The sequence below is a fragment of the Shewanella violacea DSS12 genome (assembly GCF_000091325.1).
Lineage (GTDB): Bacteria > Pseudomonadota > Gammaproteobacteria > Enterobacterales > Shewanellaceae > Shewanella > Shewanella violacea.
The window spans coordinates 3,863,993-3,921,663 of the sequence record NC_014012.1 but is presented as its reverse complement, the minus strand read 5'-3'; the positions used below and the strand labels follow the sequence as shown (position 1 = coordinate 3,921,663).

Sequence of the window (57,671 nt, the reverse complement as noted above, 5' to 3'; positions counted from 1 at the left end):
GTTTTAAGTTTTAAGTTTTAAGCTGTAAGTGATAATTAAAAGTTCACGGCTTTAAAGGAAGCGGTATCTTTCAGTTTACAGCTTTCTTGGCATTATCTTGGGCTTAGTACTTGTTTAAGCATCCCTTGGCAGGCCTTTCTCGACACTGCGGATCACTCTTTGTGTCTTGCGACTCAGGGATGAGACGTTCTGGCTCAAGGCTGGTGTTTCTTGACCTTTTGTTTCCAAGCTCTGTGTTTCCAAGTTTTGGACTGCTGCTAGCTTGGTGTGTTGCTGAGCTAATGCCCAGTCGATATGCTCTATGACCATTTCATCGGCCTCTTCTGAGGCTTTTCTCTGCTCGAGTCCTTGGACTATCTTTTCTGAAGCTGGGGCATTTCCCAGGGCTACGGCGATATTTCTTAGCCAGCGCTTATGTCCGATACGGCGAATGGGGCTGCCTTCGGTGATCTTGAGGAACTCGGCCTCAGTCCAGCTAAAAAGGGTAAGCAATTGAGGTTGTTTGAGTGGGTCCCGAGTGTGAAAATCACTCTCGAGGGTGATTGGCGCCTTGCTATTAACTGGGCACACCAGCTGGCAGTCATCACAGCCGTAGATACGGTTGCCTATGAGAGGACGAAACTCTTCGGGAATAGCCCCTTGCAGTTCTATGGTCAGATAAGAGATACAGCGCCTGCCGTCGACGATATAGGGCTCGACTATGGCATTAGTCGGACACGATTTGATACAGGCGACGCAGGTATTACAGCCCTCACTGACGGGAATATCCACGGGCAGTGGCAGGTCGATCAATAGTTCACCGAGAAAAAACCAGCTACCTACCTCTTCATTGAGTAATAAACTGTGTTTACCGGTCCAGCCAAGACCTGCCTTTTCGGCTAAGGGTCTTTCGAGTATCGGCGCCGAGTCCACAAAGGGGCGGAAGTTAGTCTTGCCCGCGTTCATGGTATCTAGCTCGGCCTGGATCATTAGGCCTAGCTTTTTGAGGCGACTGCGGATCAACTTGTGATAGTCTCGGCCACCTGCGTAGCGGGAGATATAAGCAAGGTTGGGATCTTTGAGATTAGTGGCGAATCCAGCTTCCGGTGGCAGGTAGTTCATCCTGGCTGAGATGACCCTTATGGTGCCGGGATGTAGCTCATGTGGACGAGCGCGCATCATGCCACGGGCTTCCATATATGCCATATCACCATGATAGCCCTTGTCTAGCCATTGCTGTAACTTGAGCTCTTCACTGGTTAAGTCTGTGTCGCATATGCCTATTTGAGCGAAGCCCAGCTCAATGCCCCACTGCTTGATTTTAGCTGTGAGCTCTCTTAGTTCCGTCGGCGAGAAGGGATGGGAATTTGTTGGCGATAGAGCTGTGTCAGGCATAGGATTGGTATTAAATGGGCAATGAAATTCTTCAATATGATAACAGTAATCCGCTTTTTAAGCTGCAGATTTGATTATCTCTGCTTTGAATAAGCTTGGCTCATAAAGCCGATATTCGTACATCCTAGAAGGCAGTTTTTCAGTTTCGAACTGGTTTATCTTATTGCCAGTTCTAGTATTAATCGATAATATTCCTGCTGATATTTTAAGCTTTCATTTGTATTAAGCCTCTTATATCATGGAGTTTAGAGCTGATTTCTCGATCTCAGCTAGGTAAAATTAATCATTAAAAAGGGGATGCATGGATCACACACTTATGGTTTCCCTTTTCCTGTTAACCACCTTTACATCCACAGTAGCTGGAATTTGTGGCTTAGGTGGTGGGCTTATCTTAGCCGTGACCTTGCCTTGGTTTATTCCAGCAGCTGCCGTTATCCCAATCCATGGCACCACACAATTAGCGAGTAATTTCACTCGCCTAGGCTTTTCCTTTCGGCACATATATTGGCCGGTGGTGGGTCCGTTTGTGCTGGGCTCCTTGCTGGGTATCGCCTTGTTTGGTTTCTTTCTGATAAACCTGTCGACTGAGTTTATTCCCTTGTATATCTCCATTTACCTGCTGCTTAGCCTCTGGGTAAAGCCCATCGAACGCTTACTCGGCAAGCTGGAAAATTTTTATCTGGTTGGCGCGGCGCAGACAGGGCTGGGGCTGGTGGTCGGTGCTCCAGGTCCCCTGACTATGAATCTCTTGATGAAGCGCCTGACAGATAAAGATCAGATTATTGCTACGGCTGCACTCTTGATGGGGCTAAGTAACGTGTCTAAGGTGGTGACCTATGCTGGAATGGGCTTCATCTTCGCCGATTTTTTGCCGCAAATACTCTCGGCTATCTTAGGGGCTTGTTTAGGATCCTTGATCGGTACTAAGCTGAGAGGGAAAATCGACAACCAGAAGTTTATGAAGGGCTTGAAGTGGATATTAACCTTACTGGCTATTCAAACACTCGTTCGTTTTAGCTATGGCTAATAAGGTCTTAGCTCTGTCTTCCCTTGTATCGAAATGCATACTTGCGTACTCGAACTCTCCTATCTTCCTATCTTCCTATCTTCCTATATTCCTATCTTCCTATATTCCTATATTCCTATTTATCCTTACCTTATTTATTTGCAGGTGATTCATTTCACTTTGGCTTCATAGGTTGGCTTCTTAGACTGGCTTCTTGGTCTGGTGCTTTGGTATGAGTTTGAGTTTATTTGTTCTGTTGTGGTGTGATTGTTCATCATCAAAATAATAGTTATTCATTTTTAACACATAATTAACATGTGGTGAGGCTGGTTTCATTCTTGTTTCGGTGTTAGTTATATAGGCGGTACATAAAACAAACAATTCGCTAAGGTTTCTTATATGACGCTTAATAGCAAAATAATGACATTTGTCGGGGTACTCTTTATTGCCTTGATAAGCATTGCCATCTTAGGTCTACAGGCCTTATCTAAAGCCAGTGAAAGTGACAATATTGCTCGAATTAATCAGTTAATGAAGAGTACGGTCAATATTGTCGAGCAGTTTGAGCTGCTAGCGGCATCGGCTGAACTCGATGAAGCCAAGGCAAAACAGTATGCGGCTCGGATGCTCAGAGAAAATAAATATCACGACTCAGAATATGTCTATGTGGTCGATGACAAATTAGATTTCTTAGCAAGCCCTCACGATCCCCAGCTTCATGGCACTAGCTTCAATGATTTTAAGGATGCCAGCGGTAAGAGTATTGGCCAGATGGTGGAGCGCTTAGTGGGTAACAAGACCCAGCAGATAATAACTTATCATTGGGACTCGGAGCGTGATGGAACGCTTGTTAATCTCACTTCTGTGGTACAGAAAACCAGAGGTTGGGGTTGGTATGTGGGCACAGGGATAAGTTCTGCCGAAGCCAATGACCGCTACTGGTCAGTGGCCAAGTGGTTGTTAACCCTGTCGATCATCATTGCCGTGGTGTTGTCCTTTGTGCTCTATCGTTTCGGGCTTAGCATGCGCAATGCCTTAGGCGCCGAGATTGAAGATGTGCGCAACATAGTCATTAAGGTCTCCAGAGGTGACTTGAAACAGAATCCTGATTTTAAATATGCCAGTAATGACAGCGTTGTCGGTGCGATAAATTATATGCAGGAAGGCCTGCAGGATGTGGTAAAAGAAATTAAAAATGTCGCCGATACCCTTAATGAGCAGATGGTGGAATCGGAGAATCGAGCCACTGAGTTAGATAACTTAACCAGGGCGATGAATGAGGAAACCCAGATGGTGGCTTCGTCCATCACTGAGCTCACCGCCTCATCGGGGACAGTTGCTGACCATGCAAAGCAGACCGCCGACTCTGTGTCTGCAGCAGAAAGACAAGGAGAGAATGCTCATCTACTGACTGAGGAAGCCTCCAAAACCATAGCGCTACTGGAGGCTCAAATAGAGAGTGCGGGGTCGAACATTCAGACCTTAGATGATGAGGTTAACAATATCGCCAATGTACTGTCTGTCATTCAGGGCATTGCCGAGCAGACCAACCTGCTGGCACTCAACGCGGCTATCGAAGCGGCGAGAGCAGGTGAGCAGGGACGAGGTTTCGCCGTGGTAGCCGATGAGGTGCGTCAGCTGGCCCAGAGGACTCAAAGTAGCACGGGGGAGATCCATAATATGATAGTCAAGTTGCAGACGGCTGCTAAAGATGCAAAGACCTCAGTGACCGAGAGTATGGTGACCAGTGAAAAGACGGTGGCTAAGTCCCATCAGGTGTCTGAAGAGCTTAAAAATATTGCCATCTCCTTATCTGAAATTTCCCTGATGAGCCACCAGATCTCGGAGGCTGCATCGGAGCAATTAACGGCGGGGGAGGACTCGGCTAAACGCATCATCAATATTTCAGAAACAGCCGAAAATACCGCATCTGTGTCTCACTCGTCCCATGCGACCAGCGCTCAAATTCAGCTGTTAACTAAGAATCTGGAGAAAGAGGTGAAAAAGTTTTCCATCTAATAGCAATCGGTATAAAGGTGTGGTCATAAAGCTAGAGTAAGTGCTCACATATTAAGAACTGATGAGTTAGCCCCCACTTTTATCTGCATAGGTGATAGGACAGGCTAGCTTAATATGACGGACTAATATGACGGGCTAATATGAAGAAACAGGCATTAAAAAAGCCAGTTTATACGAAGGTATAAGCTGGCTTTTTTATTTCTATTTTATCCCGAGTCTAGTCGGCGAAGCTCATCAGATGTTGTTTAACTTCATCTGAAGCGAAGGCTTGCTCGACGCTGATCTTATAGATATTGAAGTAATCTTCACGGCTCAGGTTGAACTCCTCCATCACCTTACGTATCTCGTCTGTCATAGTGGTATTTGAGACGGTGCGGTTATCTGTGTTGATTGTGATGGGCAGAGCATCTTCATAGAAGGCTTTCAGTGGATGTTCACTCAATTTATCCACCGCTTTGGTTTGGATATTACTGCTGGGGCAGGTTTCCAGACCGATATTCTGCTGTTTCACTAGGTCATAGGCGCCCTGATGACCCGAGATATGGATCCCATGACCCACACGTTCGGCTTTTAGCATAGTGACGGCGTCAAACACGTTCTGACCCACACCTTGTTCTCCGGCGTGTATGGTGATGCGGTAGCCTTTCTCGATGGCGTAATCCACGTAGGGAATAAACTCACTGCAAAAGCCCGGTAGCTCGGCGCCGGCAAGGTCGAAGGCAACCACGCCCTTATTCAGATAAGCAGCGCCAGCATCGATAACATCCCTGATATTATCCTTGGGAAACGTTCTCAAGATAGAGAGAATATAGTTGCCCTTGATATCATACATGGCTTCGGCGCGCTGCATGCCTTTGACGACTGAGCCAATAATCTGATCGAAACTTAGCCCTTGTAACTGATGCAGTTGAGGGCCGAATCTGACCTCGAAATACTTAACGTTTTCCTTAGCCGCATCCTCGAATAGCTCAAATGAGATACGCTCGATACCAGCTTGGGTCTGCATTACAGACAAGGGCAGGTCGAAACGCATCAGATATTCTTCGAGGTTCTGACAGGTCTCTGGAGCTATCATTAATGAACGGATTTCATTGATATCTTGGCTAGGAATGGAGATGTTTTGCTGGTTGGCCAAGTCGATAATCGTTTGTGGGCGAACGCTGCCATCTAAGTGACAATGTAGATCGATCTTGGGCAAGCTTGAATAATTCATGAGTCTCTACCTTTATTGGATAGTACCTATATGAATATCGATTAAAAGGGATCTATGGCGCTAATTGGCCGCAGATCTTATCTATTAACAGATAGTTCATAGTGGAGATAGTGCATAAAGTTACAGACTTCATAATCAAGAATTTAAGGCTCTTGGTAGAAACTCCCAAACCATATCATTGGGATTATACGAAGCGATTTTCGGGACTATAGCATTACCTATAAATGACTGCAACGCTTAGGTTTAGCGCTTGCTAATTAACTTTGACTGCTATTTAGGCTAAGTGATATGGACTCGGAATATAAGCTCCTGGCTAAGGTTAAAGCCAATAACAGCAGCTTCTAGCTCTTGATTGACTCATGATTTTCAGGATACAAAATCTTAATTGTGATGATTCATCAGCATATTTTTCATCTACAATTTTTTGACATAAAATACTGTATCTTTAGCGGCTATAAATTAAGGTGGCATTTTTCTATTTGCTACTTATTTTGCTTTTATTCCGGGGCACAGGTATAAAGGCTGCCATATTTTATCTATATGAGGGTCTACTAATCGTGAGAGCCGTATTTACGAGCATATTGTTATTACTGAGTGGGCCTGTATTGGCAAATTCTAATGATTCTAACCTGGAAAAGTCAGGAGATGTACTTCACCTCTTGATCCCAGCAGTCACATTGGGTGCGACTCTATTTGTCGAAGATGACTATGAGGGAAGCTGGCAGTTGCTCAAGACCGGTCTGGTCTCCCGCCTTGCTGTAGAGGGGCTTAAATATGCCGTTCACAAGGAAAGGCCAGATGGCTCAGGTAATGATTCGTTTCCTTCGGGACATGCTGCAGATACGTTCGCCGCGGCGACCTTCGTACAACAGAGATACGGTTGGGAATGGGCCATTCCTGCCTATATAGGTGCAGCTTATGTGGGTTATACCCGAGTAGCTAGCGATCAGCACCACATAGAAGATGTATTGGCAGGTGCTGCCATAGGTGTATTATCCGGACTTTACTTTACCGATCCCTATAAAGGCATCACAATTACGCCTATTGCTGGCAATGGCGGCTATGGTCTGCATGTCAGCGGAAAATTTTAAGTCCAGCGGTCAGTTTAAGTTTCGCGCTAGGTTTAAACGTTAGTTATTACTAAATCTAAGCCCATTTTTATTAAAAAGTTTATAGAGTAAACCATGATTGAGATCACCCCAGAGTATAAAGCACGAGTCGAACAAGTTTCATTGAATGTATGTAATGTGGTTATTCCCATGGACAAGATCCCTGAGAATCTGCTGGAAGCCTACGCCAACCTCTGTAACGAGTTGCTTGAAGACACTGATGAGAAGTTTATCAAGGGCTGGCAAGCTTTGCCTAGCAGCGCCAGAGCTCAGCTGCCTCAGGCAGACTTTCATGGCTTCTATATTGCTAATGCCTGGATACAGCTGAGTCGAGTGGCTCAAGATATCTCAGAAGCCGCTGACAGTGAAGAAGCTATCGACGAGAAAGAGTATAACGGTATCTTCACCCGTATCTCAGACGATTCACTCAAGGATTGTACCAAGAAACTGAAAAAATCTCGTACCGACAGAGCCTTGTTTAACAGCATCATGGCAGTTGTCGACGGAAAATAGCCGTCTGTTCAACACGAGAAATTAGTCCTATGTCTAATTACTAGGTTCTGAGTATCGAGTGAGTTTAGCCAGTTAGGCATTGGTAAAGGCTATGGGAAACCATGGCCTTTTTTGTGTCTTTTTTTCATCAGAGACATGTTGAATAACAAGTATTCTAATTATCTTAATCGCTTTATCTGACTTTATAGGGATTGATTCGGGGGGCTGACTTCCAAAGCCCAGCTTTAATCAATCAACTCAGTGGGTGAGTGGCAGAGAAAGACTAGAGCCACCCATTGCAAATTAACAACATAGATACATCCCTTATTCAAAGTATAAGTGCACCACTTATTTCTAGTTATTGAGATTTAACTTAGCAAAGACTAGAGCCACCCATTGAAAATTAACAGCATAGATACATCCCTTATTCAAAGATAAGACTAGAGCCACCCATTGCAAATTAACAACATAGATACATCCCTTATTCAAAGTATAAGTGCACCACTTATTTCTAGTTATCGAGATTTAACTTAGCTATGAGATTCACTCGGCCACTTATCAGGCGTTTCTGAGTTAATTATTTATATATATTGGTCGCAGAGCCACCCATTGCAAATTAACAGCATAGATACATCCCTTATTCGAAGTAGAAGTGCACCACATATCTCTGGTTATCGAGATTTAACTTAGCTATGAGATTCACTCGGCCACTTATCAGGTGTTTCTGAGTTAATTATTTATAGATATTGGTCGCTGAAGAAGGGAAAAGAAGACTAGAGCCACCCATTGCAAATTAACAACATAGATACATCCCTTATTCAAAGTATAAGTGCACCACTTATTTCTAGTTATCGAGATTTAACTTAGCTATGAGATTCACTCGGCCACTTATCAGGCGTTTCTGAGTTAATTATTTATATATATTGGTCGCTGAAGAAAAGAAGACTAGAGCCACCCATTGCAAATTAACAACATAGATACATCCCTTATTCAAAGTATAAGTGCACCACTTATTTCTAGTTATCGAGATTTAACTTAGCTATGAGATTCACTCGGCCACTTATCAGGCGTTTCTGAGTTAATTATTTATATATATTGGTCGCTGAAGAAGGGAAAAGGTGAATTTTACGCAGGACTATCCCAACCCATTAAATTAATTGATTAAGTGAAGCAAGGGATGACTGAATGTATCAGCTTGCTTGTAAGTACTGACAGCATTGAGAGAAATGTCGTCGCCGCTTCTCTAAGTGTTCACAATAGCTTGTTAGCTCAGGCAGAGTGCCTACAGGGCCATGAAAGAGCTTACCAAAGTCAGTGGTGAGTTTTATCCAGTTATCACTGGTGATATTTAGCCGAGTTAATATTCTTACTGTATTGGCTGAAATAGCACCTCGCTTATCATCGCGGAGTATACGGCCGGTTTCATCAACCAGCTCTAAGTAATCTTTAAGGTCAAAATTGATACCTTTAGCTTGATGTCCGTGCTCATTGCCAATAAAAGGCAATAGTTTTACTGGTTGTTTGCCCTTCAAGGCCGCCTTAATTCTTAGCTGAAGACTTGTGTAGTCAGAACTTTCTGGTGTTTGAGCGACCTTCGCACGAATAGGGTTCAGTTCAACATAAGCCATACAAGCTAAAACAGCCGCTTCATCGAGTAAAGCTTGGCTTTTAAACCGTCCCTCCCAGAAATGTCCCGTGCAGTTATCCTCATGGTTGGCTTGTCTTGCTATGGGCTCATTGAGGCAACGCATAAACCAGCTAATATCAATGAGCCGTGAGCGATAAGTGGCAATGAGATGTTTTAACTCATCCACTTGGTACTGATCAATGACCTCACCTTTAGCGAAGTTTTGCGTAAGATCTGTACCTTTGAAACATTTATGCCATTGTTCAACCACCTCTCTATCGGACCAGATATTGACCGTATCTAAGTCAATATACAGTACTAGGTGCAGATGATTACTCATTACGGCATAGGCAGCGACATCAATAGCAAACACTTCTGTCAGTTTGAGTATCTGCGCCTCTACCCACCCTCGACGATGATCATAGTTTTTACCTGTATACTTGTCATCTCCGCAGAGGTGGGCGCGGCGGACTAAGCGACTACAGCAGTGATAGTAGGGTGTGTCTTCGAGACTAATTTGAGAACTTCGAGGGCGGGGCATAATTATCTCCAGTTTAAGCTCACCATTAAAGCTTAGTAGGAAGGGCGACGGTATGTCATTAACAATGGGTGGCCTGATTTCTCGAGACTAATTTGAGAACTTCGAGGGCGGGGCATAATTATCTCCAGTTTAAGCTCACCATTAAAGCTTAGTAGGAAGGGCGACAGTATGTCATTAACAATGGGTGGCCTGATTTCTGCCTATGAAGGAACGACCTTTAATGACGTATTCCAACAGCAAAGGTTACTGGGTTTCGGCTAAAAAACTCTGTCGGAATGACAACAAATGAACAAAAAGGTCGGAGTGAATAAGACCAAACTTTCTTGTTATTCAACTAGTGTAGATGGGGCTGAGAATTTCCAAAACAAGGCCGAAAATGTTCCCTACATTTTTCGGCATTTCCATCATCCGTGGCGACTCGCTGAACCTTCTCAAAATAAAGAGTACACATACCTCGCCAGACAGGCGTTAGATGGCAACGAAGGGACGACCTTATACACACTCCCCAATACCCAGTCGGCCAGAAGCTAAATCAGAAAATGTAATCAGCCTTCATTTCAAGGCAATAAAAAAGCTACCAGTATCAACTGGTAGCTTTAATCGAACCTTGAACATTAGAGTAAGTTTCTGACCTAACTCTTAGTTAAGAGTTAGAACGAAGTTCGCTTGTAACGTCGATACTCTGCTGTCCAGAAGTTAGCTTCGATAGACTGCTTAAGTAGCTCATCGGTACAAGGCAGGGCATGACCTTGCTCGACGGCAACTTTACCGACGGCAAAGGCTATGTGCTTGCTGACACTGTGGATACTTTCCAGTGATGGCAACAATGGGCCTTCGCCATTAATGGCAAGTGGTGAGCACTCGGCTAATGCGCGGCTCGATGCCATCAGCATCTCATCGCTAACGCGTTTCGCGCCTGATGCGAGTACGCCCAAACCTATACCTGGGAAGATATAGCCGTTATTACACTGAGCAATCTCGAAGGTTTCACCATTGACAACGACTGGCTCAAAGGGGCTGCCTGTTGCGACAAGTGCTTGGCCATTGGTCCAATGCAGTACATCTTTAGGTGTGGCTTCGACGCGGCTGGTTGGATTCGATAGCGGGAAGATGATAGGGCGAGGGCAGTTAGTATGCATCGCCTTGATGATCTCTTCGGTGAATAATCCTGGTGCACCGGATACTCCGATAAGTACCGTAGGCTTACCGTTTTTCATCACGTCAAGTAGTGAGATGTTATCGCTGAAGTTATCCCAGTTTTTGACGTCATTACACTTTTGTGCCAATTTTTGTTGGAACGGCAGTAGGTTAGGCATGTTGGCTTGCAACATTCCCCAGCGGTCGACCATAAATACTTGCTGGCGAGCCTGAGTATCTGAAATGCCTTCTGAGACCATCTGGGCCACTATGGCTTCGGCAATACCACAACCGGCAGAACCCGCACCTAAGAAGGCGATACGTTGCTCACTCAGTTTAGTTTTAGCGGCTTTACATGCGGCGAGTAGTGAACCCACAGTCACGGCTGCTGTACCTTGAATATCATCATTGAAGCAGCAATATTGATCTTTGTAACGCTCAAGCAGTGGCATGGCGTTTTTCTGGGCGAAATCTTCGAACTGGATCAAGGCATCAGGCCAGCGACGGTTAACCGCCTGCATAAAGGCTTCGACGAAGTCTTTATACTCGTCGCCGCCGATACGCTGATGACGCCAGCCCATATACATGGGATCTTCCAGCAGATGAGGGTTATCTGTGCCAACATCTAAGGTGATAGGCAAGGTGTATGCTGGGCTGATGCCGCCACAGCTGGTATATAGAGACAGCTTACCAATCGGGATACCCATGCCGCCGATACCTTGATCGCCCAGACCAAGAATTCGTTCACCATCGGTGACAACGATGATCTTTACCTTCTGGCGTGTCGAGTTATTGAGAATATCATCGATGCGGTCTTTATTTGGATAGGAGATAAATAGACCACGGTTACGGCGATACTCTTTGGAGAAACGTTCACAGGCCATACCCACAGTTGGGGTGTAGATGATTGGCATCATCTCGGTAATATGGTTTTGAACCAAACGATAGTAGAGGGTCTCGTTGGTGTCTTGAATGTTTCTCAGGTAGATGTGTCTATCGAGATCATTGCTAAAATTAGTGTACTGATCATAAGCACGAGACGCTTGCTCTTCGATGGTTTCGATGACATGAGGTAGCAGACCTTCGAGATTGAAGAATATACGTTCTTCATCGGTGAATGCGCTGCCCTTGTTGATCAAAGGGGCTTCGAGAATCGCAGGTCCTGCAAAGGGAAGGTAGAGCGGGCGTTTATGATCGTCCATTGGTAGCCTTTTCGATAGTTATAATTATAGATGCTGTGAGTCAGGCAAGATTATCACGAAATGTGATCTTTGTTGTGTTTTAGAGCTGTTTTTTAGCTCTTTTTTCTATCTTTTTTCTATCTTTTTAGTATTTAAATTTGTTTGATTTAAAACAAAAAAGCACAGCCTGAGCTGTGCTTTAGATAATCACTTACTTATCGTCATCATGCTCTGTTATTTACCACGGATCTTGATAGACAGACCTGCGAGAAAGTTACGTAAAACTTGATCGCCGCACTCTTTAAAGTGCTTATGACCTGGCTTTCTAAATAGGGCACCGAGTTCAGATTTAGACATGTTGAAATCGGCCAGAATTAATGTGCTGATGATGTCATCTTCACGCATCTCCAGAGCAACCCTTAGCTTCTTGAAGATAAGGTTGTTGTTGATCTGCGCTACAGGCTCAGGGATTTCGGCGCCTTCTCTTAGGCCACGCTTCTCTATGATAAGGCCATCAAGGAACTGACACATGGTCTTGTCATTACAAGGTTGGTAACCTTCCTCTTCTTCTTTCTTTAGCATATTAAGAAGAAGCTCTTGTGACACTTCATGGTTAACCTTGGCGAAGATCTTGATCATCTTGGCATTTTGGTAATCGAACACGAAGCGTAGACGGCGTAAAATATCGTTGTTAATCATAAGTCTTTATCTTTTCTCGTTGATTCCGCGTCTGCGGGATCTTGTGGCGACAATTATAGCCGACTTTAGTCCTAAGCCTGGGATTTATTTGTACTGTCTTTTTTATCTATTTTGTCCATGTTCCTGCTTTTACTATAAATAAGCGACTCACGGATACTGGCTCGTATCTGGTTATGCAGTTCAAATACCCGGTGGAGATCATTGACGTTTAAAGAGATGTTTTCCAGCATCACCAGATCCAGATTAAACTCAGGGTAATGGAGTGTCATCGACATATACCCAGGTAAATAGCCGGTATGGCTGTATTCTGTAATGCCATCTTCGCGGTTAATCCTTAGGCCGTAGCCGTAACTCATATTCGGCCACAGGAAATCAATGTCAGTATGTGAGCTTGTCATCAACTGATAGCTCTGGTGGCTGATTAGCCTACCCGAGTGCAACTTTCGTTGAAATGTTGCAAAGGCTTGGGTCGTGGCAATAATTCCACCGGCAGGGAGTAAAGATTCGGTTACCTCGATTCCCGAGGGAGCTAATACCCCACCAGATTCATTGAGCCCGATGGCGAGAGAGGGGGCCCGTTGACGTATGTTATCTATGGTGCCGACCTCAGCATAGAGGCCACCGAGTCGATTGATTAGCTTTAGGTTGGCAATCTGTTGAGCCAAGGTTTGCTGATTTACCCACTCGAGAATCTCACCCAGGAGGGAGTAACCAAAATTCGAATATTGAAATTGGCTACCTGGTTTAAAATGATTCGGTTTTCCTAGCTTATTGACTCCCGATGTATGGCTCAACAAGTGATGTAATGTGATATTTTCGTCGTATCTATTGGGGTCAAAGTTGAGGCTTTTTTGTGCCGATTCGACATCTATGCCATAGACGATAGCGGGTGAACTCGCTTCCTTTGGCTCGCTGGCTTCTTGTGACGGACTGACTGCTTGCAATGAGGTGGATGAGGTTTGTGTATCTTCGAGTTTACTGTCAGCGTCTAGGGCGATTTCTTCTAGGGGAGCGGTTTCAAATTTCGCATCGAAGTCTTCATCTGGTACCGAGTCTGGGTTTGAGCCTGGGATTGAATCTGAGCCCAAATCACTTTTTTTCTCCTGTTTCCTATCATCTTTTAAGATTCCGTCATCGATGAGATAGCTATTGAGGGAGTGGTTAAGATTGAGTTTTCCAGCGTCGACAGCCTGTAAAATAAGAGTCGCCGTTATCTGTTTAGATAGAGAGGCTATGATAAAGCTGGTCTTTGTGTTGATCCCTCTGCCCTTGTTTACCGTGAGTAGTGGTTTGCCATCTCTTAATAGTAGGACACTGCCACTGAAGGGTTGTAGAGAGGTGTCGATAGCCTGCTGTATGGCAAGCTCGATTTTATCTGGTGGGGTCTCAGCTTTGCTTTGAGTTTGCCCATCTAAGTTCGCTGATTGTATTGTTGCATCTTTAAGGGATGGGAAATCGGCATAACTGGCATTACTCAGTGTTAGTGCACTCAGTATTAGAGCACCTAACGCTAAGCTGGTTAATATTCTATTTCGCCGGTAAAAAGTAGCAGTCCATGTGCTTAATTGCATTTTATACTCACTTATTTTGTCACCAACCAGTAGATAAACACGAGTGCAAAACCGACCAAGTAGGTCATGCCTAACATAGACAGAGACTTCATTTTCCAGCCGTAGCGATCTGCTTCTTCCAAGGCTGAGCTGGTCATTAACTTATAGTTTAGCCAAGCGAAAATGACCGTGGTCATAAAAGCTAAGATCATCACAAATTCCAGTAGCGGCAGTAGGGCTCCTTTGAAAAACAAAATGATACCTAAACCTAAGGTACAGATCCCCACCATGACTTTGGTTAAGCCAGTTTCAGTGTCTTGAGTTTTAGTCAGTAAGCGCCAGCCCATATTCAGGGTGCGGCTGTAACCGTCGATGACTGTCACTGTGGTGCTGAAGATACACAGTAGGGCTACGGTGCCGATAAGATAGCGTGATTCGCTGCCTAAAACTTGGCTATACAGATCTATCAGTTGGCTGGCAAATTTAGCCCCTGATGCCGAAAATTGTTCGCCGCTGCCGTGCATAACCAGAGAGCCAAGAGCCAGGAAGACGATAGCAAGAATCGCCGTTGTCAGATAACCGAAGTTAAAGTCGAAGATGGCTTGCTCTTTGGTTATATGAGCCGTTTTCTTCTTCTCTAATAGCCAGAGTGAGTTCCATGCACTGACTTCTATAGGGGCTGGCATCCAGCCCATCATGGCGACGAGGAAACCGATATAAGCCCATTGCCAAGGAGACTGTGAGACAAAATCTGGGCTAATGACCGGAGGAGCATTGAAGGCCAATGCCACGGCAATGAGGGTGGAGCTAGTGAGGCACAGCATGATCACCTTAGTGAGTTTATCCAGTAGGGCGTAGTGACCTAAGATAAGTAAGGCAAGACTAGATAATAAAACAATCAGGGCTAATAGATCGATGGAGAGAGGGATAAACAGGGTCAGCATAGCGGCAGTTAGCATGGCTACCCCGGCAGTACTTGCTACGGCGGCTATGGTGTTGAGACCCGTGAACAGCATGAGGTAGCCTCTGCCTTGTTTAAGGTAACCGTGAAGTAAGCTCTCTCCTGTGGAAGCCGTATAGCGAGCTCCCGCGGCGAAGAAGGGATATTTAACTAGGTTAACCGCTAAGATAAGCCAGGCTAGCTGCCAGCCAAATTCTGCCCCAGCGCGAGTGGAGGCGACTAGATGAGAGGCACCGATAGCGGCGGCGGCCATTAATAAACCTGGCCCTAATGCGCTTAGCAGGTATCTGGTTTTAGATAATAGAGTCTGGGGATTTAGCGAGGCATTTAAGTTGCTCTCACTCTTAGGGGCTAGTTGGGGTTTATCCATAGCATTCATTTTCAGTCTAGGTTCCATCACTCGTTAATTGTTATTTTATTCTTTATATACTGTTAAAAGAATATGACACGCCTACTATGAAAATTAAAAGAAGTTTTTTGATTGAGTGCTCAGGCTTTATTAGATAAAGCTTCATTTGTCTGACTAATGCTATTTTTGCAGGTGATAGACAAACACTTGTTTCATTGCTGTTCGGTTAAATGGCTTACTTACCATGGCAATATTATTGCCCCGCTTGATTGTAAAAATGCGAATCTAGAAGCTAGTTCCCTTCGAATTATGCCGAAATCTAGTATGTAAGCTTGGTTAATATTCAATATTTTTAATGTTTCTAATATGTCGATATAGATTACGCCTGGCATATTTTAAGACTCTCAATCGACGATGATTAGCAGGTTATTAAGCTAGGATTGATTATCAAGTAAAGCATCAAATAGACCTATAGGTTCAAAGCCTGCTGATTGGGGCTTTTCTTATTTGTTTAGCTTTAATTCATCATTTTCAATAAGTAGGCGTGTTGTTTTTAATTTCCTACTCGTTTCACCTTCTGACATCGCTAGCTGTGCTCTTGCGGCTCAGCTCCTCTGTAAGTGCTCATTTTCAGTGTAGAGACTGGACTTGCTTACAGGCGGATAGATCGAGAGTCATTGACTTTATCTGAGTCAGCATCAAGTTTCCGCAGAATCTATTTTCCTTCAGTTGGTCATTTACAATTGTGCCTATCTTGTGAATTTTATGTTGTTAATTGTTTTTATGGGGTTAAAAATTATTATTTGTTAAACGTTTACATATACGCGTGCCACCAGCAATCTAAAGGTCTTGCGCTGTAATTTCTCTGGTTTTAATCGGTGAAAATTGCAAGTGATTGAACCAATAAAAATAATTCAACAAGTGGAAGAGACCCTCATGAGCTATCAAAACAGTAAGTTGAGCCACTCCAAGTCTAGTACGAATAGATTTGGTAAGTTATCAATCTCGGCGGTAGTAGTCGCCGCAGCTTTAGCCTTGCCTTCATCGGTAATCGCCAATGAAAAAAGTGAAATCGAGGAATTAAAGCAGCAAGTTGCAAGTTTAAGTGAAAAGTTAGATGAACTATCCGTCAGTGAAATATCTACATCTGGTGGTGGTTTAGAAGTCGTCAGTAAAGATGGTAAATACAGTTTCGAGATGGGCGGGCGTTTTCAGCTCGATTATGACACCTTCGATGGTGCTTATAATGCCGGTAACGACGGAAAAACAGGCTCTGATCTGTTTCCCCGACGTGTAAGAACCTACGTAGAAGGCAAAGCGGATAACTGGGATTACAAGTTACTGCTGGACTTCTCCGAGGGCGCTGAGATCACTATGGCGCGTCTGCGCTACAAAGGTTTCAAGGGTGGCCCAGTGATCAAGCTAGGTAAGATCCGTGAAGATATCAGCATGGAGGCCTTGACCAGTAGTAAGCACATAACGGGTATCTCACGTTCTATGTTGTCAAATACCATGTCTCCCTATTTTAAATATGGTGTGGCAGCGTATCAATACTTTAAGGATTCGGGTCTACGTTATGCCGTAGGTGTCTACAAGGGCGGCTCATTTGGCGCCACAGGCAAAGATGAAAACGATGATCTAGCACTCTCCTATACAGGTCGTTTGACCTGGTCTCCAATACACAATGATGGCGAAGTCTTGCACTTAGGTCTGTGGGGTTCCCATCGTGATATGGGCGGCAATGATTTGTCGGCTAAATTTGCCCGTGGTGAAGTTCGTGAGACCAATGTGCGTCTAGTGAACTATGCCGCTGGCGGAGATACCTATGCGGTGGATAATCTGCAGCAGTGGGGAGTCGAGTTTGCCGGTGTATACGGTCCAATGTCACTACAGGCGGAATACGCCATACGTGACGTTCAGGCTGTAGAGTCGGTCAACGATGCTTCTTTCGATGGCTATTATGTGACAGCTAGTTACTTCATCACAGGTGAGAGCCGTAAATATGCCAAGCGCGGCGTATTTAGCTCTCCGACTCCACTTTCTACCGATGGTGCATGGGAAGTATTTGCTCGTATGAGTAACTTCGATGCTACCTCAGATACCCAAGGCACAGAGGCCGATGTGGCCACCATAGGTGTGAACTACTACCTCAATAAGAAGATGAAGTTTATGGCTAACTATTTGATGTCTGATGTCAGTGGGCCAGGAACTCAGGATTTAGTTGGGGATTATGACAGCGGTAATGCGATGACCCTAAGAGCGCAATATCTTTTCTAAATGAGTGCTTCTGTATATCGATGCGAACACTAAGGTTCGCATCGATATCATTTAATTTTTAGAGATGTCATCAAATTTAATTTTTGGAGTAAGCCATGAAACTGACAAAATTCACCTCAAGCGCTATTGCCGCTGTGCTGTTAGCAATGGGAATGGGCGCGGCTAGCGCGGCCGAGAATATCGATATAAGCAAGGTTCATTTTTTAATCCCTGGCGGACCAGGTGGTGGATGGGATGGTACAGCCAGAGGCACAGGCGAGGCCTTGCTTAAATCGGGCATGATAGAAAATGCCTCTTACCAGAATATGTCCGGTGGCGGCGGCGGTAAGGCCATCGCTTACATGATTGAAACAGCAGCTAAGCAAACTGACACCTTGATGGTGAACTCGACACCTATTGTTGTTCGTTCACTGACTAAGGTGTTTCCACAGTCCTTTAGGGATCTAAAACCTGTGGCGGGAACCATTGCAGATTATGGTGCCTTCGTGGTTCGTGCAAACTCAAAATTCCAGAATTGGGATGAAGTGGTTGCTGAATTTAAGAAGAATCCAAGAAAGGTAAAATTCTCTGGTGGCTCGGCTCGCGGTAGCTTAGATCATTTAGTCGCTGCCATGGCGATGAAGGCCGGTGATGTGGACGTGAAGCGTTTAGTTTACGTGGCTTATGATGCTGGCGGTAAGGCGATGGCAGGCTTACTTTCGGGTGAGACGGCAATCTTATCTACCGGTGTCGGTGAAGCCTTGACTATGGCTCAGAGTGGTGAGGTTCGTATTCTTGCTATTACGGCGCCTAAACGTGTTGAAGCTGTACCTAATGTACCGACTCTAACCGAGCTGGGTTATGACGTTGTTTTCGCCAATTGGCGCGGTTTCTTCGCGGCCCCATCTATGCCTGATGAGAAGGTTGCAGCCTATGCCAAGTTACTTGGTAGCGTTCAAGAGACTGCCCAGTGGAATGAAATTAAGACACGTAATGGCTGGGTAAACCTTTATAACCCAGATACTGAGTTCTATAAGTTTCTTGAGAAGCAGGAGCAAGAGATCGGTGGCTTGATGAAAGAATTAGGATTCTTAAGATAAATAAGTAAGCAAGAGCAACAAAGCACGACTTCTCTGCCTGCATTTTATGTGTATGGATACAGGCAGAGATAACACCTAATTAAAAATTACTATAAATGGTGAGTATTATGAATATCAGTAAAGACAAGCTAGGTGCGTTGTTCTTTTTCATATTTAGCGTCTGTTATGGCTATTACGCCACTCAAATTCCCCTTTATCCGGGTGAAGAATACGATGTATTCACCTCTCAGACTATGCCGAAAATCTATGCTGTTACGGCCATGCTAGTGTCGGCTTTAGCGTTATTTTTAGCGATAATCGAAGAGAGGAAATCGGTATCTTTAAAGGCAACAAATACAGAAAAACCTTATTTTGACCGCAAAGGGTGGGGCCAATGCGGGGCACTTATCGGTTTGATGTTTTTCTACGGCGGCACCATAGAAGTCTTGGGCTTCATCTTGTCTACCATAGTCTTCTTAATTATCGGTTATCTGATCTTAGGTGAGCGTCGACCCAAAATACTCATTGTCGCCTCAGTGCCTGTGGTAATTGTCTTCTGGGCAATCATGACTCAGTTACTCGGCATCTATCTTTCAACTGGCGATATCTGGAGCTAAGACTATGCATGATGGAATTTTATTGGGTTTAGAAACTGCATTATCGATGCAGAATATCCTATTCGTTATCTTTGGCTGCTTTGTCGGCACATTTATCGGCATGTTGCCCGGGCTTGGGCCCATCACGGCAATCGCCCTGATGATCCCCATTACTTATGGTATCGACCCGTCATCTGGGATGATCTTGATGGCCGGCGTCTATTACGGTGCTATATTTGGTGGCTCTACTTCATCAATTCTGATTAATGCTCCAGGAGTCGCGGGAACCGTTGCGACTTCATTCGATGGTTACCCTTTAGCGAGACAAGGCCAAGCGGGCAAGGCGTTGGCTTTGGCGGCTTACTCCTCTTTCTGTGGCGGTACTATTGCAGCGGTTTTCTTGCTGGTGGCTGCGCCTATGCTATCTAAGGTATCACTGAGTTTTCAGTCTCCGGATTATTTTGCCTTGCTAGTATTGGGACTCACAGCCATTGCGGCGTTCTCCAATAAGGGTCAGTTCCTTAAATCCCTGATGATGACTCTACTGGGCCTGATGCTGGCTACTGTGGGAACGGATCAGGCATCCGGTGTCGAGCGATTCACCTTTGGTCAGATAGATCTTCTCGATGGGATCAGTTTCCTCTTGATTGCCATGTCCATGTTTGCCCTATCGGAAGCTTTGATGTCTATCATAGCCAAGAGCAAGGTCAAGGAAGGTGAGCAGGCGGCGACAGAGCAAGCTATCGCGACCAAGGTCGGCAGTTTGAAATTAACTAGGGCAGAGATCAAAGAGGTGGCCCCTACGGTGGCTCGCTCATCGGTACTGGGTTTCTTCGTCGGTGTTCTGCCAGGAGCGGGCGCGACTATTGCTTCATTCCTAGCCTATGGCCTGGAGCGTAATCTGGCATCGGCTAAAGAAAAGTTAAAGTTTGGCAAGGGTAGCCTACGTGGATTAGCGGCCCCTGAGACGGCCAATAATGCCGCTTGTAGTGGTTCATTCGTACCCTTGTTAACCTTAGGTATCCCAGGTTCTGGGACGACTGCGGTCATGTTAGGTGCTTTGATGGCATATGGTATTCAGCCAGGTCCGAGACTGTTTCTCGATAACCCAGAGGTATTCTGGTCGGTTATCGTGTCTATGTATTTGGGTAATATCGTGCTCTTGTTTATCAATCTGCCGCTGATCCCTTACATAGCTAAGGCGTTAACCTTACCTAAGCAACTGCTTACAGTGTTGATCTTGTTTTTCTCTCTCATCGGTGTGTATCTGGTGTCATTTAATGCCTTCGATATCTTCATGATGGCAGTGTTCTCTGTGATTGCCATTGGCCTCAGGCTACTCAATTTCGGCATGTCACCTTTGATCTTAGGTTTTATCTTGGGCGGAATGTTAGAGCAAAATCTACGTCGCTCGTTAACACTCTACGATGGTTCTATCTCATTCCTTTGGGAAAGACCCATTACCCTGACCATTCTGATCGTTGCCACATTGATCTTGGTGTTGCCTAAGCTGTCAGAGTTTTTAAGGAGGGGGAGAGGCAAGGCTGCAGAAGTTAATTAAATAAAGAGTTCCAAGCAAGTTTTGTAACGTAAGAATTGCGGTAGGGTGCGGCTTACACTCCTAATTCTTACGTTACTTTTTTTTGACAAACCCTTCCCTGAACACATATCATCGTACTCTGTATCGATAATAATAATAATAATCATAATCGCAACTACAACCATAACCAGAATTCGAAGAAAGGAGTTTTCGACTAGGATAAATTTATGATGTCTATTGTCTCAACCTTTAAAAATCTAGGTCTACATAATCGTCTGGCCTTCTTCTCCTTGAGTCTGATCATAATTCAAACCATTGGCTTAGGTGTGGTTTCTACCTATAGTCTACAAACAAACCTCGAAGAGCAGATTGGTAAACGCGCCCTTGCTCTGTCTAAATCTTTAGTGCATCACCCCGTCATAATTCAGGGCCTTATCAATAAAGATAGCGTTTCGATTCAAGAGCTTGCCGAGACTATTCGTCTTAATACCGAAGCTAGATTCATCGTTGTTGGTGATATTGACGGTATTCGTTACTCTCATCCAAATCTCAGCAAGTTAGGTCAGAAGATGGTGGGTGGGGATAATGCTCTGGCCTTAGTTGATGGTCAGTCTTATATCTCAAAGGCAACAGGCTCCTTAGGCATCTCGGTACGTGGCAAGAGCCCGGTTTACTCAGATACGGGAGAGATTATTGGTTTGGTGTCGGTAGGCTTTCTTGAAGAAGATATCGACAAGGTTGTAGAACAGTTTAAGCGTAATTTTCACTTCTTCTTTGGTTTAATTCTCTTAGCGGGCGTGGGGATCACCATTTATATCGCGAAACGTTATCGGGATGACATTTTCGGACTCGAACCGGAAGAGATAGCCCGTACATATACCGAGCGTAAGGCGGTGCTTGCCTCCATTCTTGAAGGCATCATAGTGATCAATGAAGCAGGAGTAATCACTAGCGTCAATCCAGTTGCTTTACAGCTAATTGGTGAGCTTGATAGCGAGGATATAGTCGGTAGTTCAATCAACAGCCTATCGTCCTTGTCCCCCTTGGTTAGTACCGAAAATTCTCAGCTTTCTTTGCGTGATATTGAAGTGGATATTAATGAACAGTTGATGATCTTGACCAAGACGCCTTTATTGATCAAGGGGGAGAATAAGGGCGCCGTGCTCAGCTTCCGTCTCAAGGATGATATAGTTGCACTCAGTCAGAAGCTGTCTCAGGTGGAACAGTTCTCGACCATGCTGCAAGTGCAGACCCATGAGTACTCTAATAAGCTTAATACCATAGGTGGCCTTATTCAGATTGGCTCAGTCGATGAGGCTTTGGAGCTGATCACCAGTGAAACCTCGGGTTATCAGGAGATGATCGAGTTCTTGATTGCGACCGTTGCCGATCCTGTTATGGCAGGATTTTTTCTGGGTAAGTACAATCAAGCTCGGGAGCGTAATATCGAATTTGTCATAGAACCTGATAGCAGCCTCAATGATATTCCTGTGAATATACCGAGTGAGAAATTGGTCACGATCTTGGGGAATATCATAGATAATGCCTTCGATGCCTGCCTTAAAAATAGCACTAAAATTCACATGGTTAATTTACATATGACAGACATAGGTAATGACCTTATATTCGAAGTTGTAGACTCAGGTAGCGGCATAGATAGCGACTTGAAAGAGAATATGTTTGCACTAGGTGAAACCACTAAATCGGATATGGGCCATGGTATCGGCATGTATCTGGTGAAGAATGCACTCGCTCAGTTAGGCGGATCGATATCTATTTCTAACGCCAAGGGAGGCGGTACTATCATGACCGTGTATATCCCTAAGCAGCTGGCCAAAAGATCATAAAAGCCGAACTGACGATAAACATAACAATAACAAGGTATTCTGATGAGAATGAAAAATGTACTGATAGTTGAGGATGATGCCAGGATTGCCGCGATCTTGGCTAAAACAATCAACAAACGAGAAGAATATGAGGTGATAGGTGTTGCCTCGAACGTAACAGAGGCGATAGATGTCATAGATTGCTTCGCACCGGATCTGGTATTTTTGGATATCAGCCTAGACTCGAGTTGTGGCCTAGATGTGATCAAGTATATTCGTCAAGAGATAAAGGACAATGCACCGACTGTGGTGATGCTCACGGCCGCTAAAGATGTGGAGGTTATTCAAAAGTCTGTCGCTTCAGGTGTATTCGATTATATTCTTAAGCCCATCTCATTCTCGCGCCTGAGTCAGACTCTACAACGATTTTCGGATTACTCAGATAAACTTGAGACCAGACGGGCATTCGAACAAGAAGATGTAGATCTCTTCTTTGGCCTTCAACATGGTGAAGCTCAGGGGACTGGTGCTGAAATAAGTGAAAAATCGCCTCTTCCCAAGGGAGTGGATGGTTTGACCCTAGAGAAAATTATTAAGGTATTTAGGCGTGATCTTGCCATCTCGTATACCGCCGAGGGCATGGCGGACTGCATTGGACTCAGTCGTACCACGGCCAGGCGTTATCTGGAGTATCTATTATCTGTCGATAGGGTGAAAGCCGATATAGAATATGGCACAGTGGGACGTCCCGAGCGTCGTTACATCTTTATTTAGAATATCTCCAGTATTTAGATACCAATGTATCTCTCATATCTCATATCTCATCTCCCAGCGCTTCGAGTGAGGCGCGTGCCTATTTCGGTGTTTGTGTCATAAGTCATCTCTGCTCCTCTAAGCCATTTAGCTAGAGTTTGTAACTCTTTATGTCTAATGCTCTGCTTTATTTGACTTTTCTAGTTTAGGCCTTAGGTTAATACTTGCACGAGTAATCTGTAGTCTGATTGAAGTTTGTTGTAATCAAGTGATTGAAAAATAATAATATCAAAGGATGATAACAATGAAGCAAGTAATAACACCTAGCCTGTGCGCGCTGGCTATCACCTCTCTGTTCGCTAATGACCTATATGCGGCAGCTGAAACCGTCGAACGTATAGAAGTGACTGGGTCGCGTATCAAACGCACCGATATCGAAGGGCCATCGCCTATTCAATCGATCAGTAAGGAAGACATTGCTAATATGGGGTTCGATAACCTGCAGCAATTACTCGAACGTATGCCTGCCAACGGTGCTGGAGCATTTTCAACTCGTGGTAATAGCCAAGATTCTACAGCCAATGGTGGTGCGTCCATCAGTCTGCGTGGACTGGGTCCTGATGCCACTCTCGTCTTGATTAACGGTCGCCGCGTTGCCGCCTCGGCTTTTGCTGAGGGTATTACTAATTCGTTCGTCGATATTAACAACATACCTGTATCAGCTATCGAGCGTATCGATATCCTCAAAGATGGCGCATCCGCTATTTACGGCTCCGACGCTATCGCCGGTGTGGTCAATATTGTGCTTAGGAAAGATATCGAAGGCATAGAAATTAATCTGGGCTTAGGGGATGCAACAGGTACAGATTACGGTGAGAAGACTGCCAGCTTAGTCTGGGGGGGAAAGTCTGATAAGGGCAGTGCGTCGATTATTCTGGATTACTTTAAGAATGATACGCTAGCCGCCAGTGAAATGGGGCGTTTCGGAACGGCGAATCAGAGTCCTTATGGCGGTGAAGATTATCGTTCATCACGTGGCTTTCCTGGTTATTTCTATGTCGATGGCGTCAAGACTATCGACCCCGATTGTCCTGTCGACTCGGCAACTGCAAGCGGCAGCTGTCTGTTTGATTATGGTCCCTATAATCTCACCATACCTAAATCTGAGCGTGTAGGCGCGATAGGGCAGTTTGATTATGATTTTAATGACGAGCTGACAGCTTTCTTAGAGTTTGCTGTGCAGCACAACACCTCTGAAGCGGGAGGTGCACCTACTCCTTTGGATGAAGATGCAGGTCTTACCGTACCAGGCTCTCATCCGAGTAATCCTTGGAAGGAAGATATTGACATCGGTCGTTATCGCACCGTCGATGCCGGGGCCCGTCGCTGGGATATCGAGTCTGACTCTATGCGCTTAGTGGTAGGACTTCGCGGAATCATTAATGAGTGGGACTGGGAAGTATCAGCCCAGAGAGGGCGCAGTGAATCCACCCAAACTGGGGATCGATCTCAGGGCTGGGTTAGAACCGACTACTTGCAAGCTGAGATCGATGCCGGCAACTATAACCCCTTCGGTGGCACCTATAATCCCCAAGAAGTCATAGACCGGATCACCACGAGTTTAGTACGCCAAGGTGAATCTAATATCACCTCATATGATGCTAGCATTACCGGTCAGGCATTCTCTTTAGCGGGTCGTGACATCATGATGGCGGCAGGTGCAGAGTATCGAGAGGAAGATGTCAGCGATGTACCCGATGAACAGTTTCGCAGAGGTTTAATTTTCGGTACCGAAGCAGTTTCGGCCCAAGCGGCTCGGGATCAGTATGCGGCCTATGTAGAGTTTTCTATTCCCTTAACCGATAATTTCGAATTACAACTGGCAGGACGTTACGATCATTACAGTGATTTTGGCTCGACCACCAATCCTAAGATCGCTTTCCAATGGGGAGTGACAGAAGACCTTACTGCTCGTGCCTCATGGTCTACCGGTTTTAGGGCGCCTTCTTTAGCTCAGATTGGTCTAGGTCCGTCAGAAGAGAGTAACTTCTTTATCGATAAGTATCGCTGTGCTGCGGATGGCGTGGATTGCGAATTGTTGGACTATAATACGGAATTTTCTGGTAATCCTGATCTGGAAGCCGAAGAATCAGAAACTTGGAACGTGGGCATGATCTGGGCACCTAGTCAGCAATTCGATCTGGGGTTTGATATTTTTAGCATCGTTCAGGATAACAAGATAGATAAGTTACTGCTGAGCGATATTTATGATGCACATTGTAACGTTCAAAGTAGCAGCATCTGTGAACGCTCGGCCGCTCAGTCTGGTCAGACGCTGGGACCAATCGATGTTATTCACTCAAGCTTCGTTAACTTGGGCTCTCAGGAAGTGCAGGGCATGGATGTTTCAGCCCACTACAGGTTGGAGCTAGATAGTTATGGTGACATCAAGTTTGGTCTGGAGTGGAGTTATATGCATAACTTTGAAAAAGACATAGGTGGAGAGACCATAGATTATACCGGTGGCTATGAGTACCCCGAGAACCGTTGGTTGGCGACAACAAACTGGATGATGGATGATTTTTCCGCCAATGTGAACCTGAGTTATATCGGTGAATTTGATGATTTCAATAAGACGCGCACCGTCGAATCTCAGCTTCTGGTGGATATGTCTGGCTCTTATCGCTTCAGCGAGATGTTTAAGTTGAGTGTCGGCGTGAATAACATGTTTGACGAAGAGCCACCATTCGCCATAGGTGATGGTGATGCTGATCTCTATGGTTATGCGATGGCGGTTCATAACCCCTTGGGCCGATATATTTATACTAAGCTGACGATGAATTTTTAATCTTTCAAGTTATCTGAATTTGCGTATATTGTTAGGGCTAGATCTTATACCGATTGGTATTAGCTGTAGCCTTTTTTTTATCAGTACGTCATCAATGGGAGTGAGAATGATCAAGTTATATGGAGTACCCCGAAGTCGTTCACTACGCGTGTCATGGACCTTAGAAGAGCTGGGTTTGGATTGGCAGTATCACTATATTAACTTCTCCAAAGGCGATAGCCGAAGCCCAGGCTTTCTTGCTGTTAATCCTGGTGGCAAGGTTCCTGCCTTGGTCGATGATGAGTTAGTGGTGACCGAATCGGCCGCTATTGTCATGCATCTAGCCGAGAAATATGGCAAAAGAAAGCTGTTACCTGAGCCTGGCAGTGACGCTTCTGCTTTACATCATAAGTGGGTGAGTTTTATCATCACTGAGCTTGAGCAGCCACTGTGGACCATAGGCAAGCATAAGTTCGCACTGCCCGAGGAGCTGAGGCAAGAGAGCATGTTCCCTGTGGCGAAGTGGGAGTTTGATAAGGCGGCTGCTATTGCCGAAAATTGGCTGCCTGAGTCCGATTTTCTGTTAGGCGATGAGTTGAGCGTTGCCGATATCTTATTGGCACACACCTTAGCCTGGGCCACTCGATTCGAGCAAACTATTCCGCCTAAGCTGGCTGTCTACCGTGATAGGCTTGCTAAGCGTCCCGCTATGGCTAAGGCCCTTGAGAAAGAGATGGCCGGGGCTGAATAGCTTATATTTTAATATCGCCTTTTGAATCATCTCTGGAATAGAGTAGGCGTAAAAAAAGCATCTATTTAGATGCTTTTTTATTATTCTTTTCGCAACTCGCAACTCGCAACTCGCAACCTATATCTGTGTCGCCGCCCATTTTGCTCGGATCTCGCGGCTCTCTTTTAAGTCTTCTTTCTCACGGTAAGCCTTGTAAGCTTCGACATCGAGAGCCACCAGGGTCACGTCGACTTCAAGTACTAGCTTACACTCTTTCTTGATGCGCCAAGCAGACGTGCTATAAAGCTCGGCTAGTGGCAATGAGCCTAAGAATTCAGGATTATACTGAGCGTAGATGGCTTGGGTCGGATAGACGACAAAACTAAGGCGACGCTTAGGCTCTTGCTTGAACAGCTCTTCGATACCATCACAGGTGTTGAGTACTTGCATCTCGATGATTTCGTCTATCGCTAACAACTTCTTCTCGGCCAGTCCCGATACGGGCTTCTCACCCGCTTCCCAGGCGATTACATCAGCTTCACTGGCTTTGCTAAGCTCAGCTACTTGAGCATGTGTTAGGCCAAGAGACAGACGTAGAAACTTAATTTCGATGGCATTTAAGCCGGTATTCTTTGACATTGTTTTTCCATAAATATTGAGTGTCTATACCAAGACTTATTCGCACTATTAGTACTCGAATTCTAGTGCTGGAATAATTATTCTCGGATAGATAAATGTGCTGGGTTAGCACCTAGACTTCTCCTAGGATAGAGACCTAGCTCTGCAACCAGACATGTTCAGCCCATTGCCAGAAAGATTCCCAGGTTTCGCTTTCGAGCTCATCTTCGCTCCAGAGCATGACCTGACCTTCCTGATCGATACAGTAGAAGCTATTGCCCTGCTGACATATGGCTACGTATTCACGTGACATGCCGATTGACCAAGCATAGGCGGTCACTTCGGCAAGGTAGGTGTGGGAATATGGGTCGCTGGCGGTTACGGGCTCTAGGCTCCCGTAGATAACATCGCTGGCATAGAGTAGATATTCCTTTAGCTCGGGAGGAAGAGGCATTAAAATTTCCTCTTCGACCACTACAATTTGTTCAAATGTAGGCAGTTCTAAAGGGATAGGAACGGTTTCACTCAGTTCCTGAAGTTGCTCTATGATCTCGTGCATTGTCTCATCGCTGATTATAAGTTTATGGCTTCAAGTATATCTTGTCTGAGTGGGTATTGTTAGCGCTTAAGCGACCGATGCGGTGATCAAACTTGCGGCATCTATGCGTTTATATTGTAGCCAAGCTTTGTGATATTGCTTGTGGGAGACTTGGCGAAGGCGTGTTATCTGAGCCTGCTCAATGTCATTTAATGGCCGCTCTTGGCTCATGGCGCTCGTTTCTATGGCTTGCACCTGTTCATAGACCCTATGCTCGGCACCATTTTTGATATTCGCTATCCCACTTAAGTGCAGTTGAACTTCGGCAATCATCTGCGACTTAGGTAGCCTGATGAGTACATTGAGATCACGATAACCTGAATCTTTAGGAGAAGCGAAGCGATTCTTGACCTTGATGACTTGAGTCTGGCTGGTTAAGGCCTCATAGGCTGAGACTAGGTCATGGATATTATTGGTTACTATGCTGGCTCTGGCAAGGTCGGTGAGTAGGCTAGCATCACCATAAAATTTAGCCTTAACCTTTTCGCTGGCTCTGGAATAACTCTTAATACCAGGAAGTTGAGCTTCAATCTGAGTACCCGTTGAAATATCCATTAAAATTTGCGCCAATTCGTCTTGAGCGGTTTGCGCCTGTGAGTAGAGGACGTCGAGATCTGTGCTAGTTTGTCTGGCTGGGTGGTATTCAAGACTGGATATAGATGTGAGTCCCAAAAGGTTTTTACTGATTGCTTGCCTAGCGGCATAACTATCACTCTTCTCTTTTACACTGGACTTGAATTCGTTTGTGGCAGCAAATCCTGTCCGGGAGGACAGTAGGAGTAGAAAAATAAAGAAGGTGCGAAACAAGCGATTCATACTGTTTATCAACATCAAATTAGCCTCATTACTTGAAAAATAGGAAGTAAAACTAAACGATGTAGTCAATTTAAACCTAGTTAGCTTAATCTAGGCTGAATGAAGAATTAACTTTCATTCATGTTAAGTTTATTTTTCAACAGACATAAAAAAAGAGCGCCTAAGGCACTCTTTTTAATTGATAAATCAGTTCAGCTGATTACCAGATTTTTACACGTTTTTCTGGCGCTATATACATGGCATCGCCTTGTTTTACGTCGAAAGTGGTGTAGAACTGAGGCATATTAGATAAGGCGCCCAGTGAACGGAACTTAGCTGGCGAGTGTGGATCTGTGGCTACACGATTACGCATAGACTCTTCTTTTATTTTTGCACGCCAGATCTGAGTGAAGCCGATGAAGAATCGCTCGTCACCGGTAAGGCCATCGATAACAGGTGCTTCTTTACCATCCAGTGACTTCTTGTATGCCCTATAGGCGATAGTCACACCGGAAAGGTCGCCGATGTTCTCACCTAGAGTAAGCTCGCCGTTCACATTAAGATCATCAAACACTGAGTAGCCATCATATTGTGCTACGAGTGCTTTACCGCGAGTGGCAAACTCAGAGAGGTCATGCTCGGTCCACCAGTTACGCATATTGCCTTCACCATCAAATTTTGCGCCTTGGTCATCGAAGCCATGACCCATCTCGTGACCGATAACCGCACCAATACCGCCATAGTTAACGGCGTCATCGGCTTGCATGTCGAAGAAAGGCGGTTGAAGGATAGCTGCTGGGAATACTATCTCGTTCATGGTTGGGTTGTAGTAGGCATTCACCGTTTGTGGGGTCATATGCCATTCCCACTTGCGGATCGGACCTGCAAGTTTTTCTAGCTCTTTTTCGTGACCGAGTTCGTTGGCGCGAATATTGTTACCGATAAGATCGTCTGCCTTGATAGTCAGCTTAGAATAATCTTCCCATCTATCTGGGTAACCTATCTTAGGATCAAATTTAGCCAGCTTGTCTTTGGCTTCGATTTTAGTGCCGGCACTCATCCATTCTAAGTTGTCGATACTGGTGCCATAGGCACCACGTAGGTTCTCAACCAGAACTTGCATGCGCTCTTTCGCGGCAGGTGTAAAGTGGCGCTTAACGTAAACTTTGCCGACAACCTCACCTAATACATTGTTGACAGTGCTCACACCACGCTTCCAGCGAGGCTGTTGCTCTGCTTGGCCGTTGAGCGTCTTAGAGAAGAATTCGAAGTTTTCATGATCTAGCTTACCTGTCATTTCACCGGCGAAATGAGTCAGTAATTGCCACTTCATGTAGGTTTGCCAGGTTGACAGTTCATTGGCTTTTAGGACTTCATTGAAGCCTTCAATAAAGCTAGGCTGATTGATGATGATATCTTTTTGATCTTGGACGCCTAAAGTTGTTAGGTAAGCAGTCCAATCGAAGTCAGGTGCGAGCTTAGCTAGGTCTTTAACCTGATAAAGGTTATAGGTCTTAGTGCTGTCGCGGGTCTCGACAACGTCCCAATGTCTGTTAGCTATGGCAGTTTCCAGTGCTAAAATCTGCTCTGCACTGGCTTTAGGATCGTTAAAGCCAGCGATAGTGAACATCTTTTCTATGTGCTCGACGAAGGCTTTACGAATATTAACAAAGCGTTCGCCATCGTTAAAATAGTAATCTTTCTCTGGAAGACTGAGACCATATTGCCAAATGTGTGTGGCGTAGCGGCTCGAGTCTTTGGCATCTACATCTATATAAAGAGCAACTGGTGTACCGCTGCCTATGAGCTGACTATGGGCGAAGTAACCGACGAGATCAGACTTAGTCTTTAGGGCGTCAATTTTATCCAACTCGGCTTGAATAGGGGTAGTGCCTAGTTGGTTTAATGTGTCAGTGTCCATAAATGAGCGATATAGATCGGCAACTTTTTGCTCATCGCTTCCGGCAACAAGATTAGGCGTAGCGGCGACTTCTTCTATGATAGCTTTTACATCGTCTCGGGATTTTTCACGGAGATCATAAAAAGCACCTGCGCTAGTTCTATCACTTGGGATTTCGGTGGTTTTGAGCCAAGTACCGTTTACGTAACCGTAGAAGTCGTCTTGAGGACGAATAGACTTATCGAAGTTAGTGAAATCAATGCCAGAAGTTAATGCCTTCTGTACGGCCGTAGCCGTCTTACTGGCTTCGGGAGCTTTAACTTCAGCTTCCTTATTATTGCATGCCGTCAGGCCTACTATCAGTGAGGCACATAGGCCTCCAACGAGTACTTTTTTCATGCTGTTTCCTTTATTGCCCATTATAGGGTTATTTTTATTGATGTGACTTGATCATGTAGCTAATTGTGCCGAGTTTATATATGGCTCATGTCTGCACATTTAGCTAGGCTTAAATACTAAAAAACCAACAACTAGATATGAAATACCATGTTTTTGGTGATAGATGACATATTACTATAGATGTTAAGGCTATACATGGAATGTAAACAAGGTGTCAGTGTTAGATAAACTCGGGTATAGGGGGAACTTGTGTAAGTAAAGGTTTCCTTTAATGGGAGAGGAATTAGCATGGCTAGCAAGATAAGTCCTAGTGTTTAATTCCCCTCATGTGGATGAGCGCAAGATTAACTTAATGGCAAAACTTTGCCCTTTATCGAAGAGACCTTCATAATGGCGCCACTTTTTATCTAAAACTTGAGAAACCTAAGTGCGTTTAGACAAATTTATCTGTGAATCGACTGAGCTCACCCGCTCATTTGCAAAGAAAGCCTTACACCGTGGTGATGTGACTTGTGATGGTGAGGTGGTTAAGAGTTCAAGTTTTAAAGTAAAAGCGGGACAAATTATATGTCTAGACGGTAAGGTTATCTCTGTTGTCGGCCCAAGGTTTTTGATGCTGAATAAACCTGCGGATACCATCTGTGCCACATTTGATATAGTGCACCCAACTGTCATCGACCTTCTCGATATCGAGAAAGCAGATACTCTGCATATTGCTGGCAGATTAGATATAGATACCACAGGGCTTGTGCTGATCACTACCGATGGTCAATGGTCTCATAAGATCACTTCGCCAAAGAAAGATTGCGGCAAGTGTTATCTGGTTACATTGACTGATGAACTCGATGCCTCATTAGTCGAGACATTCGCTCAAGGTGTTGAGTTAAGAAATGAAGATGGTCTGACCAAACCTGCGGTACTGGAGATTATTGACTCACATCATGCTCGCTTAACGATTACCGAAGGTAAATACCATCAGGTGAAGCGTATGTTTGCTGCTGTAGGTAATAAAGTCGTGGGTCTACATAGAGAAAGCGTCGGTAAGATAGTGTTAGACGATGACTTAGCCCCAGGCGAGTGGCGTTTCCTGACCGATGAAGAGATTGCATCTGTTTAGGCTTTGCTAACTTGAGATAATTGTTCCCAAAGGGCCTTGATATAAGGCCCTTCGTTTAGCCTTCATTTTAGACTAGGCTAGATTTTTTTAATCAGCTCTATGTCTCCGCTTATGGTGCTTACCTTGATATCAGCCCTTGGCTTGCCTATTTGAAATGTTAGATATGAGCTTGGTGAGTATTTCTTTTGGCTTGGTTTATCTTGGCTGTAACGATTATAGATTTTGCCACCCGGACCACCATTGAGGCTAAACTTGGCATTGATCGCCTGAGGTAACTCGAGTTTAATGTCTCCGCTGACACTCTCCAAGCTAGCGACAGTGTCGAGTGCCGAGAAAGACAGCACAATATCACCACTCACACTGTGTACCTCAAGTTTGTCGACTTTTTCTAGCATGACCCTTCCGTCACCAGATACTTGCTCGACTGTCACCTTAGTTGCTCTCGAACTGGCGTTAATTTTCCCGCTGACAGATTTATAACTTATCTCACCATCACTATTCTTATCTTTAATAGTGCCTGACACTGTGTCTAACTTGATATTTCCTTTCAAGCCATCGGAGTTGATATCGCCGGATATGGTGTGTAGTTGGACTTGATCGGTGAGCTTGATGGCCTTGATATCACCACTGACCGTGTTAACCCTGATATCCCCCTCAAGATTTGACAGGTTATAGCTAGATGAAATTCCCTTGGCGTATAAGCTTAGCTTGCTTGGAACTGTGATGATCAATGACGAGCCGCTATTATTCTTGCCACTAAATTGTTGAGGCATCTTATCTTCCAGAGTGACTGAGTTACCTTGCAGTTCCAAAATGAATCCTTGGCTGAGTTCATCTAAGGTTCCTTGGACACTGATCTCTTGTCTATCCCAGCTTTTAATTTTGACATCGCCTCGCAACACTTTGACATTGAGCCTGAGGACATCTGTTACCTTGATCTGCTTGTCGATACTCTGTGCGGCTTGGCTTAAGTGACTTAAAAGCAATAAGGGGATGAGTAAATAGTGAGTGATGTTTGCCTTTATCATACTAGCTATCCTTATTAATTTAGTGAAGCCGTGAGCTTCATCCCTTCGCTGTAGGATGTCCTGCACTGACTCCAAAGCAAAAGTTAAATAATATGTGACTGAGGTTAAGGGGGTTAACGAAAGATATAGCACTTAACGATTTTAGTGAAGTGGACGCAGCGGATATGACTTGAGAAACAGTAGATTTGAGTAAAAAGTATGAGAATAGGGAAGAGAGCCTTCCCTTTTATTAATGGGAGAAGTTTCTATTTTTCTGACTGTAATTGGGAATAGACCAGTTGAGCACCGACGAGATCGGCCAGAGCCGTGCCAACGGTTTTAAATAGTGTTATCTCTTGTTCGTTTTTTCGACCCGATACCTGATGTTTACACAGTTGAGCGAGCTCACCCACGACAGAGTCAGTGCTATAAACACCTTCTTCAACTGGGATAAGCAGTTCACCGGCTTCCGCAAACACATTAATTTTTGAATCTACATATACAGATGACTTCAAGATAAGATCTGTGTCGCACTCGCGCTTATCATGATTATGATTACCGACGAAATCCGTATGAGTGCCAGCTTGTACCCAGTCACTGTTAAATAATGGAGTCGGTGAGCCTGTTGCGCAGCTGATGATATCTGCAGATTTTACAGCCTTTTGCATATCATCACAGACGGTCACCTTAATATCTGGTCTGGCTAAGCTCACAGCGTCGACGATTTGTTGTGCCTTGTTTGGATCTCTGCCCCAGATGGATATTTCATCGATAGGGCGGATACTCGCATGGGCTAAGGCCATATATGGGGCGAGACGCCCGGTACCTAAAACCAGCAGTTTACTGGCATCTTTCCTTGCTAAAAAGTCAGCACCTAAAGCCGAAATAGCCGCTGTGCGCCAGTAAGTAACACTGGTTCCGTCGACTAAAGCTTGAGGAACTCCGGTTTTACGATCAAATATCATGATTTTGGAATAGAGACTTTGCAGTTCACTACTCTTAGCTGGATTGTCAGGAAAGTAGGTGAATGCCTTAACCGCTATGGTCTTTTCGTTCCATGAGGGCAGAACCGCGAATGCATCGCTGTGAGATGAGTTCTCATCTAGGCTGAATACCTGTCGTTGGGGCATGCCTGCAGGTTTGGAGAAGGTCTCTCTAAGCTCTGAGATAAGTGTTGGAAAGTTTAATGTTTGATTAACTGTGTCAGCATCTATTACCTGCATACAAACTCCTTTTTATTCTTGGGATATTGTATATCTTGACAGAGGTAAGATAAAGAGTCTGTTTTAATTTCGATTTGGTTTTTCCTGTTGCCTATAGCTTCATGTTAATGGTTTCTTTGTGGTTTTCATGTAAAAAATAGTTGATATATCTCCCGTTATGGATAATATTGGTGACATATATTGTGACACTTTTGTTACAGTGCAATATTTATTTACCTTTATATAAATTTACGACTATTTTTAAAAGAGTGCTTGTTTTAGGGGACCCCAATATGCTCATTCGTCATAAGTTGTTATTAAGTGCTACCGTTTCAATCCTTTCGTTGGTTGCCATGTTTGGTTTACAGCGTTATTCCAGCTCAGTTCAGGCCGAGTTGTCGTTAGGTGCCCAAAATGTCATCGAACTAGAAAATGAAGTACTTAGCCTGAGAAAAAACGAAAAAGATTTTTTTGCTCGCTTAGATATGGAGTATTTAGATAAACATAAGGCGAATGCAAATGATATGCATGCTGTGATGAACAGCTTGAGGGAGGAGTTCGTCATGTATGATATTCCTACCGATGCCCTAGATAGTTTCGATAAAAGTATTCAGTACTACAAGAAGTCTTTCGAAACTGTGGTGCAGCTGCAGCAGCAAATTGGCCTAACGCCGAAATCTGGGCTGTATGGCACCCTGCGCCAAGCGGTGAGGGATGTTGAGACTTTAGTTAAAAAATATGATCAACCAGGCTTGATGGTATTGATGCTACAGTTAAGACGTAATGAAAAAGATTTTATGTTACGTCGTAAAATGAGTTACACCGTGAAATTTGATAGTAATATTAGTCAGTTTCAACTGCTTTTATCATCGTCTTTATTAGACCCGATCGCTAAGGACCAGATTTCCTCCCTTATGAGCAGTTATCAGAAAGACTTCGCGACTTTAGTCAATAAAGAGCAAGCTTTGGGATTAACCCAAGATGACGGCTTGATGGCTGTACTACGTGATGCAATAGCAACTGCCGAGAATGATTCTAATACCTTGAAAGATCAGGCGCTAAGGGCGATTCATGACGCGGAAACGTCGGCATTCACTCTAAGCATGACAGTGTTTATCCTGATAGCCATGATCTTATGTAGTTTTACCTTCTTTATCATTCGCAGCATCATGGACCCGGTGAATAGGATAACCAAGGCTATTTCGAGCATAGAGAAAAATAAGGACTTATCTATACGCTGTGATGCTAGGTCTGATGATGAGTTAGGTCAGATTGCTAGACACTTTAATAGTATGGTCGAGAGCTTTCAGTGCTTGATTGAAGAGGTGAATGAGTCTGTACAGATCATGAATCATTCATGTGGTGAACTCTCTATGAATGCGGCTAAGGCATCCGAAGGAGTCAGCCAGCAACTCAATGAGACAGATATGGTTGCGACGGCAATTACCGAGATGGGTGCGACCATCGATGAGATAGCTAAAAATACCGAACTCGCAGCCGATAGAGCCAGCAATACCCATGATAATGCTCAGAAGGGGCAACTGGGTGTAGAGAAAACCATTGAGAAAATTCAATCTTTAGCCGAGCAGTTAAATGGTTCAGCTCAGGTGGTTTCAGATTTGGAGAAAGACAGTGAGACCATAGGTAGCGTGCTTGATGTTATCAGAGGCATTGCCGAGCAGACGAACCTGTTGGCACTTAATGCTGCTATTGAGGCTGCCAGAGCCGGGGAGCAAGGACGTGGTTTTGCCGTGGTAGCCGATGAGGTCAGAAGTCTGGCCATGAGGACTCAGGAGTCTACAGAGGAAATTGCCAGTATCATTCAGACACTGCAAGCAAGAACTCGTTCAATTGTGCAGTTGATGGAAGCAACTCAGAAGCAAGGTGGAGAGAGTGCCGAACAGGCCGCTTCTGCTGGAACGCTATTGCAGCAGATTAACTTAGATGTCACTAATATAATGGACATGAGTACTCAGATTGCCGCCGCAATTGAGGAGCAGAGTATGGTTGCTTCTGAAGTGAATAAAAATGTGGTTATAATTAGGGATATTGCTCAAGACTCGGCAACGGCTGCCGATGAGAATGCCCGTGCTTCGGATGAAGTTAAGTCTCGTGCCGAGTCACTGCAACAAGCGGTGAGTCTGTTTAAAACATAAGGCTGAGAAGCGATAGTGCTAAGCTATCGCTTTACTTCGTTCTTGAACTGAACCTATTAGGAATGAGAAGTTTTAAGCCTCATAAGTATAAGCCTCATAAGTATAAGTCTTAAAAATCTAAGTTCCGGCAGCATAAGTTTAGAAACAGTAAACTACAGATACAAAAAAACCTCGCATAGCGAGGTTTTTTTGTTTTAGTCGCTAAGAGCGCCTAAATGAAATATGGTGCCCGAACCCGGAATCGAACCAGGGACACGAGGATTTTCAATCCTCTGCTCTACCGACTGAGCTATTCGGGCAACGGGCGTCATTAGAATGCTTTTTAGGATTCTAGTCAACTACTTTCGTTGTATTATCGGCAATTACTGCTTGTTTGTAGGTATTTCGTGCAGTTGACATGGTGGTGAGTGTTTATTCTTACTTATAGCTATGGCTAGAGTGCGGCGTGAATATGCTCAGCTCTTGCTTTGGATATTTGTGACAGATACAAAAAACTCCCAACTTAAAATTAAGTGGGAGCTTTAATATTTAGATAATACAGACTTCTTTGAAGTAGTTAATCAGCCAATCTTTTATTGTCCGGATAATTAGCTTTCATCACAGTCAGTACATTATTCTTCAGCTTTTCTTGCCCTAGTTCACCATAGGCGTCAGCCATTATCTCTAATGCACGTTCTGTCGATGAGGTACCTGGATAGGTTTCCATCACAGATTGGGCTCTGATCGCAGCAGCACTCCAAGCATTCATCTTCATGTAATATTCGGCGACATTAATTGAATATTTAGCAAGTCTGTTTTTAAGATATTGCATACGCTCGGCTGCATCATTGGCATACTTGCTGTTTGGGTAAGATTTGATCAGGCGATCGAAATCTTTAAACGCATTAATGGCCACCTGAGGGTCTCGATCTGTTCTATCGATATTGAGCATATCGTGGAACATATAGCTATCAGACTGCATATTAACCAATCCACGCATATAATAGACATAGTCTATATCTTTATGGGTAGGGTTTAGCCGAATGAAACGATCTATATTTGCGATTCCCGAAGCGGGGTCATCTAGTTTATAATAGGCGTAAATCAGATCTAACTGCACTTGAGTCTTGTGTGGCCCAAATGGGTAGCGAGAGTCTAATGCTTCAAGAGAACGAACTGCTTTGCTGTAATTACCAAGCTCCATAGAGGTTCTAGCTTGGGAGTACAGTACATCAGGTGATGTTTTACTGGCCTTAAGTTCTTCATCTGGGCTACTACTACAAGCCGTAATGGCTATTGAAAATAGGGCTAATACAGCACCTTTAGCAAATTTATGCATACTTAATTTCGATTCTTTTAAAGTTATAGTTAAGATTTTTTCCATTTCGATATAAAATAGAAACAATTCGATTGTAACAGATCGCTCACATTTTTGGACCCCGAAAAACGGGTACGGTTCCTATGACACAAGAGATTAATCTAAAAAGCGAGATAACAGCAACACAAACTGGACAAAGATTAGATCAAACTTTGGCTGATTTGTTCCCTGATTACTCACGTACACGTATCAAAGAATGGATCTTAGATGGTTCAGTGACTATTGATGGCGATGTTTCAAATAAGCCCAGAGAGAAAGTGCTCGAGGGGCAGATCGTTGTAGTGGGTGCGACCTTAGTTGAAGAAACTACGGCTAAAGCCCAAGCAATTGATCTTAATATTGTCTATGAAGATGATCATATCTTGGTCATCAACAAGCAGGCAGGCTTAGTGGTTCATCCAGGTGCCGGAAATAGTGATGGCACGCTTCTGAATGCTCTACTTCACCATTGCCCAGGTATCGAGCTAGTGCCTCGTGCCGGTATTGTACATCGTCTGGATAAAGATACCACAGGACTCATGGTTGTAGCTAAGACTGTTGAGGCTCAGACACATCTTGTCTCGGCTTTGCAGGCTCGCGAGATCACTCGTGAATATGAAGCCATAGTATTGGGGTCACTTATTTCTGGGGGGACAGTCGATGAACCTATCGATCGTCATCCGACTAAACGTACCCATATGGCTGTGGTGTATTCGGGTAAGCCGGCAATGACTCACTTTCGTGTAGCCGAGAAGTTCAGAGCACATACACGTTTAAGATTGCGCCTGGAATCTGGAAGGACTCACCAGATACGTGTGCATATGGCTCATCTTGGGCATACCTTAGTTGGTGATCCTGTGTACGGTGGACGTCCAAGACCGCCAAAAGCTGTTACTCCAGAATTTTTCGATGTTTATATGAACTTTAAACGTCAGGCGCTACATGCAATCAGGCTTGAATTAGCTCACCCATATACCTGTGAAATCATGAGCTGGCAGGCTCCAGTTCCAGAGGATATGGTGATCTTAACTAAAGCGTTAAGAAAAGATACGGAAGACAACCCGTCATCAATCTTATAAATAGACGGATTCTGTAGATGACCACAAGCTGGCATATTCCTGAAGGCGTTAAGATTGCTTTCACAACCCGTCATAGTGGAGTGAGTAAAGCTCCCTATGGGAGTCTTAACTTAGGGCTACACGTGGGTGACGTACAGGAAGATGTACTGGTAAATAGAGCGCTCATCTGTGAGCGCTTGAAATTACCTTCAACCCCAGCTTGGTTAGAGCAAGTCCATAGCACTAAAATCGTCGAGGCTGATAATCAGCGGCTTGTTTGCGCTGATGCCAGTTACACCAAAAGTAGGCAGCAAGTCTGTGTCGTTATGACCGCAGACTGCCTACCTGTGCTTATTTGTGATAGGCAAGGCAAGCAAGTTGCCGCCATTCACGCAGGTTGGCGTGGGCTGTGTGACGGGATTATAGAGGCTGCGTTAGAGACGTTTTCCACAGAAAATTCACAGCTCATTGCTTATTTGGGACCAGCCATTGGCCCTGATGCGTTTGAAGTTGGAGAGGATGTGAGGGAGATGTTCATGCAATTACACCCCGAAACCTCAACGTTTTTTAATGCCACTGAATCCGATGGTAAGTTTTTAGCCGATATTCAAGGCTTGGCAAAATTTCGACTTCAGCTAGTCGGTGTGGATCAGGTATATTTGAGTCATGCTTGTACTTATAAAAATGAAGCCGATTACTTTTCCTATCGCCGAGACGGTATAACAGGACGCATGGCGTCATTCATCTGGTTGACTTAAGCTAGTTAATTAACAATATACTGGTCTATCTTACAGTTTAAAGCTTGAAAAAATCCAAAAACACCCCATCTTTTAACTATATAAAGTAAATTTAGTCTTAGTTATTATTTTGGAGACTCTATGCGACTCGATCGTATGACCAATAAATTCCAAACAGCGATTTCCGATGCCCAATCACTGGCATTGGGGCGTGATCACCAGTTTATTGAACCTATACATCTGATGATGGCACTTCTCAATCAAGATAATGGTTCAATTCACCCCTTACTTACTCAGGCCGGAATTCTGGTTAGCTCATTGCGTTTGATGATAAGCCAAGAGATAGAACGTTTACCTCAAGTTGATGGCGCTGGCGGAGATATTCAATTATCACAGGCACTGATACGCCTATTAAATCTCTGTGACAAACTTTCCCAGAAGCGCAAAGATAAATTTATTTCCAGCGAGCTATTTATTCTAGCTGCACTGGAAGGTAATGATCTTCTTGCCCAGAAGCTAAAAAAGGCAGGCGCAACTAAAGGTTTGATGGAGCAGACCATCAAACAGATCAGAGCTGGTAAAACTATTGACGATCCGAATGCCGAAGATCAACGTCAAGCGCTTAAAAAGTTTACTGTCGATCTGACCGAGCTTGCCGAGCAAGGCAAACTGGATCCTGTTATAGGTCGAGACGATGAGATCCGTCGTACAATTCAGGTATTGCAGCGTCGTAGTAAAAATAATCCTGTATTAATAGGCGAGCCTGGCGTGGGTAAAACTGCGATAGTCGAAGGGCTGGCACAAAGAATCGTTAACGGTGAAGTGCCTGAAGGTATCAAGAATAAGCGAGTGCTCTCATTAGACATGGGTTCATTAGTGGCTGGGGCTAAATATCGTGGTGAATTCGAAGAACGTTTAAAAGCTGTTCTTAATGAGCTTTATCAAGAAGAGGGTCAAGTCATCCTCTTCATCGATGAGTTACATACTATGGTGGGAGCTGGAAAAGGCGATGGTGCCATGGACGCGGGTAATATGCTTAAACCAGCCCTTGCAAGGGGAGATCTTCATTGTGTCGGGGCGACGACATTAGACGAGTACCGCAAATATATAGAAAAAGATGCCGCTTTAGAACGGCGTTTTCAGAAGGTGTTGGTTGAAGAGCCCAATGTAGAAGACACTATTGCTATCTTACGTGGACTCAAGGAACGCTACGAGTTACATCACCATGTTGAGATCACCGACCCTGCAATTGTAGCCGCAGCAAGTATGTCAAATCGATATGTCTCAGATCGTAAGTTGCCCGATAAAGCCATAGATCTCATCGATGAAGCAGCATCTAGTATCAGAATTCAGATCGACTCTAAACCAGAAGTACTAGATAAGTTAGAGCGCAGAAGCATCCAGCTTAAAATAGAGGAGCAAGCACTCGCTAAAGAAACTGATGAAGCGAGTATTCGCCGCTTATATTCACTGCGAAAAGAGTTGAAAGATGTCGATGCTAAAGCCGCTGAGCTTAATGAAATCTGGCATACAGAAAAAGCAGCGCTTGCAGGAACTCAACATATAAAGGCGGATCTAGAGCAGGCAAGGCTGAATCTCGATGTGGCGAGGCGTGCTAGTGATTTGACTCGTATGTCTGAATTGCAATATGGCCGTATACCAGCGCTAGAAAAGCAATTAGATCTTGCGGCGCAAGCCGAGATGCAAGATATGACTTTATTGAGGCACAAGGTAACTGATGTCGAAATTGCAGAGGTGCTATCTAGAGCTACGGGGATCCCAGTCGCTAAAATGTTGGAAGGAGAGAAAGAGAAACTGCTGAATATGGAAGAAGCCTTACATCAAACGGTTATTGGGCAGAATGAAGCCGTAGATGCGGTTTCAAACGCAATTCGTCGTAGTAGAGCTGGCCTTGCCGATCCCGAACGCCCTATAGGATCATTTCTGTTTTTGGGACCAACTGGGGTAGGTAAGACCGAGTTGTGTAAGTCTTTGGCTAAATTTTTATTCGATACAGAAGCCGCTATGGTACGTATCGATATGTCAGAGTTTATGGAGAAGCACTCAGTTGCACGTTTACTCGGTGCGCCTCCAGGTTATGTGGGTTATGAAGAGGGTGGCTATTTAACTGAAGCGATAAGAAGAAAGCCGTATTCGGTTATACTTCTCGACGAAGTTGAAAAAGCTCATCCTGACGTATTTAACATTCTATTGCAGGTGCTAGATGATGGTAGATTGACTGATGGCCAAGGCCGTACTGTCGACTTTAGAAATACGGTTATCATCATGACGTCAAATCTTGGCTCTGACATCATTCAAACCCGATGTGGCTCTCTGTCATACAGTGAGATGAAGGCTGAGGTCATGAATGTTGTAGTTCATAGTTTTAGACCTGAATTCTTAAATAGAATCGATGAGACCGTAGTATTTCATCCTCTGGATGAGAAGCACATTGAATATATTGCTAACATTCAAATCCAAGCTTTACAGCAGAGACTTACCGAAAAAGATTTTGAACTCATTATTAGTGAAGATGCATTAGCCTTGATTGCTAAGGCTGGTTTCGATCCTGTATATGGAGCTAGGCCTTTGAAAAGGGCCTTGCAGCAGGAAGTTGCTAATCCACTGGCTCAACGGATTTTAAGCGGTAGCTTAGTGCCTGGTAAGCCCATTAAGCTTGAGTGTTCGGGAGGAGAGTTAGTCTTCCTGCAGTAAGGCATCCCATGAGAGTTAAGCCTGCTTAATATATAAGCCAGCTTGGAACTCTTGTGTTTTTTTCATAAATTCAATTAGTATATGTTGAGTTTAATTTAATATAGTCAGTTATTTAGGTGTAAAATACCTATTTAACTTAGACATAGAGTAGTAAACCAGTCTGGAGTGATACTTGCCATTGGTTTGCTGCTTATAGCCTAATAAGGAGTATGAATCATGAAATCAACATTAGCACTCATCGGATTGGTGTCATTATCGGTCCTAGGTTGTAGTTCCACTACTCCAGAGCCTAAAGTAAACCAGGACATTGAAACATATATAGGTGTAGGCAATATCGATTACGATAGTCAATATCATTTTGGTTATGATCAAGGCTGCAAGAGTGCAATTACAGTTAAACACAATGGTGGAACACTCTCCGAATTTAAAGATACAATATTAGACGGTTTAGGTTCCTTTGATGAAGGCTGGAATGCAGGCATTCAAGCATGCCAAGAAGGGATAAGCCGTTCCATGTATACAGTCAAAAAATCTTAAATAATAATTATATGACACCCCACATTAGACGTAATAGATACTACTAATATGGGGTGAAGTCAGATTTCTTCTAGCTAATAACTGCCTATAGTGCTTTTGATATTGTTCTGCACTCGATACCTGTGTCTATTTACAGAATAGCGCTACTCTCTGTTTCTGCATTTTAATCTTTTGCTGACGTTGTTCCTCAGTCACTGCAACGACTTCACCTGTTTGTTGATCTTTACTGTTTAGCTTGGTGTGGGTCACCAAAATATCAAGGTTGTATTTTGCGTTCTTGCAGATTTCTTTTGCTTGTTCTTTATCAAATTGATTAATTTGTGCTGCATCTTGTTGAGCTTGGCTTAACTTTGTTGGCTCTTTACTACTAGCTATTGGAGCCACTGTCCCTATGGATTTTGGTTCAATATCTTCACTGTATAGTTTCTCAGATTTAGACTGCTCGTCTGCATTCTCTGGGATTTGCTGACTGAAGTGAGTCACTCCATTATCATCTACCCACTTATAGATAACGGTTGCTGAAACGTATGTCACAAATAGTAAAGGTAGAGCGAGAGCTAATAATCTTGAGTACATAATGGCTTCCAATCAAAACTAAGATGAACTTGCTCACAGGATATGATGAGCTTAAGTAAATAACTGATAACGGAAAAGTGTAGAACAGTTAAAGTATGGTATATTTTTTATACAAGATACTCATCTTTGAATGATATGCAAAACTTTGATAAAGATTCGGTAAAACGTAAAGGTATCTACCTACTCCCAAACTTGTTTACCACAGCAGGATTATTTTCTGGATTCTATGCGGTTATTGCATCTATGAATGGCTTGTATGAGTCTGCTGCAATTGCTGTGTTTGTCGCCATGTTATTTGATGGGCTCGATGGCCGCGTGGCAAGAATGACTAATACCCAGAGTCAATTTGGAGCTGAATACGACAGTATGGCCGACATGGTGTCATTTGGAGTTGCTCCTGCTTTGATCGCCTATAATTGGGGATTAGCAGAACTTGGAAAGTTAGGTTGGCTCGCGGCCTTTATATATTGTGCAGGTGCTGCATTGCGCTTAGCTCGTTTTAATACACAGGTTGGAGTAGCCGATAAACGTTATTTTCAAGGGTTGGCAAGCCCCGCAGCGGCGGCAGTGATCGCTGCTAGTATTTGGTTGGGAAGCCAAAATGCACTCGATGGTCATAATGTTAGTTGGGTCGTGGCTATTATTACCATCATATTAGGCTTACTCATGGTAAGTAACTTTCGCTATTTATCATTCAAAGACATCGACTGGCGCAGTCGAGTTAACTTTCTTGTCATCTTATCCCTCGTAGGCATATTTGTTTTTGTGTCTCTAGAGCCTGCACTAATACTCTGCTTTATTTTTTATCTTTATGCTCTATCGGGCCCTGTGATGACTATTTATGGCATACGAAAATTGAAAGTAACGCCAAACACTAGTAGTCAAAAAGATGAAGACTGAAGCGTGGGAAAGGATAGTTAAAATATCAAGCAAGCTAATGAAGATAAAACCAAGGAGTCGAATAATAACTCGGTGAGGTAGATTTTAAGTTATTCCTATATCTATAGATATATCTCTCAAAAATCTGCCAATTAGGTGCAGGCTCATAGAAGTGTGCCAGACTTAGTCTCCCTGCTAGGATGTTTAGAGTAAAAAAAGCCCTTCAGGTCGGTGTTGTGTGTGCTTTCTGGACGCTTTGGTTGATAAATACTCGCTTGTTTGTTTTTTTTAAATAAGCCCTTGTGCTCACATCGAAACCCCCTATAATGCGCATCCACTGACACGGCAACCCAGTCCTACTAAACATTAAGTTGAGTAAGACCAGTCGAGTTAGGGCAACAAGTTAGCTTAGTTTTTTCCTTCGTTTTAAACGATAAGAATTAAATGTTTAAAAGCCCTTGACGCCAACCACGGAGAGTGTAGAATACGCCTCCCTAGCCAAGACGAATAGCCTTGGTCAGTAAGTAAAAGCCTTCGACCTAGCGTCAACGGCGGTGCTACTTAGCACCACGTTCTTTAACAATACAAAACAAGAAATCTGTGTGGACACTCACAGGTGTTGAGTTATTCGAAGCCATCTTACTTTGTAAGTGGCAACAAATTTTCTCAATGAACCACTGAGTGACCATAGCAACTTTGGTTTCTACTTTCTTTCGAGAAAGTAAATTCAAAGAAGCAAAATATGTAAGCTTCATTGGCATTCTCTTTATAGAGAGTGGTTAATGAAAAACAGTATAATTCATTGAGCCGATGTCATCTTCGAAAGAGGATGCATCAAAAGAACTTTAATTGAAGAGTTTGATCATGGCTCAGATTGAACGCTGGCGGCAGGCCTAACACATGCAAGTCGAGCGGAAACAGAAAGTAGCTTGCTACTTTGCTGTCGAGCGGCGGACGGGTGAGTAATGCCTAGGGAACTGCCCAGTCGAGGGGGATAACAGTTGGAAACGACTGCTAATACCGCATACGCCCTACGGGGGAAAGGAGGGGACCTTCGGGCCTTTCGCGATTGGATGTACCTAGGTGGGATTAGCTAGTTGGTAAGGTAATGGCTTACCAAGGCGACGATCCCTAGCTGGTCTGAGAGGATGATCAGCCACACTGGAACTGAGACACGGTCCAGACTCCTACGGGAGGCAGCAGTGGGGAATATTGCACAATGGGCGAAAGCCTGATGCAGCCATGCCGCGTGTGTGAAGAAGGCCTTCGGGTTGTAAAGCACTTTCAGCGAGGAGGAAAGGTAGGTAGTTAATAACTGCTTACTGTGACGTTACTCGCAGAAGAAGCACCGGCTAACTTCGTGCCAGCAGCCGCGGTAATACGAGGGGTGCAAGCGTTAATCGGAATTACTGGGCGTAAAGCGTACGCAGGCGGTTTGTTAAGCAAGATGTGAAAGCCCCGGGCTCAACCTGGGAATTGCATTTTGAACTGGCAAACTAGAGTCTTGTAGAGGGGGGTAGAATTTCAGGTGTAGCGGTGAAATGCGTAGAGATCTGAAGGAATACCGGTGGCGAAGGCGGCCCCCTGGACAAAGACTGACGCTCAGGTACGAAAGCGTGGGGAGCAAACAGGATTAGATACCCTGGTAGTCCACGCCGTAAACGATGTCTACTCGGAATTTGGTGTCTTGAACACTGGGTTCCCAAGCTAACGCATTAAGTAGACCGCCTGGGGAGTACGGCCGCAAGGTTAAAACTCAAATGAATTGACGGGGGCCCGCACAAGCGGTGGAGCATGTGGTTTAATTCGATGCAACGCGAAGAACCTTACCTACTCTTGACATCCATAGAACTCGCTAGAGATAGCTTGGTGCCTTCGGGAACTATGAGACAGGTGCTGCATGGCTGTCGTCAGCTCGTGTTGTGAAATGTTGGGTTAAGTCCCGCAACGAGCGCAACCCTTATCCTTATTTGCCAGCACGTAATGGTGGGAACTTTAGGGAGACTGCCGGTGATAAACCGGAGGAAGGTGGGGACGACGTCAAGTCATCATGGCCCTTACGAGTAGGGCTACACACGTGCTACAATGGTCGGTACAGAGGGTCGCAACGCCGCGAGGTCAAGCTAATCCCACAAAGCCGGTCGTAGTCCGGATCGGAGTCTGCAACTCGACTCCGTGAAGTCGGAATCGCTAGTAATCGTGAATCAGAATGTCACGGTGAATACGTTCCCGGGCCTTGTACACACCGCCCGTCACACCATGGGAGTGGGCTGCACCAGAAGTAGATAGCTTAACCCTTCGGGGAGGGCGTTTACCACGGTGTGGTTCATGACTGGGGTGAAGTCGTAACAAGGTAGCCCTAGGGGAACCTGGGGCTGGATCACCTCCTTACCTATACGACTAACTCAATATTTGCTGAGTGTTCACACAGATAACTTGTTCTTGTTAGAGCGAGAAACGCACCTTTACGGTGTTGTTTGTTCTTTAAAAATTTGGAAAGCTGATAGTGTTAATGCGAAAGGGATAATGACTTACTTGTAGGTTGTTATTAATAGCATTAGCGCGAAAAATAAATAAATAATTGAGTTCTCAAACACTTAAATTAAGTGCCGAAGCATAGCAATATGCTTCAAGAGTATTCTTTTGGCGAAAGTAAACACCATTAGTTGCATTACTATTCATATTAGTTTCAAACTTATGTGGGTTGTATGGTTAAGTGACTAAGCGTATACGGTGGATGCCTTGGCAGTCAGAGGCGATGAAGGACGTAGTAACTTGCGAAAAGCGTTGGCGAGCTAGTAACAAGCATTTGAGCTAACGATATCCGAATGGGGAAACCCACTCACATAAGTGAGTATCACATACTGAATACATAGGTATGTGAGGCAAACCCGGGGAACTGAAACATCTAAGTACCCGGAGGAAAAGAAATCAACCGAGATTCCCCTAGTAGCGGCGAGCGAACGGGGATTAGCCCTTAAGTCTATAGGGTGTTAGTGGAATGAGTTGGAAAGCTCAGCGGCACAGGGTGATAGCCCCGTACATGAAAACTAACTATAGATGAAAACGAGTAGGACGGGACACGTGACATCTTGTCTGAACATGGGGGGACCATCCTCCAAGGCTAAATACTCCTGACTGACCGATAGTGAACCAGTACCGTGAGGGAAAGGCGAAAAGAACCCCTGTGAGGGGAGTGAAATAGAACCTGAAACCGTATACGTACAAGCAGTGGGAGCGGTTCTTGAGACCGTGACTGCGTACCTTTTGTATAATGGGTCAGCGACTTACATTTTGTAGCGAGGTTAAGCGAATAGCGGAGCCGTAGGGAAACCGAGTGTTAACTGCGCGTTTAGTTGCAAGGTGTAGACCCGAAACCCGGTGATCTATCCATGGGCAGGTTGAAGGTTGAGTAACATCAACTGGAGGACCGAACCGACTTATGTTGAAAAATGAGCGGATGACTTGTGGATGGGGGTGAAAGGCCAATCAAACCGGGAGATATCTGGTTCTCCTCGAAAGCTATTTAGGTAGCGCCTCGAGCGAATACCATTGGGGGTAGAGCACTGTTAAGGCTAGGGGGTCATCCCGACTTACCAACCCTTTGCAAACTCCGAATACCAATGAGTACTACTCGGGAGACACACGGCGGGTGCTAACGTCCGTCGTGAAAAGGGAAACAACCCAGACCATCAGCTAAGGTCCCAAAGTTATTGCTAAGTGGGAAACGATGTGGGAAGGCTTAGACAGCTAGGAAGTTGGCTTAGAAGCAGCCATCTTTTAAAGAAAGCGTAATAGCTCACTAGTCGAGTCGGCCTGCGCGGAAGATTTAACGGGGCTAAGCAATACACCGAAGCTATGGGTTTGCTAGTTTACTAGCAAGCGGTAGAGGAGCGTTCTGTAAGCCGTTGAAGGGAAAGGGGTAACCCATCCTGGAGGTATCAGAAGTGCGAATGCTGACATGAGTAACGATAAAGGGAGTGAAAAACTCCCTCGCCGAAAGACCAAGGTTTCCTGTCCAATGTTAATCAGGGCAGGGTAAGTCGACCCCTAAGGTGAGGCCGAAAGGCGTAATCGATGGGAAACAGGTTAATATTCCTGTACTTCTGCTAACTGCGATGGAGAGACGGAGAAGGCTAGGCTAGCGCGGCGTTGGTTGTCCGCGTTTAAGGTTGTAGGTTGTATTCTTAGGCAAATCCGGGAATACGCATTAAATTGCAAGACTGAGGACTGATGACGAGTCACTAAGGTGATGAAGTAGTTGATGCCATGCTTCCAGGAAAATCTTCTAAGCTTCAGGTTAGTAGGAATCGTACCCCAAACCGACACAGGTGGTTGGGTAGAGAATACCAAGGCGCTTGAGAGAACTCGGCTGAAGGAACTAGGCAAAATGGTACCGTAACTTCGGGAGAAGGTACGCTCCCAGCGGTGATGAGACTTGCTCTCTAAGCTGCCGGGAGTCGCAGATACCAGGTGGCTGCAACTGTTTATCAAAAACACAGTACTGTGCAAACTCGCAAGAGGAAGTATACGGTATGACGCCTGCCCGGTGCCGGAAGGTTAATTGATTGGGTTATCTTCGGAGAAGCTCATGATCGAAGCCCCGGTAAACGGCGGCCGTAACTATAACGGTCCTAAGGTAGCGAAATTCCTTGTCGGGTAAGTTCCGACCTGCACGAATGGCGTAATGATGGCCACGCTGTCTCCAGCCGAGACTCAGTGAAGTTGAAATTGCGGTGAAGATGCCGTATACCCGCGGCTAGACGGAAAGACCCCGTGCACCTTTACTATAGCTTGGCACTGAACATTGAACCTACATGTGTAGGATAGGTGGGAGACTTTGAAGCAGAGACGCTAGTTTTTGTGGAGTCAACCTTGAAATACCACCCTTGTAGTTTTGATGTTCTAACTTAGGCCCCTGAATCGGGGTTGAGGACAGTGTCTGGTGGGTAGTTTGACTGGGGCGGTCTCCTCCCAAAGAGTAACGGAGGAGCACGAAGGTTGGCTAAGTACGGTCGGACATCGTACGGTTAGTGCAATGGCATAAGCCAGCTTAACTGCGAGACATACACGTCGAGCAGGTACGAAAGTAGGTCATAGTGATCCGGTGGTTCTGTATGGAAGGGCCATCGCTCAACGGATAAAAGGTACGCCGGGGATAACAGGCTGATACCGCCCAAGAGTTCATATCGACGGCGGTGTTTGGCACCTCGATGTCGGCTCATCACATCCTGGGGCTGAAGTCGGTCCCAAGGGTATGGCTGTTCGCCATTTAAAGTGGTACGCGAGCTGGGTTCAGAACGTCGTGAGACAGTTCGGTCCCTATCTGCCGTGGGCGTTGGATGATTGAAGGAAGCTGCTCCTAGTACGAGAGGACCGGAGTGGACGAACCGCTGGTGTTCGGGTTGTTATGCCAATAGCATTGCCCGGTAGCTACGTTCGGAATCGATAACCGCTGAAAGCATCTAAGCGGGAAGCGAGTCCTAAGATGAGTCATCCCTAGGAATTTAATTCCTCTAAAGAGCCGTTCGAGACTAGGACGTTGATAGGCAGGGTGTGTAAGCGTTGTGAGGCGTTGAGCTAACCTGTACTAATGACTCGTGAGGCTTAACCATACAACCCAGATGGGTTTGTAGCGTTAATGATGATTACTTTACAAGCACAAAAGAATACGAACTTGATTTAAGTCGAACCAATTATTACTTTATTTAAAGCTATTTAGAATATTTTAAAAGATTCTGAATAGCCAGCTTTTCAAATTTACCAAATTAGTCTGGAAACCATAGCATTGTGGCACCACCTGAACCCATCTCGAACTCAGAAGTGAAACGCAATCGCGCCGATGGTAGTGTGGGGTCTCCCCATGTGAGAGTAGGTCATTTCCAGGCGCCTAATAAACGATAAAGCCCGTTGCTAACGCAACGGGCTTTATCGTTTTTAGCCTAGAAATGACCGAACGAACATGGGGAATGTTAAGAGCCCTCACGCAGTGAGGTTCATTCCATGTGATAGTAGGGTGATATCGCTGCGTTCAGCAAACGAAGTTTGATGCTGCGGTAGAGCGCGGAGGATTTATCCGAAGCTGGGCCATTGGAAGGCGCCTCCGCACAGGCGCACTCCTGATTTAACAGTAACTAAGCCACCTGAATAAGGTGGCTTTTTTGCGTCTGGAATTTAATAAAGTTTTGGCTGTTTAGCTCGAACTTATCGGTACCCATATCCACGTCAATGTAGGCAGGTGACTTATCCACTTAGGAAGGCATGAATGCCTACCCCGATGTCGGTCGATAAATGCTCCTTCAATATCGACACTTCCGCCATCCATGGCGGTCGCCCCGCCGCTGAGCTTGGTCAGCAATTGCATCCATGCATTTCTGACATTCACCACATCCCTGTGGCTTGCTCTCCCGCTACGAAACGAAGTTTCTCCGCGTTCAATTATGGCTGAATACTGTGTATCCAAAGCGCCGTAATTTCACCCCCATGTGTCCACTTCGTGGACTACGAGAGTTGCTCATTTCCAGGCACCTAATTTCTCGTAAAGAGAGTCGATAAATCCACAGCACTTTGTGTTGGGGATTTTTTCGTTTAACAGCTTTTGAAATGACCTTCTCACATGGGGGACATAAATAGAGTATGCGAAGCATGCTTCCTTTTATGTGCTAGGTAGAGATTTGCTCCTGCAATCTCGACACTTCCCACATCCCTGTGGGTCGTAAGGTGAAGTCCTTGCGCTTAGCAAACGTAGCTTGATGCTGGGTCTGAACGCGGAGGATTTATCCGAAGCTGGGCCATTGGAAGGCGCCTCCGATTTTTGTTCTATGACAGGCGCACTCCTGATTTAACAGTAACTAAGCCACCTTATTAAGGTGGCTTTTTTGCGTCTGGGATTTATAAAGTTTTGGCTGTTTAGCTCGAACTTACCGGTACAGATATCAGGTGGCTTATCCACTTAAGCACGTACGTGCAATGCCACTTTGGTTTATAAAGAGTCGATGTCGCCCCGCCGCTAAGCTTGGTCAGCAATTGCATCCATGCATTTCTGACATTCACCACATCCCTGTGGCTTGCTCTCCCGCTACGAAACCAAGTTTCTCCGCGTTCAATTATGGCTGAATACTGCGTATTCAAAGCGCCGTAATTTCACCCCCATGTGTCCACTTTGTGGACTACGAGAGTTGCTCATTTCCAGGCACCTAATTTCTCGTAAAGAGAGTCGATAAAGCCCGTTGCTAACGCAACGGGCTTTTTTCGTTTTTAGTCTGGAAAGATGACCACTCGAACATGGGAATGTAAAAAGCTCGAACGCAGTGAGGTTCATTCCATGTGATAGTAGGGTGAAGTCCTTGCGCTTATTAAGCGTAGCTTGATGTGCGGAGGATTTATCCGAAGCTGGGCCATTGGAAGGCACCTCGGTTGCAGGCTATAAAACCACTATCCAACGTCAATATAGGCAGGTGGCTTATTCACTTAAGCAGGTATGTGCAATGCCACTTTGGTTTATAAAGAGTCGATGGGTCCATTCCATTATCCATTGCGGTCGACCCGCCGCTGAGCTTGGTTAGCAATTACATCCAGGCATTTCTGACATTCATCACATCCATGCGGCTTGCTCCCCCAGCTTCATGACTTCTTCATTACGCGCTACAAAGCAGCTGAATGCTATGCATCCAAAGCGCTACTTCTTATCCTCCATGCTTTGGTCTTCGACAAGTATCATAGCCACTAAATTTTGACCATTGGAAGGCGGCACCTATCTTTGCTCCAAGCTAGTAGAGCTGTTCATTTCAATCACCATAATTCTCCCCCATGTGCTTGATAGATATTTTCTCCTCGGTTCTAGCAAGAAAATGCTTGTGTAAAAGCCTGTTCTACCTTCATGTCTCTCGTTTAATAGCTTACAGTTTGACGATTTCGTCTAGTTTCGCTCTAGCTATACTTTAATATAGTTATGGGTTACTAATTCACCGTTATTTTGGTGGGGTTATTTACTCTAAGCTAGCTAGGACATATGTATTACTGGTTGAGCCGTTATTAAGTTATTCGAATATTCCTAATCGATATTTACCTCTGCATTCTTGTTGCCATTATGTTGTTTTCACAGCGTTGTCATTTAATCTATTCAAGGATGTGATATGAAAAGTGTGAGCGCTAAAATATTCTGTTCGGCAGGCTTATTAATATCGATAAGCTTTGCTTCCCAGTCGGGGGCTATCGGTGATGAGCTTTTTGAGAAGAAAACCTTCACCGATGACTTTAGCTATTCGAATTTGAATGATTTTTATGATAACGGCTGGAAAGTGAGAACCGAAACCGGTCACCCAGGGATTTCAGGTGCCAGTTGGTCTGCTGATGGCATAAGTTTCGTTACTGAAGTTGATGGATTAAAGGGTAACTTCATCAGAATAAGTTCGATGACCGCTGGTGAAGGTGAGAATACCCGACATACTCAGTTTTGCCATGAGCGTAAGTACTTAAATGGTACCTATGCCGCTAAAGTCTTTTTCAGAGATGAGTCTACTTTTGGTCCAGATGGCGATGAAGTAATACAGACCTTCTATACCATCAGTCCTTTAGCATTTCCAATGAACCCTCAATACAGTGAAGTAGATTTTGAATACCTACCTAATGGTGGCTGGGGAAGTAACTCTGAGCCTGCCATGTGGACAACGACTAGGGAGACTTTTCAATTAACGCCCTAGACTAAGGTTAACGAGTATACTCGCAAATCTGGTAGCAATGCAGGTTGGAAAATTCTGCTGATGACAGTGGAAGCGGATCAAGTTAACTACTATGTTGACGGTCAGCTTATCTCTACTCACAGTGACAAGGTGGCACCGGATCAGCCTATGTCGATAAATTTTAATTTATGGTTTATGCCTAAAGGAGCCGATGCTTCTATCGGTCCGGTTGATTCCGATGAGATGCGTGAATATCGACAAGATATCGACTGGGTATTCCATATTAAGGGAGCATTACTTTCAACTGATGAAGTGAAGGAATATGTGACTAAATTCCGAGGCGGTATGATCAAGTATTTTGATAGAGTACCTCAATTAACGCCAGTTTTGGCTTCACCCTGTGGTTTGTAGCTTAATTATTGGCTAATGAAATTCTTTCATCTAGATTGGATTAGCTATTATCTAGCCTAGATATAGCGTGATAACGTTTAAATTTTGTCCTTATTACAATTCTTGCTTGAAAATGCCGCAGTTAAACGGTTTTATGATAAAAAGACTTTACCTTTTAGGCGAGTTTAAGCATAATGCGTCTCGTCAACAGGGGTATAGTTCCAATTGGTAGAACAGCGGTCTCCAAAACCGATGGTTGCGAGTTCGAGTCTTGCTACCCCTGCCACATTTAGAAAAAGCCGAGCATTAGCTCGGCTTTTTTGCATCTGGAGTTTAGTGATTTTATGCATTGCTTTTAAGGCTCTCAGCTCCCTACTTGCTAAACCGCTAAACCGCTAAACCGCTAAACCGCTAAACCGCTAAACCGCTAAACCGCTAAACCGCTAAACCGCTAACAGGCTCCTTAACATCCATGCTGTTTTTTCATGTGTCTGAATTCTTTGGGTAAGCAGATCTGCTGACGCCTCATCATTTGCTTGGTTTACTAAAGGATAAAGAGATCTGATATTACGTATTATCACTTCCTGACCTTTTAACAGCTCGCTAAGCATCTCGTTAGCATCTGTAATGCCATGATCTTCTTTGATGCCAGTCAGAGCCGCATAGGCACTGTATGAGCCCAATGCACGTGATCCTAAGGCTCTAATTCTTTCAGCAATTAAATCAACTGCTGTGGCTAATTCAGTGTATTGCTCTTCAAATAGCTGATGTAAGCTGGTAAACATAGGTCCAGTGACATTCCAGTGAAAGCTGTGAGTCTTAAGGTACAAACTATAGCTGTCAGCTAAGACTTGATTGAGGCCGGCTGTTATCTCTTTCCTATCTTGCTCGTTAATTCCGATATTGATCATTAATTCTCTCCTGAGTTATTACAATCATTCTATCCCTCTGTGTTATTCATATAAAACGCTAAGAATTGATCATTCTAATCGGTTTTGTGATTTTGTTTAGTCTTGCTTTTATAAGCTGGTATCCTATGAATCATCAAAGAACGAAGGGCATTAATCAGAGTGGAAAAAGCGGCATATTTAGATGCGATGGGGATCAATCGATGGGTACAGACTAGCAACGCAGCTAAGACTTACTTCATCTTAGTGGACAAAGTTGAGCCAGGTATTGAGCATCACCCTGTTATTAATTCTGTTTTATCACTAATAGAGTGTCCAATAACAAACTGTTCATTTACAGAGCAGTTTATCAAAGGGGCCGATGTTATTTGGGATATGCGACGTCTCAAAATACCCAGGTCTAATCCTGTACTCAGCTCTGCACCTTTAGCCGAACTATTAATCAAGGCTGAAGCTAAGCGTGAATTGTGGAATTTTATTGTTGCTCATAACAAAGAGTCTCACATAGGATAACTAAGAGTATGTCACAACAAGTATGCCGATTAAGCCTTACTGATGCTGTGAACATGGCTAATCTAGCTACATTGGCTCATACGCATCCAATGAGCTTGGGTACTATACAGAGCTGTTTTGGACACTTGTACTCAACATTCGGACTTGAGATCGAAGGACGATTGGTTGGCTTCGCGATTCTTCATCAAATATTTGAAGATGCGACCTTGATGGATATCTGTGTTGATCCTTCCGAGCAGGGGAGAGGATATGGTCAAATGTTATTGCAAGCCGTGATCACTGATGCGGCCCAATCTAAGGCTGAGACATTGTTTCTTGAGGTGAGATCCTCGAGTCTTGCCGCCAGACATATGTATGCTAAGTACGATTTCAAAGAGTCGGGCATTCGTAAGGGCTATTATAAGACTGAGAGTGCCAATGAAGACGCTATCTTGATGGAACTTGCCATTAGCCTGTAGAGTTAAGACTAGATAGGTTTTTACCAAAATTTAGCTAAAAAAATAGCGTCGGCTGACGGGTCAGTGACGCTAGATTTCTAGTATCATTTTTACAGGTCTATTTGACTTCTTTACCTTGAGCTTGCAGATCCGCATGGTAGCTAGAGCGCACCATAGGTCCACAGGCTGCATGCGTAAAGCCTAATCCTTCAGCTAAGACTCTCAGTTCATCAAATTCAGCAGGCGGCACATATCTTTCTACCGGCAAGTGGAACTTAGAGGGTTGTAAGTATTGGCCTAACGTCAGCATTTCAACATTATGAGCGCGGAGATCGCGTAACACTTGAGCTATCTCTTCGTTGGTCTCACCTAAGCCCATCATTAATCCTGATTTTGTCGGGATATGTGGATGACGCGCTTTAAATTTTTTCAATAGATCCAGAGACCATTGATAGTTAGCACCGGGTCTAGCCTTACGATAGTGCATAGGTGCAGTTTCAAGATTGTGATTGAAAACATCTGGTGGCTCGGTAGCCAATATTTCCAATGCAGCATCTATACGTCCGCGAAAGTCAGGGACTAAGGTTTCGATCTTGATCTCAGGGTTGAGTAAGCGTATTTCACGGATACAGTCCGCAAAATGTTGAGCGCCACCGTCACGCAGATCATCGCGATCCACTGAGGTAATTACCACATACTTAAGCTTCATATCCCTGATTGTCTGAGCTAGTTTTATTGGCTCTTCAGCATCTGGCTTAAGTGGACGTCCGTGGGCTACATCGCAAAATGGACAGCGACGGGTACAGATGGCGCCCAAAATCATAAAGGTGGCCGTACCATGGTTAAAGCACTCGGCAAGGTTGGGGCAAGATGCCTCCTCACATACAGAGTGGAGACCATTTTTACGCAAAGCCTGCTTTATTTCAGTGATCCTTTGGTTCGATGCAGGTAGTTTTACCCGCAACCAATCGGGTTTGCGTAGCATGGTTGCACGCTCTGAAGGAACGATTTTAATTGGAATTCGAGAGAGTTTTGCTTCATCTCTTAGTTTAACTCCAGGTTGTAATCTTTCTGGCCTACTCATGACTCTGACAATCCTTGATGATGAACTAGATTCTGATAGCCTAAGTTCTGGCTAAATGTTTTAACGAGTTGCTCTCCTGCCTCTTCGACAGTTTGAGGTCCGCCTAACGACTTGCATTGCGCCATTTCTAAACCGACATAACCACAGGGGTTAATTCGTTGAAACGGGCTCATATCCATATCGACATTAAGGGCTAAACCGTGAAAGGAACAGCCCTTACGGATCCTTAAGCCTAGGGATGCGATTTTACGTTCATCGACATAAACACCCGGAGCATCGGCTTTTGCATAAGCCTTAACTTGATAGTTTTCAAGCAACTGCACTATGCTATTCTCAATATCTGTGACGAGCTGGCGTACACCAATCTTAAGTCTTTTTATATTGATAAGAGGATAAGCCACAAGCTGACCTGGACCGTGATAAGTGACTTGACCACCTCGATCGACTTGTATGACTGGAATATCACCTGGATTGAGTATGTGCTCACTCTTGCCTGCTTGACCTTGGGTAAACACTGGTGGGTGTTCCACTATCCAAAGTTGATCTGGACTAGATTCATCCCGGTTGTCGGTATAATCTTGCATCGCGTGCCATACGGATTCGTAATCTTGTTGGCCAAGATATCTAACGTGTAACGTGCTCTGAGACAAGGGCAACCTCTCCCCTTAAACAATGATGGCGGTATTATACCCCTCTAACCGATAAATGTAAGCTAGATCACATTTATCGGTGATGAGTAATATTGAAGAAATCGACATGAGTCTGATTTTTCAAGTGTCATTTGCTCATAAAAATTTGAAAGGAAAATCTATACGCAGGTTATAAGACGCGCTTAACCCCTTCAATGGCGGCTAGCTCGATGTAGAGAGTCTCCACCTGTGCTTTATCTTGCACCGTCACTCGAATGGTGATCGAGTTGTAAGTGCCCTTACTCGACACCTTAGTGCTTGGTACATAATCACCAGGAACATGCTGTTGAACAACCGCAACGACTTTGTCTGCTAATGTGTCGCAGGCGTCTCCAATGATTTTAAATGGGAATGAGGTAGGGAACTCCATCAATTCATCAAATTTTGTATCTAACATATCTATAATCTCTTGCCGATGTAATAGGCTCTATATGGAGTTTATTATACGTATTTCAAGGGAAACTTGAAACAAAG

42 protein-coding genes, 2 tRNA genes, 3 rRNA genes and 1 riboswitch are annotated in these 57,671 nt (G+C 44.5%); of the genes, 27 read left to right on the top strand and 20 right to left on the bottom strand.

Going from position 1 to position 57,671, the window contains the following annotated elements; translation table 11 throughout:
• Window positions 1-114: 114 nt before the first annotated feature.
• Entirely contained in the window at window positions 115-1,374 is a 1,260-nt protein-coding gene (queG, locus tag SVI_RS16355; protein WP_013052723.1) for a tRNA epoxyqueuosine(34) reductase QueG, read from the bottom strand.
• Window positions 1,375-1,675: 301 nt separating this feature from the next.
• Here queG and SVI_RS16350 point away from each other — a divergent pair, with 301 nt between their 5' ends.
• Both SVI_RS16350 and SVI_RS16345 read left to right on the top strand, forming a co-directional pair.
• Entirely contained in the window at window positions 1,676-2,401 is a 726-nt protein-coding gene (locus tag SVI_RS16350; RefSeq protein ID WP_013052722.1) for a sulfite exporter TauE/SafE family protein, read from the top strand.
• A gap of 378 nt (window positions 2,402-2,779) precedes the next feature.
• Window positions 2,780-4,399 (top strand): methyl-accepting chemotaxis protein, encoded by a 1,620-nt coding sequence (locus tag SVI_RS16345; RefSeq protein WP_013052720.1) that lies wholly within the window; start codon window positions 2,780-2,782, stop codon window positions 4,397-4,399.
• 217 nt (window positions 4,400-4,616) lie between these two features.
• On the opposite strand, the gene add is transcribed toward SVI_RS16345, so the two are convergent.
• Window positions 4,617-5,612 (bottom strand): adenosine deaminase, encoded by a 996-nt coding sequence (add, locus tag SVI_RS16340; RefSeq protein ID WP_013052719.1) that lies wholly within the window; start codon window positions 5,610-5,612, stop codon window positions 4,617-4,619.
• 112 nt (window positions 5,613-5,724) lie between these two features.
• A riboswitch (purine riboswitch) is annotated at window positions 5,725-5,824 on the bottom strand.
• 345 nt (window positions 5,825-6,169) lie between these two features.
• On the opposite strand from add, the gene SVI_RS16335 reads away from it, so the two are divergent.
• Together SVI_RS16335 and SVI_RS16330 are read left to right on the top strand one after the other, a co-directional pair.
• Complete coding sequence (locus tag SVI_RS16335) at window positions 6,170-6,703, top strand: phosphatase PAP2 family protein (RefSeq protein ID WP_013052718.1); 534 nt, start codon at window positions 6,170-6,172, stop codon at window positions 6,701-6,703.
• A gap of 93 nt (window positions 6,704-6,796) precedes the next feature.
• Window positions 6,797-7,234 carry a DUF3069 domain-containing protein gene (locus tag SVI_RS16330; protein ID WP_013052717.1) on the top strand — a complete coding sequence of 146 codons (438 nt, stop codon included), beginning with the start codon at window positions 6,797-6,799 and terminating at the stop codon, window positions 7,232-7,234.
• A gap of 1,169 nt (window positions 7,235-8,403) precedes the next feature.
• Here the strand turns inward: SVI_RS16330 and SVI_RS16325 are convergent.
• The 5 genes from SVI_RS16325 to SVI_RS16300 form a co-directional block, all read right to left on the bottom strand.
• Window positions 8,404-9,381, bottom strand: a complete 978-nt coding sequence (locus SVI_RS16325; RefSeq protein WP_013052716.1) for a hypothetical protein — start codon at window positions 9,379-9,381, stop codon at window positions 8,404-8,406.
• A gap of 650 nt (window positions 9,382-10,031) precedes the next feature.
• A complete protein-coding gene (locus SVI_RS16315) occupies window positions 10,032-11,720 on the bottom strand; it encodes an NAD-dependent malic enzyme (RefSeq protein ID WP_013052713.1) in 1,689 nt (562 codons plus the stop codon).
• A 213-nt stretch (window positions 11,721-11,933) separates the two neighbouring features.
• On the bottom strand, window positions 11,934-12,398 hold the full coding sequence (locus tag SVI_RS16310) for a YehS family protein (RefSeq protein WP_013052712.1): 465 nt from the start codon (window positions 12,396-12,398) through the stop codon (window positions 11,934-11,936).
• A 71-nt stretch (window positions 12,399-12,469) separates the two neighbouring features.
• Complete coding sequence (locus SVI_RS16305) at window positions 12,470-13,969, bottom strand: serine hydrolase domain-containing protein (RefSeq protein ID WP_013052711.1); 1,500 nt, start codon at window positions 13,967-13,969, stop codon at window positions 12,470-12,472.
• A gap of 11 nt (window positions 13,970-13,980) precedes the next feature.
• Window positions 13,981-15,162 (bottom strand): NRAMP family divalent metal transporter, encoded by a 1,182-nt coding sequence (locus SVI_RS16300; RefSeq protein WP_013052710.1) that lies wholly within the window; start codon window positions 15,160-15,162, stop codon window positions 13,981-13,983.
• Between the two features lie 1,032 nt (window positions 15,163-16,194).
• On the opposite strand from SVI_RS16300, the gene SVI_RS16295 reads away from it, so the two are divergent.
• From SVI_RS16295 to SVI_RS16260, 8 genes are all read left to right on the top strand, one after another.
• Window positions 16,195-17,535, top strand: a complete 1,341-nt coding sequence (locus tag SVI_RS16295; protein WP_013052709.1) for an OprO/OprP family phosphate-selective porin — start codon at window positions 16,195-16,197, stop codon at window positions 17,533-17,535.
• A 95-nt stretch (window positions 17,536-17,630) separates the two neighbouring features.
• The gene (locus SVI_RS16290; protein ID WP_041420032.1) at window positions 17,631-18,614 is read left to right on the top strand and encodes a tripartite tricarboxylate transporter substrate binding protein; all 984 of its coding nucleotides are present in this window, start codon (window positions 17,631-17,633) and stop codon (window positions 18,612-18,614) included.
• A 107-nt stretch (window positions 18,615-18,721) separates the two neighbouring features.
• The gene (locus SVI_RS16285; protein ID WP_013052707.1) at window positions 18,722-19,210 is read left to right on the top strand and encodes a tripartite tricarboxylate transporter TctB family protein; all 489 of its coding nucleotides are present in this window, start codon (window positions 18,722-18,724) and stop codon (window positions 19,208-19,210) included.
• A 4-nt stretch (window positions 19,211-19,214) separates the two neighbouring features.
• A complete protein-coding gene (locus SVI_RS16280; protein WP_013052706.1) occupies window positions 19,215-20,750 on the top strand; it encodes a tripartite tricarboxylate transporter permease in 1,536 nt (511 codons plus the stop codon).
• A gap of 206 nt (window positions 20,751-20,956) precedes the next feature.
• Window positions 20,957-22,576 (top strand): ATP-binding protein, encoded by a 1,620-nt coding sequence (locus SVI_RS16275; protein WP_041420031.1) that lies wholly within the window; start codon window positions 20,957-20,959, stop codon window positions 22,574-22,576.
• 42 nt (window positions 22,577-22,618) lie between these two features.
• The gene (locus SVI_RS16270; RefSeq protein ID WP_013052704.1) at window positions 22,619-23,329 is read left to right on the top strand and encodes a response regulator; all 711 of its coding nucleotides are present in this window, start codon (window positions 22,619-22,621) and stop codon (window positions 23,327-23,329) included.
• A gap of 283 nt (window positions 23,330-23,612) precedes the next feature.
• Complete coding sequence (locus SVI_RS16265; protein ID WP_041420030.1) at window positions 23,613-26,156, top strand: TonB-dependent receptor plug domain-containing protein; 2,544 nt, start codon at window positions 23,613-23,615, stop codon at window positions 26,154-26,156.
• 106 nt (window positions 26,157-26,262) lie between these two features.
• Window positions 26,263-26,886, top strand: coding sequence for a glutathione S-transferase family protein (locus tag SVI_RS16260; protein WP_013052702.1), 624 nt, complete (start codon window positions 26,263-26,265; stop codon window positions 26,884-26,886).
• A 117-nt stretch (window positions 26,887-27,003) separates the two neighbouring features.
• Here the strand turns inward: SVI_RS16260 and SVI_RS16255 are convergent, their stop codons facing one another.
• From SVI_RS16255 to SVI_RS16240, 4 genes are all read right to left on the bottom strand, one after another.
• Window positions 27,004-27,504: a DUF4447 family protein gene (locus tag SVI_RS16255; RefSeq protein WP_013052701.1), complete on the bottom strand. Its 501-nt coding sequence runs from the start codon at window positions 27,502-27,504 to the stop codon at window positions 27,004-27,006.
• A gap of 136 nt (window positions 27,505-27,640) precedes the next feature.
• Window positions 27,641-28,042: an SMI1/KNR4 family protein gene (locus SVI_RS16250; protein ID WP_013052700.1), complete on the bottom strand. Its 402-nt coding sequence runs from the start codon at window positions 28,040-28,042 to the stop codon at window positions 27,641-27,643.
• Between the two features lie 66 nt (window positions 28,043-28,108).
• Window positions 28,109-28,897 (bottom strand): RelA/SpoT domain-containing protein, encoded by a 789-nt coding sequence (locus SVI_RS16245; RefSeq protein ID WP_041420427.1) that lies wholly within the window; start codon window positions 28,895-28,897, stop codon window positions 28,109-28,111.
• A gap of 199 nt (window positions 28,898-29,096) precedes the next feature.
• Window positions 29,097-31,175, bottom strand: a complete 2,079-nt coding sequence (locus tag SVI_RS16240) for a M13 family metallopeptidase (protein ID WP_013052698.1) — start codon at window positions 31,173-31,175, stop codon at window positions 29,097-29,099.
• Between the two features lie 427 nt (window positions 31,176-31,602).
• On the opposite strand from SVI_RS16240, the gene rsuA reads away from it, so the two are divergent.
• Window positions 31,603-32,292, top strand: a complete 690-nt coding sequence (gene rsuA / locus SVI_RS16235) for a 16S rRNA pseudouridine(516) synthase RsuA (protein WP_013052697.1) — start codon at window positions 31,603-31,605, stop codon at window positions 32,290-32,292.
• Window positions 32,293-32,369: 77 nt separating this feature from the next.
• On the opposite strand, the gene SVI_RS16230 is transcribed toward rsuA, so the two are convergent.
• Both SVI_RS16230 and lhpI read right to left on the bottom strand, forming a co-directional pair.
• Complete coding sequence (locus SVI_RS16230; protein ID WP_013052696.1) at window positions 32,370-33,320, bottom strand: DUF4097 family beta strand repeat-containing protein; 951 nt, start codon at window positions 33,318-33,320, stop codon at window positions 32,370-32,372.
• Window positions 33,321-33,565: 245 nt separating this feature from the next.
• Window positions 33,566-34,522, bottom strand: coding sequence for a bifunctional Delta(1)-pyrroline-2-carboxylate/Delta(1)-piperideine-2-carboxylate reductase (lhpI, locus tag SVI_RS16225; RefSeq protein ID WP_013052695.1), 957 nt, complete (start codon window positions 34,520-34,522; stop codon window positions 33,566-33,568).
• A 272-nt stretch (window positions 34,523-34,794) separates the two neighbouring features.
• Between lhpI and SVI_RS16220 the strand changes: the two genes are divergently transcribed.
• Window positions 34,795-36,657, top strand: coding sequence for a methyl-accepting chemotaxis protein (locus SVI_RS16220; protein WP_013052694.1), 1,863 nt, complete (start codon window positions 34,795-34,797; stop codon window positions 36,655-36,657).
• Window positions 36,658-36,880: 223 nt separating this feature from the next.
• Here the strand turns inward: SVI_RS16220 and SVI_RS16215 are convergent.
• Together SVI_RS16215 and SVI_RS16210 are read right to left on the bottom strand one after the other, a co-directional pair.
• A tRNA-Phe gene (locus SVI_RS16215) sits at window positions 36,881-36,956 on the bottom strand.
• A gap of 257 nt (window positions 36,957-37,213) precedes the next feature.
• The gene (locus SVI_RS16210; RefSeq protein ID WP_013052693.1) at window positions 37,214-37,975 is read right to left on the bottom strand and encodes an outer membrane protein assembly factor BamD; all 762 of its coding nucleotides are present in this window, start codon (window positions 37,973-37,975) and stop codon (window positions 37,214-37,216) included.
• 122 nt (window positions 37,976-38,097) lie between these two features.
• On the opposite strand from SVI_RS16210, the gene rluD reads away from it, so the two are divergent.
• The 4 genes from rluD (at window position 38,098) to SVI_RS16190 (ending at window position 43,040) form a co-directional block, all read left to right on the top strand.
• A complete protein-coding gene (gene rluD, locus SVI_RS16205; RefSeq protein WP_013052692.1) occupies window positions 38,098-39,072 on the top strand; it encodes a 23S rRNA pseudouridine(1911/1915/1917) synthase RluD in 975 nt (324 codons plus the stop codon).
• Between the two features lie 17 nt (window positions 39,073-39,089).
• The gene (pgeF, locus tag SVI_RS16200) at window positions 39,090-39,809 is read left to right on the top strand and encodes a peptidoglycan editing factor PgeF (RefSeq protein WP_013052691.1); all 720 of its coding nucleotides are present in this window, start codon (window positions 39,090-39,092) and stop codon (window positions 39,807-39,809) included.
• A 120-nt stretch (window positions 39,810-39,929) separates the two neighbouring features.
• The gene (clpB, locus tag SVI_RS16195; RefSeq protein ID WP_013052690.1) at window positions 39,930-42,503 is read left to right on the top strand and encodes an ATP-dependent chaperone ClpB; all 2,574 of its coding nucleotides are present in this window, start codon (window positions 39,930-39,932) and stop codon (window positions 42,501-42,503) included.
• A 216-nt stretch (window positions 42,504-42,719) separates the two neighbouring features.
• Window positions 42,720-43,040, top strand: coding sequence for a hypothetical protein (locus tag SVI_RS16190; RefSeq protein ID WP_013052689.1), 321 nt, complete (start codon window positions 42,720-42,722; stop codon window positions 43,038-43,040).
• A gap of 126 nt (window positions 43,041-43,166) precedes the next feature.
• Here SVI_RS16190 and SVI_RS16185 read toward each other — a convergent pair whose 3' ends face one another.
• Window positions 43,167-43,616, bottom strand: a complete 450-nt coding sequence (locus SVI_RS16185) for a DUF4124 domain-containing protein (protein ID WP_013052688.1) — start codon at window positions 43,614-43,616, stop codon at window positions 43,167-43,169.
• Window positions 43,617-43,751: 135 nt separating this feature from the next.
• On the opposite strand from SVI_RS16185, the gene pssA reads away from it, so the two are divergent.
• The 7 genes from pssA to SVI_RS16150 all read left to right on the top strand — a co-directional run bounded on the left by pssA (window position 43,752) and on the right by SVI_RS16150 (window position 53,852).
• Window positions 43,752-44,516, top strand: coding sequence for a CDP-diacylglycerol--serine O-phosphatidyltransferase (gene pssA, locus SVI_RS16180; RefSeq protein ID WP_041420029.1), 765 nt, complete (start codon window positions 43,752-43,754; stop codon window positions 44,514-44,516).
• A gap of 825 nt (window positions 44,517-45,341) precedes the next feature.
• Window positions 45,342-46,886, top strand: a 16S ribosomal RNA gene (locus tag SVI_RS16170).
• 319 nt (window positions 46,887-47,205) lie between these two features.
• Window positions 47,206-50,110: ribosomal RNA gene (locus tag SVI_RS16165) — 23S ribosomal RNA — on the top strand.
• 157 nt (window positions 50,111-50,267) lie between these two features.
• Window positions 50,268-50,383 (top strand): 5S ribosomal RNA (rrf, locus tag SVI_RS16160).
• Together the 16S, 23S and 5S rRNA genes form the textbook arrangement of a ribosomal RNA operon.
• Window positions 50,384-52,630: 2,247 nt before the next feature.
• The gene (locus SVI_RS21585; protein ID WP_013052684.1) at window positions 52,631-53,197 is read left to right on the top strand and encodes a LamG domain-containing protein; all 567 of its coding nucleotides are present in this window, start codon (window positions 52,631-52,633) and stop codon (window positions 53,195-53,197) included.
• Window positions 53,198-53,257: 60 nt separating this feature from the next.
• The gene (locus SVI_RS21580) at window positions 53,258-53,587 is read left to right on the top strand and encodes a LamG domain-containing protein (RefSeq protein ID WP_049791116.1); all 330 of its coding nucleotides are present in this window, start codon (window positions 53,258-53,260) and stop codon (window positions 53,585-53,587) included.
• A 188-nt stretch (window positions 53,588-53,775) separates the two neighbouring features.
• Window positions 53,776-53,852: transfer RNA gene (locus tag SVI_RS16150), tRNA-Trp, on the top strand.
• A 157-nt stretch (window positions 53,853-54,009) separates the two neighbouring features.
• On the opposite strand, the gene SVI_RS16145 is transcribed toward SVI_RS16150, so the two are convergent.
• On the bottom strand, window positions 54,010-54,477 hold the full coding sequence (locus SVI_RS16145; RefSeq protein ID WP_013052682.1) for a Dps family protein: 468 nt from the start codon (window positions 54,475-54,477) through the stop codon (window positions 54,010-54,012).
• A 159-nt stretch (window positions 54,478-54,636) separates the two neighbouring features.
• On the opposite strand from SVI_RS16145, the gene SVI_RS16140 reads away from it, so the two are divergent.
• Window positions 54,637-54,987, top strand: coding sequence for a hypothetical protein (locus tag SVI_RS16140; protein ID WP_013052681.1), 351 nt, complete (start codon window positions 54,637-54,639; stop codon window positions 54,985-54,987).
• A gap of 8 nt (window positions 54,988-54,995) precedes the next feature.
• Window positions 54,996-55,445, top strand: a complete 450-nt coding sequence (gene rimI, locus SVI_RS16135; protein WP_013052680.1) for a ribosomal protein S18-alanine N-acetyltransferase — start codon at window positions 54,996-54,998, stop codon at window positions 55,443-55,445.
• A gap of 97 nt (window positions 55,446-55,542) precedes the next feature.
• Here the strand turns inward: rimI and lipA are convergent, their stop codons facing one another.
• From lipA to ybeD, 3 genes are all read right to left on the bottom strand, one after another.
• On the bottom strand, window positions 55,543-56,508 hold the full coding sequence (gene lipA, locus SVI_RS16130) for a lipoyl synthase (RefSeq protein WP_013052679.1): 966 nt from the start codon (window positions 56,506-56,508) through the stop codon (window positions 55,543-55,545).
• Window positions 56,505-57,158: a lipoyl(octanoyl) transferase LipB gene (lipB, locus tag SVI_RS16125; protein ID WP_041420426.1), complete on the bottom strand. Its 654-nt coding sequence runs from the start codon at window positions 57,156-57,158 to the stop codon at window positions 56,505-56,507. The genes lipA and lipB overlap by 4 nt, the downstream gene beginning before the upstream one ends.
• Window positions 57,159-57,327: 169 nt before the next feature.
• Window positions 57,328-57,594, bottom strand: a complete 267-nt coding sequence (ybeD, locus tag SVI_RS16120; RefSeq protein WP_013052677.1) for a DUF493 family protein YbeD — start codon at window positions 57,592-57,594, stop codon at window positions 57,328-57,330.
• Window positions 57,595-57,671 lie beyond the last annotated feature (77 nt).

Coding starts and splice junctions, on each gene's coding strand:
- queG (WP_013052723.1), bottom strand. CDS start 1,374: ATGCCTGACACAGCTCTATCGCCAACAAATTCCCATCCCTTCTCGCCG.
- SVI_RS16350 (WP_013052722.1), top strand. CDS start 1,676: ATGGATCACACACTTATGGTTTCCCTTTTCCTGTTAACCACCTTTACA.
- SVI_RS16345 (WP_013052720.1), top strand. CDS start 2,780: ATGACGCTTAATAGCAAAATAATGACATTTGTCGGGGTACTCTTTATT.
- add (WP_013052719.1), bottom strand. CDS start 5,612: ATGAATTATTCAAGCTTGCCCAAGATCGATCTACATTGTCACTTAGAT.
- SVI_RS16330 (WP_013052717.1), top strand. CDS start 6,797: ATGATTGAGATCACCCCAGAGTATAAAGCACGAGTCGAACAAGTTTCA.
- SVI_RS16325 (WP_013052716.1), bottom strand. CDS start 9,381: ATGCCCCGCCCTCGAAGTTCTCAAATTAGTCTCGAAGACACACCCTAC.
- SVI_RS16315 (WP_013052713.1), bottom strand. CDS start 11,720: ATGGACGATCATAAACGCCCGCTCTACCTTCCCTTTGCAGGACCTGCG.
- SVI_RS16310 (WP_013052712.1), bottom strand. CDS start 12,398: ATGATTAACAACGATATTTTACGCCGTCTACGCTTCGTGTTCGATTAC.
- SVI_RS16305 (WP_013052711.1), bottom strand. CDS start 13,969: ATGCAATTAAGCACATGGACTGCTACTTTTTACCGGCGAAATAGAATA.
- SVI_RS16300 (WP_013052710.1), bottom strand. CDS start 15,162: ATGGCCGCCGCCGCTATCGGTGCCTCTCATCTAGTCGCCTCCACTCGC.
- SVI_RS16295 (WP_013052709.1), top strand. CDS start 16,195: ATGAGCTATCAAAACAGTAAGTTGAGCCACTCCAAGTCTAGTACGAAT.
- SVI_RS16290 (WP_041420032.1), top strand. CDS start 17,631: ATGAAACTGACAAAATTCACCTCAAGCGCTATTGCCGCTGTGCTGTTA.
- SVI_RS16285 (WP_013052707.1), top strand. CDS start 18,722: ATGAATATCAGTAAAGACAAGCTAGGTGCGTTGTTCTTTTTCATATTT.
- SVI_RS16280 (WP_013052706.1), top strand. CDS start 19,215: ATGCATGATGGAATTTTATTGGGTTTAGAAACTGCATTATCGATGCAG.
- SVI_RS16275 (WP_041420031.1), top strand. CDS start 20,957: ATGATGTCTATTGTCTCAACCTTTAAAAATCTAGGTCTACATAATCGT.
- SVI_RS16270 (WP_013052704.1), top strand. CDS start 22,619: ATGAGAATGAAAAATGTACTGATAGTTGAGGATGATGCCAGGATTGCC.
- SVI_RS16265 (WP_041420030.1), top strand. CDS start 23,613: ATGAAGCAAGTAATAACACCTAGCCTGTGCGCGCTGGCTATCACCTCT.
- SVI_RS16260 (WP_013052702.1), top strand. CDS start 26,263: ATGATCAAGTTATATGGAGTACCCCGAAGTCGTTCACTACGCGTGTCA.
- SVI_RS16255 (WP_013052701.1), bottom strand. CDS start 27,504: ATGTCAAAGAATACCGGCTTAAATGCCATCGAAATTAAGTTTCTACGT.
- SVI_RS16250 (WP_013052700.1), bottom strand. CDS start 28,042: ATGCACGAGATCATAGAGCAACTTCAGGAACTGAGTGAAACCGTTCCT.
- SVI_RS16245 (WP_041420427.1), bottom strand. CDS start 28,897: ATGAATCGCTTGTTTCGCACCTTCTTTATTTTTCTACTCCTACTGTCC.
- SVI_RS16240 (WP_013052698.1), bottom strand. CDS start 31,175: ATGAAAAAAGTACTCGTTGGAGGCCTATGTGCCTCACTGATAGTAGGC.
- SVI_RS16230 (WP_013052696.1), bottom strand. CDS start 33,320: ATGATAAAGGCAAACATCACTCACTATTTACTCATCCCCTTATTGCTT.
- lhpI (WP_013052695.1), bottom strand. CDS start 34,522: ATGCAGGTAATAGATGCTGACACAGTTAATCAAACATTAAACTTTCCA.
- SVI_RS16220 (WP_013052694.1), top strand. CDS start 34,795: ATGCTCATTCGTCATAAGTTGTTATTAAGTGCTACCGTTTCAATCCTT.
- SVI_RS16210 (WP_013052693.1), bottom strand. CDS start 37,975: ATGCATAAATTTGCTAAAGGTGCTGTATTAGCCCTATTTTCAATAGCC.
- rluD (WP_013052692.1), top strand. CDS start 38,098: ATGACACAAGAGATTAATCTAAAAAGCGAGATAACAGCAACACAAACT.
- pgeF (WP_013052691.1), top strand. CDS start 39,090: ATGACCACAAGCTGGCATATTCCTGAAGGCGTTAAGATTGCTTTCACA.
- clpB (WP_013052690.1), top strand. CDS start 39,930: ATGCGACTCGATCGTATGACCAATAAATTCCAAACAGCGATTTCCGAT.
- SVI_RS16190 (WP_013052689.1), top strand. CDS start 42,720: ATGAAATCAACATTAGCACTCATCGGATTGGTGTCATTATCGGTCCTA.
- SVI_RS16185 (WP_013052688.1), bottom strand. CDS start 43,616: ATGTACTCAAGATTATTAGCTCTCGCTCTACCTTTACTATTTGTGACA.
- pssA (WP_041420029.1), top strand. CDS start 43,752: ATGCAAAACTTTGATAAAGATTCGGTAAAACGTAAAGGTATCTACCTA.
- SVI_RS21585 (WP_013052684.1), top strand. CDS start 52,631: ATGAAAAGTGTGAGCGCTAAAATATTCTGTTCGGCAGGCTTATTAATA.
- SVI_RS21580 (WP_049791116.1), top strand. CDS start 53,258: ATGACAGTGGAAGCGGATCAAGTTAACTACTATGTTGACGGTCAGCTT.
- SVI_RS16145 (WP_013052682.1), bottom strand. CDS start 54,477: ATGATCAATATCGGAATTAACGAGCAAGATAGGAAAGAGATAACAGCC.
- rimI (WP_013052680.1), top strand. CDS start 54,996: ATGTCACAACAAGTATGCCGATTAAGCCTTACTGATGCTGTGAACATG.
- lipA (WP_013052679.1), bottom strand. CDS start 56,508: ATGAGTAGGCCAGAAAGATTACAACCTGGAGTTAAACTAAGAGATGAA.
- ybeD (WP_013052677.1), bottom strand. CDS start 57,594: ATGTTAGATACAAAATTTGATGAATTGATGGAGTTCCCTACCTCATTC.